This window comes from Pseudomonas sp. Z003-0.4C(8344-21) (assembly GCF_900104975.1).
GTDB lineage: Bacteria > Pseudomonadota > Gammaproteobacteria > Pseudomonadales > Pseudomonadaceae > Aquipseudomonas > Aquipseudomonas granadensis.
Genome location: NZ_LT629756.1, coordinates 2508090 through 2557815, shown reverse-complemented (window position 1 = coordinate 2557815; position 49726 = coordinate 2508090). Strand labels below are relative to the sequence as shown.

The following is a 49726-nucleotide window of genomic DNA, read 5'->3' as shown; positions in this document are numbered from 1 at the left end:
TCATTGACTTTGGAGGCGTTCATCGCGAACCCCGTCCAATTACCAGGACCGCCGGTGAACCACACAGAATACGGCACCTGGATCAATCCCGTCTGATCAGGACGAATGAAAACCAGCGGCGGGTCTTGACTGGTGACTACACGCGCAAACGTAGCGGTAGCCGAAGCCACGCCGGAATAAGATCCCTTCGTTAGCATGCACAGCCTGGGCGCCTCCGAATCGATCTGCACGAATGCGTTGTCGTTGATGCTCTGAAATCCAAAACTCATGTCGAAAACCTTATCGCGTAGGCTTTGGAAACCACCCGCGACTGTAGAGTCGAAGCGCTAGACGACGGGTTTTTCGGCAGAACGACCACCTGACCAACTGACGTCGTCACATAGGGATAAGCACGTATATTTCCCGACGAGTCGTTCTCGGATGGTTGCACGTCCTGTGCTCTCGTCGGGATGATCATGAACACGCAATTAGCCGGATTGAATCCAGGAATGCTAATCGTGTAGCTGGGCGTGGGACCGCTGAAATCGATCACGCCCTGCCATATCACTTGATAAGTAAAGCTGTTGGTGTCCATGGCGAGCTGACCGCTCTCATCAAAGACACGCAGTCCGAATAACGCCATTGATTACCCCAGATAGCCCAGGCGGACCCGCAGCACGTTGTTGGAGTCGTAGACGGAGACATTCAGTGAATTGATCACCAGCCGCCCCTGCCCTGGCACGATGCCGTTGATCTCCAGTGTTCCGTCTTTATTGAGAATCCATCCCTGCTGGCCAGCGATGTAATTGATTGAACTGATATAGCTGCCAATCTTCGCGTTGGTGATCGTTCCGTCCTGGATGAACGCAGAGTTCATGAACACCTGGCCGCCCTGTACCGCAAACGGAACCGAGATGGCGCCGCCGGCGATGGTGTTGACGATGGCGAACCGGTCCGCGCTCACCAGAAACTGGCTCTGCAAACCGGCACCGGTGTTTTCGATGCCGAGCCCGATACCGGCCGCAACGTACTGACCGTTCGCCGTAACTTGCATCTTCACAGACCACATCGTCGACAACTTGCCGTCGGTGTTCGCAAAGGCGGTTGCGGTTTCCTGAATGGCGGCAGAGTTCTCGCCAACTTTCACATTGACCTGAGTGATCGCCTGCGCAGTCGCTTCCTTATCGGTGGCAACAACTTGTCGAAGGTCCGTCACGTTCGCCGCGCTTTCCGCCACGGCCGCATCAAGCGTCGTGAGCTTTTGCGCAGTGGCGAGATTTTCGGAAGCCCTGACGCGATCTTCGTTTGCGATCGCCGCGGTGCTGCTCCATCCCTTCAGGGCGTCGTCCATATCTCCCTTGCCGTCATCATCGCGGAACGATGCGCGCAGAGCGTCGAACGCAGTCGACTGCGCCGTGACCACGCCGTCAAGCTCAGTGATCTCGGCTGTATTGGTCGCCACTTGCTGGGCAAGCCCATTGGCCGTTTCCACCGTCTGACCTACGTCGAGCCAGTAGAGCGAATTCGGCGGTGGGGTTTTGATAGGCACCGGGCCGGTGGCTTGATAGATCCGCTTGCCCTGCACCACCAGGTCGTACTCCTCATAGGTGGCTTCAGGGTCATAGCCTTTCAGTCCGTCGAGCGCATCGATCTGCGCCTGTAGGCCGGGGATCTTCTCGATCTCATCAAGCAGGTCCTGCCCGAGCTCCGTTTCCGTGATTTGTCCGGCGATCATTTCCAGAATGGCAGCGGCATCCGAACTGGATTGCCCCTGCACGCCAAGCCCGATCGGATACCACGGCCCGATGTTGCCGATCTTGTCGACGATGCGCCCCCAGAAATAGAAGGTCGCACCCGCGCGCAGGCCGAGCATTGAGAAATCGCTCTGCGGATAGGCCAGGTCTGTCAGCTTGGTTGCCGCTTCCAGTGAGGTCGTCGGGCCGTACCAGATCTCCGTGCGCTGGCTGTCCTCAGCACCAGCAGGGAAACCCCATTTGAGGTAAATGCCGAATAGCAGCGGCGTCGCAGTAAGGAACGCCAGCGCCGGCGGCAGTCCCTGCTTCCCGCTGAGGTTGGTCAGAATCGAGTTGCGCCAGATAGAAGTAATGTCGAACGCACTCACCGCGCGGACGCGGGCCACGTAGGCGCCAGCATAAATACCGACCACGTCGGCGCTGGTCATGCCGGTGCGCTGCAGCTTGATCCAGTTGCCACTGTCCTTGCGCCATTCAACGTCATAGCCGACTGCGCCCGGCACAGCCGGCCAGCTGATCGTCATGGTAGCCACGGCCAGCCCCTGCACGACCGACGAAGTCGAACTCAGGGTCACGCTCGCCGGCGCTGGCACAACGGTGATCGGAATCACGCTGATCGGACGTTCTTCCAGGCGTGCACCAGTGTCGATATAGGCGAACTTGCTCGGCTCGAACTGCAACGCGCTGATCTCGAAGTCGCCCTCGGTGGTGCGCTTGGTGCGCAATACCCGGTACAGCGGGATAGCCAGGTCGTCGGCGTCGAGCGCCCACTGCAATTGCGCGATCGGCTGCTGACTGTAATTGGTGGTCACCGTCACGGCGCGGCCATTGACGCTTTGCACGGTCCGACCTTCGGCGCGTCCGCCCGGCAGGTTGATGATCAGCCGATCGCCGGCCTTGGCCTGGGTATCGCGATCAAGCGTGATCACCCGCCCCGCAACCGCCGATATCCGGCCGCCCACCTCACGACCAGCCAGCAGCGAGTCCGCCACCGGGATGATGTGCCCCGGCAGCGGAATCACACCTTCCATACCGGTCTTGAACGAGACGGTGCGGTCTTGGTTGTTGCTGAGGATCGCCCACTTGCCACGGCGCTGAGCCTCGGAGGCGCGGGTGCAGCCAATGGCGCTCAGCTCGGTCGGCCGGTCGCCGTAACGGCGTTGCAGATCCAGATCAGCGAACGGAATGACGTCGGTGTCGTAGTTGTTCGCCGGGTTGTCGTAGCTGACCAGCGCCCGGGTGTAACGGGTTTTCGCCGAGGCGCTGCCATAGGAGAACTTGCCGTCGATGACGTTGGCGCGGGTGAAGACGTAGTCGAAGTCCTGCGCGCGCGGCATGTCCGCCTGCATCACCAACTGGCCCTGCGCCCAGTACGTCATGCCCCGGTAGATAGCCGAGATATCGCGCAGCAGCGACCACGCATCAGCCTTGCCCTGCAGGTTCATGTCGCAGAGGAAGCGCGGTTCCTGACCGCCCAGGCCGTTCGGCACCAGCTGGTCGCAGTATTGGGCGATGCGGTACAGCTCCCACTTGTCGACCATGAACGGCTTGATGCGCTTGCCCAGGCCAAAGCGCTCTTCGGTGCAAATGCCGTAGGTGATCCACGCCGGGTTATTGGTCCAGGCCGACTTCATCGAGCCATCCCACGTCCCGGCGTAGGTGCGGGCGATGGGGTCGTAATTGCTCGGCACCATCCAGCGGCGTGCCTTGCACTTCACGGTGACGGCCGGGATGTTGGTGAACTGCTCGGCGTCGAACTCGATGTAGAGCAGCGCGGTATTCGGGTAGCGCAGCTTGGCGTCGATGACCTCTGTGTAACCGGCCACCAGCATGGTGTCGGCGATCTTATTGGTGTTCTGGTTAGGCGTGAGCCGGCGCACACGGATCTGCCAGCCAGTAGTGGCGTCCGGTAGATCGATGCGGCGCGAGCGCTCATAGCGCGTGGTGGTCTTGCCGTCGACTGCGTCCACCAGCACCTGCTGATAGGCGCCGCCGTCGGTGGCGACGTCGATTGCGTACTCGATCCGGTAGCCGCCGACGTTGCCCTGGTCGTCCGAGCGTTGCAGCGCCGGCCAGGCCAAACGCATGCGCACGGCGGAAAGCTGGGTGTTGGTGATAGAGCGCACCCACGGCGAATCGCTGCGCAGCTCGATGTTCAGCGACGTCTCGTTTTCAACAGACGGAATGCCCGGGATGTACGTCTGATCCACCGAGCCCGGGCGCCAGTCCCACTTCACATTCGGAAAGTTGTAGTTACCGCTGGCATCGCGGATCGGCGTGTTGTCCAAGTAGATGTCGTAATCGGTCGGGACGTTGTCGAACTCACCCTCACCAACAGCGATCAGCAGCTTGGCCAGGTTGGTCGAGCGCAGGCTATCGCTGGCTTCGACTGGCGACTTCGGCTTACTGCTGCCGCCCTTCTCGCCGTGGATATCGATCTGTACTTCTGCGCCCATGCTTTCCTCCAGGCATAAAAAAACCGCCTCGTGGGCGGCTGGTGTGATGCTGTCCTGCTTACACTTTGTCTTCGGCCAGGATCGAGGCCGAGATGATCATCCCGCCCCACCGGCGCTCACCAATGCAGATCGGCACCGGGTTACCGCTGGCCGTGGTGTTCTTGGCGCTGCCGAAGGCGTAGGACGGTGAGTTCTCGGGGGAGGCGCTTTGAGAAAGCCCCTTTGCTTGCGGGCTGAGCATCTGAATCACGCCGCCAGCGGTCGAGGCAATACCACCAGCGATCAATGCTGCACCTTGAGCAGTTGTTGAACCGTAGGCGAAAAAGCCAACGGCGATCAGCACGATGCCCAGCACGGTTTGCATTAATCCGGCGCGCTTGCTGCCCGATACGACCGGGACGATTCGGATCTCCCTTGTACCGCCCAGATCAAAAGCCTCTACCGCTTCGTTCTTCCGATTGCGAAAGATGGCGAAGCGCATGCCGAGCCGATCAAGTCGGCGGATCTCATTTTCGAACCCATCTAACGTCACCTTAAGCGCCTTGAGGGCTTCCCACACACGCTTGCTGTCCACTTGGCGCCGATGTACTCGTCCAAACTTCTTGGCCAGCGAGCCAGATAGAAGGATCGTGGTCATTGGATTGTAAGCAGCTGCAACGTCAGCCATGTTCTTCTCCGGGCACAAAAAAGCCCGCTAATGCGGGCTTGGGAATGCATTTAAATTGCCGTGGGCGAAATGTCAAAATTGTCGCCCGAAAGCGTGATTCGACGCCTGACCGTCTCACCGGTTTTTACATCTACCTCGCGCTCAACCAAGCCCCAGCCGCCGCATGCGGCGCTCGGCTTGATTCCAAGGATATGTTTTCCGGCTTTTACTCCAAACCGAGCTACCTCGCCCGATGCGAATTCGGCGGACAAGGTCCCATCTATGTACAGTCGATAGTTGCAACCAGATCCATATAGGCCGCTGTCGCGCGTAACAACAAGCTGGGATTCAGACTTCCCACTGAAGGCGTAAAGTCGATTGCTCGGCACTGGATCGGCCTTGTCGGCCGGAACTGGCGAAGTCGCACACCCCGCTATCAGCGCTACCGCCAGCGCTCCTACGATCAATTTCATGCAGGTCACTCCTGTGGAAATGGTGCACGATATCACCCTGAGAGCTGTGTGGGCATCCAGTGTGGACGAAAGTCCAGTAACTGGGTTGGATCCCATCGTAGTAGCGTTGTGCCTTCCATTTAAAGGAGTAAATGTATGGCGCAATACGCTTCTGACACCAGCAAATACATAACCCTCACCGATGAGCCTGGTGCAGAGCACTGGAAGAAGCTGTACGGCATAGGTTCAACAGTGCCCGTGTCCGGGATTTACAGGTGCAGGGGCTGCGGGGATGAAATCACTTCCAATAAAGACGACCCCTTCCCCCCCCAAAACAAGCATCAGCATGCGAACCCAAAGACCGAAATCTGGTGGGAGCTGATCGTTAAGACTCAGACCACCGGCTCCGGACGCTGATATCGAACAGCCAGTCCTTTGCCTGCAAGCCCAAGGACTGGGATTGCGCCAATGTCGGCGCGGATAACGCAAGGAAAGTGAAATGAGCAAACAGCTACAAGAAGCCCTTGATTACGCGGGCTCATCAATCATCACTCTAAGCTGCATCGTTTCGGGACTGGCAAGCCAGCTGAAAGCCGCTCAAGGAACAGAGGCAATTCAGGCTGCTCAAGACTACGCCCTGGAAGTGGCCAAGGTGTATCCGTCGGCACCTGGCGTGGCACCAGACGTGAAAGCGATAACCCAATTCTTCAGCGGCCACAAATAGGCTCTAGCCCCAGCGCCTGTTCCAGCCTTGAAAGTCGGCGCTCCAGAAGGTCGGCTTTCTCTTGTGCCTTTTCCGCAAAGTCAGCCGGTAAAGAAATGCCGGCAGCCGAGACAATCATCTGGCCTCTCAGGATTTCCGACTCGTTAACGTAAGTTCGGCCTTCGTCATCGAAAGCAAACGGCTGATTCATAAATCTCCCCTGCGGCCTTGCCGCATCATGTGGTTGGTTGTGCATCTCTGTGCCTGAGGATCAGGCGAGTCCGATCAAGCCACGGCCCGCCGAAGACAATGACCTCTGACGGCCTGCCGCACAGGTGGTGCAGCAGGAACGGCCCGGGGCCGAACGTCGCTGCCTCCTCGCCGGGCAAAACCGGATCGGCGCCGAGGAAGATCCCGGCGTGGTTCGGGAAAACCGTGCGCCCCACTTCCATCACGATCATGTCGCCGCGCTGCGGCTGGTCGACCCGGTAGAAGCCAGCGGCCTCGTAATTCGCCTCGTACAGGCTTGTGCTGTCCTTGCTTTCCCACCAGCCGTCAGATCGCTTGAAGGCTTCGAACTCCAGCCCCCATTCGCGCTTGTACCAATCGGCGCAGACCTGCCAGCAGTCCCAGGCACCGTGTACGAATGGGCGCTTGAGCAGCGGCACCTCACCGGACGGCATGACGGTGCGCAGGTCGCCCTCGGGCCAACTGAGAATGTGCCACGGCATGGCCGTCGCCTCGCACATGGCCAAGTCGCGCGGTGAAGGCCTGCTTGTGGCGTCCGGATGTGAATGCACCACACCGATCACTTCCCCGACGTCCTCGGCCGCTGCGTATTGCTCGGGGTCGATACGGAACTCTTCGTTTGGCTCGGTCGAGACATTGATACAGGGGAAGTATTGTTGCTTGCGCCCGATCGCCAGCAGCAGCCCGCAGCACTCTTTCGGGTACTCGGCTTCCGCGTGCGCCTGGATCGCGTTCAAGATGTGCTTTCGCATGTCAGCTCCGTGCGATCAAGGAAACGGCCGGGAAGCCACCGAACGGCAGCGGGTTGCCCTCGCCGAAGCGAGGAATGCATCCCTTGCCCAACGTGGCGTCGCACTCGTCCAGTTCAGGGTTGTCGGTGACGACGCCGTCCTTCGTGACGTACGGGCCGGTGTAGCCGCAGTTCGGCCCCCGGTAACCGCCGGTGAGGCACCAATGGCAAAGCGTCGTTGCCTGCCGGCCGATTGATTCGTTGCCTACATCGCCCGGGCTGGCCAACTCCCAGCTGACGCTCTCCCCGTCCTCGTTCGTCTTCTGGTCGATGTACCAGACCTCGATCGTCTCTTGAGTTGGGTCTGCCGTTGGATTGCCGGCCGGGAAGTTCGCCGCGTCGAGGTAGCTGCCGAGCGTGTGCCGCATCGTCAGCTTGAACTCAAGCAGATCCTCGAACGCCAGACAAAGCGCAGTGATGCGTCCGTTTACGTTGCCCACCGACAATGTCGGCCGGATCGCCGTGCCGTCGCCGTTCGCCTCGATGCCGTCAATCTGCATCGGCCAGGCGCTGTACTCATTGCCCTGCCAGTAGATCGCTTTCGCGGGTAACTGGTCGGCATTGGCGCCGGCGGCAATCAACTCGGCCGGCGTGTGCGGTATCGCGTGCCCGTGGAAACGCAGCACGTCCGCGCCGTATTCCGTGCCGTCCAATTCAAAGAGCAGCACTTCGCTGCCAGGCTCAATCACCTGGATGTCACTGATCAGCGGCATGATCGCCCCTTATGGATGAAATGCACGCTCAAACGTGGCGGTGAGTTTGAAAACACCGCCGCCCACCGGAGTGGGCACGGGGTTCTTGCAGGTGAACAGGCCAAGCTGGCCAAGGGGTGTGGTCCACAGGAAGGCTTTCGCGCCGGCGTGCCGATCGAGGAACGCCATGATCTCCAGCACCTTGGCTTGAGGGCCGCTGTAGGTGATCGGGTAAGCGTCTTCCTTGTTGTTCGGCCCGTCGCCAACTTCCTGTTTGTAGCCGTCGCCAAACCGCGAGGTGCGCACCCGATAGGAAATCTCGGGTGAGTCGCCGTGCTGCGTCGGCCAGGTGAACTTCTCGATGGCCATCAGCCCCTCCCGTTCGTGAGTTTCCAGATTGAGCCGCCTGGTTGCAGCGCTCGGGCGATTGCTGTTTCAGCCTCGACTTTAGCCGCCTGCTGAATGCCTTTGCCAAGCTGCGAGGTGTCTTCGGTGCTGGCTGCGCTGCCACTGCCCTGGGTTTGCACCGACACCGCGACGGGGAAGTTGTAAACGTTTCCGCCACCACTTCCGCCGCCGCTGATCGCGCGCACCCCCAACTGGCCGCCAGCGGTGCGGGTCAAAGGCATGATTGCCTCTGGCCCTGCCTCGCCCATGACGCCGGTCTGCCCGCCTGCCATCCCGAACGCGGTCGGCTTGCTCACCACGGAGTTGGTGAACGCAGCGCCATTGGCGAACATCTGCACACCGTTGGCCCAAGCCCCGCCGTCAGCCTGGAAATACGTGGACGAGTAACCAGCCTGTGAAGCCCCGAGGTTAGATGACGTTGCACCAGCAGATCCTGCCGCCAATCCATTTCCTCCACCGCCTCCGGTGAAGTAGCTGGTTGCGGCGCCGACCAGGCTGCTCAGCAGCGTCGAACTGGCCTGACGGGTCGCGATCCGCGCCATATCCGCCAGAATCGACTTGGTGAAGTCAGCAAACGACAGCTTCCCAGTCATGGCAAAGTTCACGACCGCGTCTTCCATGGAGCTGAAAGCATTGGTGAACAGACTCTTCGTCTGTCCCGCGACATCACGCGCTGATTCCAAGTAGTTCTGCCAGGCCGAGGAAGCCCCGGCACTCCAATTGCCTTGGGCGGCTGTCATGTCGTCGTAGTTCGCCTGCACCGTGTCGTGCAAATCTTGCTGCGTGGCTTTCAGCGCGGCGAGCTTCTGGGTGTACTCCTCGATGCTCATACCGCGTGAGCCATCGCCGTACTGGTTGGCCAACTCCAGACGCTGCTGATTGAATCGGTCGTCGATTCCGTTCTGCTGCTCGGTCAGTCCGCGCTGCCGGTCTCCCTGTCCGAGGCCGGCCGCGGCCCTCAGCCCTTGCTGACGAAGAGTCTCGACCTGCTGTTGCAAAGCGCTCGTGTAAGAGTTGACCGCCAGAGTCTGTTTACGAAGCCGGCCCTCTTCATTGGTCGCGATGAGTGCCAGCTCGCTGTCGCTGTCCTGCTGCGCCTTAACCATGGCGCTGCGGGCATCGGCAATTTTCTGGTCAATCTGAATGATCTGGGCGCCGGTCGTGCCCTTTTTGGACTTGACCGCTTCGAGGGCATCGATTTCAGCCTGGTAGCTTAGGGAAACTTCGTTGGCCTGCTGCTTCAGTAAGCTGACCCGCTGCTCGGTGTAATCGGCCTGGGAGATGACACCGGCACGCTGAGATGCCTCAAGTTCTTTGTCAGCATTTTTGTAGTAGGCCAGGGTCTCGGCCAAAGCGTTTTTCGCGTTATTGAAGCTGGTAGTGTCGACGCTACCGGCTGGTGTTTTGGGATCCTTGAACTTGTCGTTGATGTTTGCAATGTTCTTGTCGATAGCCGCCTGGCTCAGGCGCGGATCGTTCGGAGCGACCTTGCGTATGTCATCAAGTTGGCGCCTGTACTCCTTTATCGCCTCGGTGCGCTTCTGCTCGTTCGTCCACGAAGACTTCGCCAGAGCGTCGATCTTCGACATCGATGACACTGCATCGCCTTGCGCTTTCGCCTGCTCGCCTTCCCATTTCGCGATATCGGCTTGGGCTGCCTTCTGGTCCTCAAGCATGTTGAGCTGATTGGAGTAGAGCTCGACCATCTCCTTCTGGTTTTGAAACGCCCCCACGTCGCCCTTTTGGGCAGCAGCCAGATTGCGCCGGGCCTGCTCAATATCAGCGTCGATATCGGGACGGCCGATGTTCTTCAGATTATCTGCCGCGCGCGCGACAGCGTTGTATCCCTTCTCCCAAAAGCTCAGGTTTTCCAGAATGCGCGGCGTGCGCTCGTTGATCGCATGGGCGTACTGCTCAGTCGCAAGCTTCACCGCGCCAGCGTGGTCGCCTTGCTCTTCCAGCGCTGCAATCTGCGAATAAACCGAAGCTGTCAGATAGTGGTACTGCTCATTGAGCGCGGCGGACGCTTTTACCGGGTCATCGGCGAGCTTGGCAAACTCGGCAACCGTTTCGCTGACTGCTTTGCCGGTAGCCTCTTGCATCGACACAGCAGCCTGGGTAATCCCGGCAAAACTCTCTCCTGCGATTTTTCCGTTTCCCGCCAGCAGCGCGAGCACTTCAGCCGCCTGACCGGTAGTGCCTACAGTGGCACTCACCTGACGAGCCATTTCGCCCAACTGACCGGCGCTCACACCTGCGTAGTTGCCGGTGAGGATCAAGGATTTGCTATAGGCGTCCTGTTCTACGCTGCCCTTGTAATAGGCGACGGCCAGCGCGCCAACAGCTGCGGTAGCCAGTGCGAGTGGCGCAAGAATAGCGAGTAAGCCAGCAGCACCGGCGCCGGCCCCGGCTCCCAGCTGAGCAACGGCGCGAACCCCACTTCCCCAGTCTCCAGACGACAGGGCATTACCCAGCTGCACGACGTTCTCTTGAGCCTGGCGGGTGCCGAGGCGAAGTTTGTCGAAGCCGGTGGTGGTTTTTTCGAGCTTGTCGTAGTCCTTGTCGATCTTGCTCAGCGCTGAGTTGTATTGATCCTGGCTGATGCGACCGGCGTCTAAATGTTTGCCGAGTTGCTCAACCTGCGTGTCCAGTTTCGACAGCGCAGCGCGGGCCGGGTCAATTGCGCCCAGCAGGCTGTTCAGAGCCTTTTGCTCATCCATAGCCGACTTGGCCAGCGCCACCTGCTGCTTGTCGAGCTGCGCTGATATCTTCGCTGCCTCAGCCTCGCCATAGGCGCCCGTTTTGGTCAGCTTAGCCAGTGCTTCCCGCTGCTTTGCGAGATCCTGCGTAGTCTTGGCGTTGGTAGAGAGCGACTTCTCCAATGCCTGCATTTCGTTCATCAACGAAACGGCGGACTGCTCGGCGCGGCCGCCGGCCTTCGCCATTTCATCCAGACTGGTTTTAGCCTGAATCGCATCGGCCGAGTCGATCTTGACGCCGAGTTCTGCAATGTTCATCGACTCACCTTGAATAAATGCCCGTTTCTACGGGCTGTTGTCGCGGGCCGCAGCCATGACTGCGATCGCCTCCGCTTCCATGACGCGAATGTCTTGGAATACGCGTGAACGCTCCTTGGCAGGAATGCCGACAAGCTTCATCACGTCAGGCAGAACGCCGTAATCGAGGCCGGTTGCGCCGCATGCACCAGTGCGCCACTGGGTCCACATCGAGTCCATAACAAGGAATGATTTCCAGTTGTCCGGCCAGACTTCGAAGGTTTCGTCGTAGTCGTCAGGAGAAAAGCCGAACATCGCCATTTGCTCGGCGTCACTCTCAGCTTCGTAAAGCGCACGGGCAGCGGCGGTTAGTTTCCCAGGCGGGCCTTGCCGAAGGCCTCGCTATAGGCCTTCACGACGGAATCTGAAACGCCGATGCAGCTTTGCACCAGCGCTGTTATCGATTCATCGTTGAGTTTGTCGCCGAATCCCCACGAGACGACCAGATCCTTGATCTGATCGACACCCTGTTCAACTTCCGCTGCAGTGATCTCGGCAAGCGTCGGCTCTGTGCCTTTAAAGCGTTCGCCGATAGCCTCTGCCTTGGCCTTCCAGGAGTCGAACAATTCGGCAAGCGCGGTGCGATCGCGATACTTAAAAGTAAACGGCACCATGGCCGGCTTTTCGCCGACCTGCGGGATTGCCACGTCGACGGTGAAGGTCGGTTTCGGCGCGATGGAAAACTTTGCCATGGGACCCCCCTTAGGCGTTGTAGCGAGTTGGGCGAGATGCGAACGACAGAGTGATCGTCCGCGTCATGATGTTGTTTCGGCTCAGTGTCGGGGTCGCTGTGATCGACACGTACGCGTAGTAGTAAATCGTCGCGCCGCCCGGCAGGTTTGCGCGAATGAGGCGCGGCTCCTTGTCTTCGTCAGCCGCTTCGACAATCGAGACATAGGCCTGCGCAGGGTCGTCAGCGACCGGCAGCGTCATGCTGCTGGCGGACTTGTTGGTTGGGAGTTGGCGGTCATCATCGTCTTCGAGGAAACCGTAGGTCAGAAACTGTTGCTCACCACCGTTCGCAGTTGGCTCGGTGATCTGAGCGATTTGCGTCCAGCCGGTTGCCTCGCGAATAGTTCCCGCGCCAGAGCCTACCGGGTAGCTCTTCACGCTGGTGGTGTCCACGCCCTCTGCGGAGAATTCGCCAGTATCCGAATCGATAACGCGAGCCGGGCGGCCATTCAATTTTGCCCAGGCAGAATCGATCACGATCACGTCGCCATCGGTCAGGCCGTGGGCCGCTGCAGTAAGCACTGCTGGTTTGGCGTTGCTGATTGCAGTGAATGCTTTTGGCATGCTCAGAGTGGCGGCGATCTCGAATGTGGTGCCATTGGGGATTTTGACGCTCATGGGTTTTCCTCTTCGCAGAAATGACAAAACCCGCTCAGAGGCGGGTTCAGGATTTGCCCAACGGGCGGGTTATGGCGTGGTGTCGGACCGGTATGAAAACGACAGCGGGACGGTGTAGGTTGAGTCGCCAGTGATGCCTGGGCCGACGTCTACAGGTGTCATGGGCGTAACTACGAAACCATTTTTTTCGTCACGCACATAAAGTGGAAATAACGCGATGATCTCGGCCGCAATGGGGTTGGCTTTTGCTTTACCTGTGCCTGCCGGGCAAATAATGCTGACCTGGAACACGCCGGTATACAGCCGGTGGTCTCCGCCGAGCGTGTTGCTGGCCGTGTCGCCCGGGATGGTGAACGCCCGCAGGTAGGTCTCGCCTGCCGCCGGGGCGTAAGCCATGTTCTCAAAAACGATCTTTAGCTTCTCCGACCTGACATTGTTCCAGGCGATCAGCTTTGCCTCGTAGATCGAGGCGATGATGGCGTGACTCATACCTGGTTGTTCCTGATGGCCTCCAACACGATTTGCTGGAAGCGAGCCACGGTTACCCGAACCATTCCGCCGGGGGCCTGGGTCGAATGGCCGAACTCCAGCGGAATCGCATAGGGCAAGTTGTTAATGATGTAGGCGATTTGCCCGGCGGTGAAGTCGCTCATTGCCGCGACCAACGCCGCCGTGGTTTCAGCACCGCTCGGGTCTACCTCGTCGAAGGCGACGCTTTCGACTACGCCGAGCGAGATGTGCCAGTTCGCACGGAACCGGCCTCCGACGTAGCCTTCTGGCGCCTTGATGTCCATGCCGTCGTTGAGCTTGCGGCCCTTCTTGAGCCTGCCCCCTTTGGTCAGGTTGGCCGGGTCGCTGCGCAGCGCACTGTTATGTTCGTCGACCGCCTTGTTGTACTCGTTCGCGACTGCGTTCTGAGCCCAGATCTCTGGATTACCCACGGGAGACATGCGGATTAGGCTGCTGCCGACCTCGATGATGATTTCGCGCACACTGGCGTCGATCGCTTCGCTGGTCTGCGCGGCGAACTCGGCCAAGCTCAGGGCGAAGCTGCCGGATTGAGCGACCATGTCATTTCCTCAGTTGTGCTGTCCACGTCGCGTCAGCAGGATCGGCAGACACATTCATCACGCGCATGCCGTTGACGATATCGCCGATGGCGGGCTCGGCCGGTGCAGCTGTTGGCGAGCCCGCCTCCGAAACGAACAGCTCGTTTTGCAGCACCAGCAGCTTCTTGTCGGTGGTTTGGATCAGTGAGCCGTCGATTTCCTTGGACAGGTAGCTACCCAAGACGCCGCGCCCCATGTAAGTGATGGTGGTCTCCGGCGTCTCGCCGCCCAGGTCGGGGTCATACTCGCCGGGAATCTTGCGGACGCCCTCCACTGGCTTTACCGCGTCGGCTAGGCCGTCAGGATCGTCGAAAGCCTCTGCCATTTCGGCCTGAATCTCTTCGCGCATACCCATGATCAGATCCTTTTCAGCATCATCACGCCGGAGCGCTTGATCCAAGGCTCCAGCAGCGCCAGGGCGAAGTTCACACCCGCCGACTGATCAGTAGATCCGGCCACGTAGGTCTTGCTCACGGACGTGCCGGACTGAGCCGATACCGTCTTGCTTTGCACTTCCTTCTGAGTGGCCGTGTACAACTTGCCCGCCGCCGCCTCTTTGGCGACCTGGGCGCCGGCTGTTCTGATCTCGATCGGGACCGGATCGGGAACAACCCGCTTGATCTTGGCCGTGAGCCAGGCGTTTGCCATGGTCACAGCAAGGACCGGATCACCGGCGCCGGCCCAGCCAGGACCCAGCGAAGCGTCAACATCGGCAACGGTGATGAAGTCGGTCATGTGCGTGTCCTTATTCCGCTGGCACCAGGGCCTGCAGGTCTTCTTTCAGTGCGGTGGATTCGAAGGCGATGCCTTTGCTGGTGAGCCACTCTTTCAGCTCCGGCACCTTCATTTTCAGAGGGTCGGTTTCGGCACTTTCTGGCTCCTTGCCATCCGAAACTTTGATGCCCGCCGCTTCGTATGCATCGTAAATTTCAGGCGCATCACCCTCGACGACCACCTCACTGGCAGTGCCAATAACACCGAAGAATTCGCTCAGCAGGCGGTAGCACACGCCGCGCTCTTTGCCCGGTTTGTCCGTGTAGATAACTTTCATGAGTCACCTCAATTCAGCCCGGCGCCCTTGCGGACGCCAGGGTAAGTGAAGGCCGGATTACGGCGTGGTGGTACCGCTGATGACAGCGGCAAATGGGACCTGCTTGCGGCTGAACACCCGTTCCCAGTTCGCAGCAGCGGCGTACTGGGTCGCGGTCGGGCTGAGGTTCTGAGCCTCGGAGCCTTTCCAACTGAAGCCTGCAGGCTGGAGGATGTAGGTCTTCCGCTCCCACAGCACCTCAGCACCGCCGCCATTACCGCCGCCCGGCTTGCGTTCGATCTCCACCGGCACCTTCGGCGTGCCTTCGCCGTAGCCGAATGCGCCTTGGCCGAAGAACACCGACAGGTACTTGCCAGCGCCGTACACCAGGCCATCGTCCATGAAGACCGGCTTGCCCAGGTAGGTGGCCAGGATGATCTTGCCGTCGGAGTCGCGCAGGTACTCGATGAGGTCCTGCTTGACCATTTGGTTCATCACCACCGAGTGCACGCCGATCGCGCCGAACTGGTCGGCCGCATCGCCGGCGGTGAACGCGGCATCCTGAAACGCGTTCGCGCTAATGGCCGCGCCAGCGTCGATGACCATGTCACCGCCGTTGTTGGCAATGTTCGAGGCGATGATGCCGCGCGCTGCACCGAGAGCGTAACGCTGCCACTGGCGAGTCCAGTAGGTGCCGAAGCGGTTGCGGATCTGCTGCTGAGGCTCGCTGTTTGCCAGTTCAGCGGTCAGGTCGGCCACGCCATAGCCTTTGTTGAGGTACAGGACGCGAGCACGCATGCTGTCCTGAGTGACTTTGCCGACTTCGCCCTGGTCGTTCGGGTCATCGTTGCTGATGTTCGGCGCTTCATCAGCGTTGAGATCCTGCCAGTAGCTGATCTCGGCGGTGCCTTGGCTGCCAGAAGCGATAGCGTCCAGAACGGGCGAGCGGGTCACGATCCCCGACTCGTAGACAGCGGTTTTCTCCGGGCTGTTTACCGGCTCCAGCGAGGCGTAGTAGTCACCGACGAAGATGTCGGTCAGTTGGGTAGTTGCCATGAATTAGGTTCCTTTGGTGGCCTGGATTTTCTTGAACAGCTCGGGGTTGTCACGGGCGATCGCAGCGCGTTCGGTTTCCGTGTACTCGCCCCACTTTTTCGTGGCCTTGCCACCGTTGTCGCCGGTCTGTCCGGCGCCCTGAGCCCTCGGCCACAGGTGTGTTGCTGTTTCACGCAGAGATTCCGCCCATTCGAGCGGCGACAGCGGGGTTTTCCCGTCCTTCCCGTAAACGACCTCGCCGTCACGGTCGGTGGCAATCGCCTCGCCGTCTTCACTGAGTTTGAAAGTGCCCCGGGCGCGCAGGATGATGTCCTCGGCAGCCTCGGGGAGCGCGCCGGCCTTGATGGCAGCAGCGCGGATGGAATCGGCCAGCACCTTGTCGCTGTACTTGGCGGCGAATTGCTCGGCCTTGTCGGCACGCGCTTTCTCGGCGGCCAGCTTGGTGTCGTAGTCGGTGCGCAGGCGCTCGGTACGGCGCGTAATGACCTCGTCCAGCTTGCCTTCGGCAATCAGCTTGGTTTCTTCGTCCTGGCCAACTTTGGTCAGCAGCCCTTTCACCGCGGAGATGTCCAAACCCTCGAACTGCGACTTGAAGCCGTCCAATTCAGTTTTGGTAGTCCGGAGCGAGCCAAGCAGCTCGGTGTTTTTGTTCTTGAGGCCCACGGTCGCAGCCTCGACAGCTGCAGCAATGGCTGTCTGAACTGCCGGGTCTTCAAGATCAATCTGGTTTTCGTCTGCCACTTGGTGCACCCCTTGGGTTTGGTCGGCCCGCTTTGCAGGCAATAAAAAACCGCCCATTGGGCGGTTTGGTTTGAATTTTGTGTTTTATCGGACTATCGAGAGTCCGCGCATGACCAGGTAATCGGCGAATTGCGTCCTGCTCGGCGCATACGGCGGCGGCCGCATTCGCAGGCCTGGCGTATCTCGGTTGAGCCTCGTGCGCCGGCCATTCGGCTCAGTGCAATGCGTTGGCTCCTCGATCTGGCAGCCCTGCTCGTCGGCATACAACTCAACAGCCAACCGCACCTGACCCCATTCAAGCTCAAAGGGCACGAACGTCTCGGACAGTGTCTGGTATTCAATCTTGCAGTCACGCCGCGGCCAGGCCATTGCCTGATCAGGATTGGCCTTTCGACCCTTCCACTGTCGACCGTTGATGTCGGCCGCGGCGCGCAGCAGCAATTCGACCTGCTCGGTCTCTGCGTCAGGTATCCGGAACCCGTAGTAGTCGCGGTAGAAGGTCAGCTTCTCCAGCGGCACGAAGCTATTGGCGTCCGGCCTGCCCCTTCCGTCTTCAACGATGATGTGCATCGGCTATCTCAACCCGGTGGAGCGCCGAGTGTAACGCCTGCTCGGATGAACATGTCAGGCTCAGCGGCCTTCAGTTGAGCAAGCGTCAGCGGCTTGAACGATTTGTCGAGCTGCAGCTTGGCAAACTTCTCCGGAGTCAGGCCGCCATCGCGGAACAACTTGGCTCGCACAGGGCCCAACGCATGATCTTGAAAGCTCGCCGGCTGAGTTGCCAGCCACTCGTAATAGTTCAGGCTGGCATCAACCTGCGCTCCGCCGTTTTCGCCTACCGCAGCGCGCGTCGCGTCCTTGGCGAACATCTCGGAAAGCCGGGTTGTCGGCGCCGTGGTTGAGCGGCAGTTAATGTGCGCCGGCGGAAGCGGCCCTTTGCCCAGGTCGAAGCGCATGCCATCCAAGCCCTTGCACTGCTGCGAAGTCTTGCGGTCGAGCGTCGATACCCAGCGGTAGCCCAGCACCACGTCACTGTTGGCCTTCAGCGTCTCCATTCGCGCCGTGGTAGCCACGTGCTGGATTGCCGTCTGCACCACAGCAGCAGCGTTGCGATTGCTCACCGCGAGGACGCCGTCCGTGAAGTTCTGCGCCGCGGTACCGCGAATCGCCTGGATGATCTGTGCATTGGTCTGGCCCTGGCCGAAGCCGAGCCGGATTGTGTTCGTGAAGCGCATCGTCTCCGTGCGCGTCCAGCCGCTGACGAAACTCTTTAGCAGCTTGCCGCCATCGATGCCTTTCACCTGCAGCGGATATGAAAACACCGCCGCGCGGATCACCGTGTTGCTCGGCACCACCGCGTCAATGGAAAGCGCATTGCTCAGGCTGTTGGCCTCGAAGGTCGACTCGTACAGTGCAATGTCGACCAGATCGGCCTGCACTAGGTCACCGTAGGCTTTGTAGATCTCCAGCAGTTTGCCGTCCACACGAGCCAGAAACTGCTCAAGGCGGTCCCGGCTGTAGGTGGTCAGCTCCTTGCGGGTCAACTGCACCCGCACAAGCGTGTCGATCTGGCGAAGGTACTTCTCGAACTTTTTGACCTCGCCGGCCTTAAGCCGCTCCAGCATTACCGAGTGGCGCGTCGTCTGCTCCAGCAGTTGGCTGTCCGCCTGCGCCAGGTTCGTCGTTGGCATCGTCTTTGTCCAAGTTGATGCCGGCCGACTCGCGCTCATCGCTGATCAGGTCGGCTTCGTCTTCGTATGGGCGATCCGGCAACTTGCCGGTGGTGAGGTACTGCCAGTAGGTGTCAGCGCTGATCGTGCCAGCCATCACTCCCTTGAGCAGCTCAGCCAGCACCTGGGCGTCGACCACTGGGGTCACAAATTCAGGGCTCACCTTGAACTTGACCTGCTTGGGGTCGTAGCCCTTCCACTCAGCGGCGTAGCGCAGCGCCTGCTCCACTGCCTCTGCCACCGTGACGACAATGCTGTGCAAGGTGGCGTGCTGGTCGTTCTGACGTGTTTTGCGCGCCTCGCCCGATTCTGTGCCGCCGATGTCCATGACCTTGGCGCCGGCTTCAAGCGCGGCGTTCTTCTGGTCATCCATTGCCTTGCGCACGGCCTCAATCCCAGCGCCTTGAAACTCCAGATAGCCACATTTGCCGTCTCGACCGAGGTCCCATGCCGCAGATGGCCCGGTCACGCTCAGCTCTACAGAATCGTCGAGGCCAGACACCCATGGTTGCGGATGGCTGGTCTGATGTAGCGCAGTGTAGTAGTCAGCGCTCAGCTGATAAGACTTCAGCGCGGCGCGCGCCATCGTGAGCAGCGGCACCTCGTCCACTTCCGGCGAGTTGTCGGTCGAGCCGCAATAGATCACCGGCAGGTATGACAGGCCTTTGACCAGTCGGTTGTCGGTGCCAGTGGTGCCCAGAGGTTTCTCCTCCTCGACGATCTCGCCACCTTCGTTCCGTACAGCGGTGTAACAGGTCTCGCCTTGCATGAAGAACTCGCGGAACACTGTGTCGCAGTCGTGGCTGTAGCGGTCGCCGCCCTTCTTCCGGAACTCCCGGAACACCGAAAGGACCAGGTCTTGGCGACCGCCTTGATCAGCTGTGTCCCAGTTGATGGCGTTGCGCGTGGCATACGTCGAGAAGTACGGTTCGCCGCGCTCATCAATGTTCACCACCAGAGGAACGCGGCCGTGTGAAATAGCCTGGCGCACCATGCGGAAGAACAGTTGCTTCAGGCCGAAGCCGTCAGAGGTGGCATTGTCTTCGAGCCCCTTCAGGCCGGAAGGCAGCTCAATCTCCGGGATGAGTCGAGAAACCAGCCCCATCATCGACCGTAGAGAGTCGCGCACCCAGTGCTCGTACTGAGCACGGTTCGTGTAGTTCTCGTAAAGGTATTTGTTGCCGGTGGCGTCGAGCTTCTCAGCTTCGACCATGCCGCTCGGCTTGGGAAGGTTGCGCTCGTTACGCTTGACGGCGCACTCACCCTCGAGCGCGTCGTCCATCATTTCCCATTCGGCGATGTGCGCGTCGTAGTCGGGGTTTGTCGATTGCACTGGCATCAGGCCAAGCCTCCAATTCGGCGTGTTCCGCCTGTGCGTGTTTTGATCGGGTAGCGTTTGGCAATGAAGTAGCCAGGTGCATCCACTAGATGGTCGTAGCCGGCCTTCTTGTCGGGCTCGCCCTTGTCCGTGTAAATCTGGCGCTCCAGGCACTGCGTGTATTTCGGACACTGGTCGACGTTGACCAGATATCGATGCTCACCGTAGGTATTGGCGAACATCGCGCACATGGCGTTGACCCGGTCCTTCACAGCGGGGTTGGTCGAATCCACCACTACCGTAAATCCAGCCTTTTTCAGCAGTGACAGGTCAGATTCGCTTGCGCTCTTGCTGCTTGTGTTCTGGCCGCTGGCGTCCGGGTAGATCGCAATGCTGTGGTCAGGAAAGCGGAGCTTGATCTTCTCGATCATCTCAGGCGTGTCCCGCACATCTGAAAACTCGCTGAGCGCCAGTGGGAGGTCGTCACGGATGACGTGCACGACTGCCGCCATCTTCATGACGTTGAAGTCCATGCCGATGTGCAAGGCCTCGCCGCGCTTGATGGTTTCGCTGGTGCGGTTCGCCTCACGATTGAACGTGTAGTAGACAACACCTGCGTAATTCTCAAAGCTGGCCTCGTATTCCTGTCGGAAGGTGCGAGGATCCATCTTGCGACGGGCCGCATCCAGCTCTTCAGCCGGCACGTTACCGCCATCGAGCGAGGTGTACAGCCAGCTTTTGTGGTCAGGCTCATGCCCCGGCCGGCCGTCTTGGAACGTGTCGTAGCAGTGGTTGAAACCCTTGGGCGTGCCGATGCGTAGCGCGTGACCGCCCTTCCGCATGCCGATGCCAGGTATTGAGTATTGGCAGGTCGAAAGCATCGGGCGGAGAACTTCTTCCCACGCTTCCCACGGGCAATCCGCCCATTCATCCACCAGGACGAAGAACAGACCGGAGCCGCGCAGATTGTCGTAGTTGTCGAGCCCTACCACACGCATGACGTGGCCAGACTTGAGCGTGATCGAGCACTCCGTTTCGTTCGGGCGGTGCGCACGCCACGCTTCGGGGATGGCCTGCTTCAGCCGGCGCCAGAACACGCGTTTGGCCTGCTTGAACGTCGGCGCGCCGTACCAGATCTCGTCCTCGACGCTCACGCCCCACTCAGCAGCCAGCCGAGCAGCTCGTCGCATCTCAGCTTTGCCCAAGAACGTCTTGCCGAACCGTCGACCACACACCGCATCGCGGAAACGCGCCTGAGGCTGGAAGCCCCAGCAGTAAATGTTCGCCTGCTTCGGCGTCAGCTTCACCGGCGGGTCATAGGTACGGGGTAGCGGGGACATTCTCATCAGGCTCCAGGGTGTACTCAGCAACGGCGTGCTGCTGGTCCGCTTGGGAGCCCAGAGGCTTTTCAGGCTCGAGGCGACGATTCACGTAAACGTCGCCCACTTCTTTGGCTGCCTGCTCCAGCAACTGAGCAGTCAGCGCCATGTTCTTCATGTTCTCTGCCTTCTCGGCCATTCGTCCCAAGGTGCGAAGTCGATACGCTCGGTTGGCGATCGGGATCTCTGCCGTCTCTTCGCGAAACCTCTTGCGGGTGTCGTTGAACAGCGTCTGCCACTTCACGTGCAGGTTGCGTCCAACGTACTTGGTTGGGTCGTATGCCTCGCATTGCTGGCGGGTCACTTCGAGCCCGAATCTTTCTTTGACGGACGCCACCACTTGCGATGGCGTGTCAAAGCAGGCGAGAGCCTGTACGACAAAGGCTTTCACCTCGTCTCTGAGTGCGGCCATAAGTGGGCATCCGTCAAAGTACTGTCAAAGTCAGGCCGACTTGAGCAGACAGGTTCCGCAGGCCCTCGAAATGTTCAATTTCCCCACCTCAGCAGGACTGTTTGCAGCGTCCACCAGCTCTTGCACTTGAGGACTCGCCCCATACCGACGCACAACACCGACGAACTCTTCAACGTCGTGTCCGCGCATCTCAAGCTTGGGCAATCCTTCCTGGGTGAACTTGGGTGCGCCGTACTGATCGGTCGCCTGAGCGATGTGGTACAGCTCATGTTCGACCAGTGCGCAGAAGTCAGCGTCGGAACACTGAGCGCAGTAATCGGCAGCCAGGGTGATGATGTAGGCCGGCACGTCGCCGAACCAATCTCGCATCTGCTGTTCCATCCGGGCCTTCTGCCAACCGCCGGCGCGGAACGCTACCTGTTCGGCCTGGCCCACCACCGTGCGCCCCTTCTTCGTGAATGCGGCAGACGCCCACATCACACGAATGTCCGCATCGATCAGATGGGCGTGGTCTTCGTTGTGGATGCTCCCGGTGACAGCGAGGATCTCGGTCTGGATCCACTCCGATATTTCGGGGGCGGGGGTGAGACGAATACTGGGGCAAAACCTACCCGCATCTTGTGGCTCAAGCCATGTAGTGGAAGGCATCGGTCTTTTCATGCTCTCCCCATTTATCGCTTCAAGATGGTAGCTTCTCGCTGATGATGACCGAACGAGAATTCTATTAAATGACAGACCTACACCACCACGAACCTAAACCCCCTAGGTTCAAGCTACTCAGCTTGCTTAAGGACGGAACGTGGTTTGCTGCGATCACGGCAGTGTTGATTTTCGCAATCAACGTAGTGGATGAAAGAAGCCAGCTTAGGAGCGATGTCAAGCATCTGACCGACACGCTTACAGAAGTAAGAAAAGAGTTTGATGCTTCCCGCCTCGAAATCAAGCAACTAAATGAGTCGTTGCGCCAGAGTCAGATCAATCTTGCTACAAAAGAGGTACGTCTCGAAGAGCTTGATAAACAACTCGCGTCCGTTAATCGAGACGCTTTGAACTCTCACGCAGAAGCTGAGACCTACAAGGCTCTCGCAGCATCCGACAAGCGCTGTGAACCATACTTGGCGGATATCTCACGATTGGAGAGCAAACTCGCTATTTCGGCACTTGACGTTTTTTCACCGAAGGGAGCGCTCCGACAGGAAACATTGGCGGCTTTAGAAAGAGCCAGAAAGTCGCTCGATGCCTGCATGGGCATTAAGCCGTAATCCACCTAATTACGCGGCTCGCTCAATGCCGTCCCAGCCGGGTTGCTTGGCTGTCATGGATTTACTCTGAGACTTGAAATGATGGCTGTATGCCGGTATTGATGGGAATCAACTAGTGATCTGCCAGTGCCGCACTCACCTGCGGCACACCTACCCAGCCTTGCCCGGACCAATGATCAGCGTGCGGATCGCCCCGCCGGTATAGACATCACGCTTCGCGGCAGCCTCGACAGCCTCCTTGGCTGTTGCACCCATATCCATTGCAGCGAGCGCAAAGTCGCGTCCGCTACCGATGGCAAACGAACGCTCCATCCATACCTCGTCCAGCCAAAATCCGCTCTCGGCGTCGCGACCAATCTGGCAAAGCCTGCCATTGGTGACGACAAGCCCATTTGCATCGAGCGGCCTATCGCTGACCTTCACCCCGAAAAACTCATCCATCAGGGCGGCAAAGTCCGCACCACAACCCGTGAACAGGAACTGATGCCCATTCCTATGGATGAGCTTCTCGTAGTCGTCGTGGTCGATGAGTGAGCCGCGAGTCACTCGAGAGTCGTATGCGATCACACCGTCTTTGTAGGCAATGGTCGTCATGCCATGAAACTCCACGAAGTCGGAGGGGTGAGAGGAACTGCACAGGGTTGAGATGAATTGAAAAGGCCGATACCCGATGCTGGGTCGGTATCCACTTTTCAGGCAATACCTATGCGCAACTACATTCGAACTATCACCCTCATCAACCTACTGCTGCTTCCCGCTTCAACTCACCATGATGTTGGTCTGCACCTGGGCGTGGCCGTGCAGCTCAGCAACGATCAGGCCTTGCGGCAGTCCAGCAGCCTTGGCAGCTTCGATGGCCCTGGTGATTGCGATATCCAGTTCGGTCACAGCCTTATTGTCTCAGGGCTCATCGGCAGCGCGTGGCGCAAGCGGGTTACATTGCTCATCAGCTGAAGGGGTCAGCAGGCTTGGCGATCGAGCGAACGAACCACATGAAGCCCTGCTGGAGATTGGTCTTGGCCAGCGCCAGCAGTCGTGGGTCAACACCTTCAATCTGGCCGATCTGTTTGAACAGTTCGCCGGCGTCGGCTTCCAGCGCCTTGATCGAGTTCATGCCGTCGATCTCAGACTGGGTCAGGTCGCGGTAGCCGGTGATCTTCTTGTGTTGGTTATCCATGCTGCTCTCCTCGTCGCGTGTCGCGACACAATTTGCACTCTCGCGAAACGTGTCGCGACCTACTTGCTCTGACTGCGCTTGATCTGCGCGTCCACCTGGTCTGCGCAAGTGTCGAGCAGGTTGATGGCTTGGTTCTTCAGTTCCCACAGCTGGCCGTTGTCGGCGAGGTCTTCATCAGCTACCCGCTCACATGGCACCAGCTCAGGGGGCTCGACTCTTACCGCCGCTGTCTTTGTTACCACTGGCGGCTTTACCGCGCAGGCCGTCAGGCAGAGGCTGAGCAGCCCAATCACGAACAGGCTTGCTGTTGCGTTTGAGTTCTTCAAAGTTCTTCTCCGCCTTTCTGGCTTTGGCCTGGCTGGCCTGCAACCGCTTGTTCAGGTCTTTCTGGTAATCGGCGTTGCGCTGGGCTTCGAGGCGCAGGGTGGTGATCGTGGCTTGGCTTTCGAGGTTGGCGTCGACCGCCTTCTTCTTTTCGCTGGCTTCGAATGCCACTTCCCCGCGAAGGGCGACGACGCGCGACTGCTGAATACCGACGAGCAGGATCGCTACCAGGGCGATGATGATTGCAGCAGCAAAGGTCTTCATGCGGCATCCGCCTTGCGACCGAGGAAGCGGGTCACCAGCTCGCGTATGGCTGTCACGCCGAGGAAGCCGATCGTTCCACCGGCAGCGATCGATAGGCTTGAAGGCCACGCCATCCACTCGATAACGCTGGACGCGACCAGACTCAGCGATCCGCAAATCAGCGCCTCGAAAATGATACGGCGCACGCTGGTTTCTTTCCCGTCGTAGATGACGCGAAGCAAGCAAACGGTGATGGCCATGATGACGCCCGCCATTAGCGGATTGCTCAACGCCAGCCAGAGCTTGGCCCATGTGTCTGGCTTGTCAGGCATGTTTGGCATCCGGGTTGCCTCCCCCTTGGGGAGATTGATAAATCCGGCGTCCGCTGCACTCCCAGCTCGGGGCTATGGGTGTGGGGAGCCGAAAACGAAAAGGGCCTCGCGAATGCAGAGGCCCTGAATAGGGACTGAACCGCTTAGAAATGTGAGCAAGATCAGTTAATTAAGAATTGTCAGACATTTTTTTGAATCTTTACCGCTACCCAGCCATCACTACCTCATAAGCCAACGGAAAGGTGCGGTCGTGAGTAGCGTGGATATTTACAAGATCGAGTACAGCCTCCACGGAGAGCCGAGATCTTTCATCATTCGAGCCAAGTTGATGAACAATTCTGAAGCGTGGCAATGGGCGAGCTGTGACGCGGGTATCGCCCCCATTCCCAAGCCGGGACGACCGCCATTGAAGCGTGTTTCGAAGCCTCTGGCCGAGCGGTTCGGCATCACCGACGTGAAATGGCGCGCAACTGCGGCCCTCACATGGGAGGAGGCTTAGGCAGATGTTCGAGAGCACCTCAGATCTATCAGGCGAGCGATTCTGGGATGACCAAATCGCCGCGAATACCGAAATGTTCCGACAAGCAGATCTGCTGGAGGAAGCTGCCTACAAAATCATTGATTGCGACTCTAGCAACGAAGCTTGGGCGAGATTTACTGATGCCAAAGCTCTGGCGGATGCTCAACGAACGGCAGCCTACCGAGACTGGATGCGAATAAATCGCGCGATGCGAAAATAGGTGCGCTCGTCTTTCCGAGCTTTCAGCCAAAGACCATCCCAGCGTCGACGCCCCATTGCATCGATCTCGCTGTTCCTGTCTCGCGCCACCCCTGAAAGCATTGTGAGGTCAGCGCGGGCTGCCTGCGTTGATCCGTGCGTCGCAATATCCGGCTATCGACGTCCAGGCCTTCCCGAGGGCTGTCCTGGCTACAGGTGAAACTACAGATTCTTCTTGTGGATGCGCCAACCCATGGCGACACCTGAGTGGAGGTATTCGCCGGTCTGTGGATGGCGAGAGAAGTCCGTCTCCCCAACCTGCCGCGCGACTGCCTCCCACGCTGTTCTGTCGCGCTCCAGCAAATTGGCTTTGGCCTTCAGCTTCATGCGTATCTCCCAACGAGTCGAATTCGAGGCAATAAAAAACCCGGCGCAGTGGCCGGGTTCAGAAACGAAACAAATTACGAATCGAGCTGGTGCAGGAGTCGGAGCACGGTGGCGCTGTCAATTTCTGCTTGAACACTTTCGAAAAAAGCCACGCCGCCGCGTCTCGAAAGAGCTTCCAGAAGCTGATCTCCCAACTGGGTTCGCTCCACGGCCCCCAAAATCACAGCTGGCCCTGGGCGAACTTCGGCAGGACGAATAAGTCCTTCGTTTTTGAGCTGCTCGAAAAACAGATCAGCCAAATCAGAAAATTCATGGATGGGATGCTTGGTATCGAGATTTTTCGCGATCAAATCCCTGAAATAGGTACCAGCGATAAGCCCAGGCATAAACGATTGGTTTCCACCTGTTGCTCCAGCCAAAAGCCTTCTCACGTATTCCCACATTTCCATACGAATTTTTCCTTGGACCCCACATGCGAAAAAGCCCAGCTAATTGCCGGGCTTTCATGGTCACTCCTAAACGCGCAGGAATGACAGGATGGGTAGATAATGGCTCATTAGCTCACTGACAGTCAAGCGGCTTTTGTCTCGATCAGTTCATCAGCATCCAGCAGCGTTTGAGCACATACCAATGCCTCATCCACTTCGCGCTCCAGCGCCTTCCGGATATCTCGTCTCCACCGCTCCTGAGTCTTGATCGGATGCGGCTCATCCGACCAGTTGTCCATCTCGTACCAGCCAGCAGGCAGCACATTGGTTGAGCGCTTTCCGTCAACGCCGGCCAGCTTGGGCAGTGCCCAGGTCACGACCGCGCAATGTAGGAAGCGCTCAGGCGCCGGCGAACGCGTGACTTTTGTCAGCTCCGCGATAGCGGCGTGCTTGCGCTCAGTGTGCGTGGAGTACTTCGCTACGAGTGCGCGCCAATGCGCAGCTGACAGCGATTTGTGCAGGCGGCCGAAAACCCAGCAGTCTTGGAGAAAGGCGGCTTCCTTGCCAACGATTGCCCCTTTCTGTTTGGCGCACTGAACCTTTGGTTCGAAGTCGCAGCCGCCGGCGGAGTTGATGGTCTCGGCCGCCAGTGCGCGGACTACGGCGGAAATCACGTTGCGATAAGTCATGCTGCCTGCCCCTTTTTCAGTTCGCGGGTCTTGGCCCGGTATTCAGCCTTGATGGTTTTGATTTCTTCGACGGTGAGCTTCTGGGGCTTATGAGGCCCTTCGATCCAGGCCACCTTGTCGGCGCCGATGCGCTGCACCAACCGGATGCGGTACTCGACCGCGTTGCCGGACAGGTTGCGGTTGCACTTCACGCATTGGCGGTGAATGTTCAGCGGTTCGAAGCGCAGTTCCGGACAGGCACCGATGGATCGGTAATGCCCGGCATCCCAGCGGCTGCCCGTCATCAGGTCGTTGTCGTTCGGCATCGAGTCGCAGCTGATGCACGGCAGGTGCGCGTCACGCAGGCGGACGAACTCGTTCACAGCCGCCTGTGCTTCGCGCAGGTGATCCGCCCTGCTCTTCAGCTTCTCCTTGCGGACCTTGATCTCGCGGCGGTCACGCTGGGCGATGGCCTTGCGAGCTCTCTCGGTGTTCGCTGACGCAATGGCGAGCGCACACTTCGGACTGCACACCGCCTGCCCCAAGCGCTGCGGCGGGAAGCTGATGCCGCACGCTGGGTTCTTGCACTTCTTCGGCCTGGGCGTCTTGGCAGCGATCATCGGCGGCTCTCCCGCTTTTCACGCATGTAAAAGTTCGCCACCACTTCGGCAAGAAACCGGCAGCCAAACTCAGACAGGCCGCCGGCGAACTCGCTAGCCGCTTCCGCTCTATTCGCATACTCGCTATCCAGTCGAAGCGCGACAGCACTGCAGAACCCTGCGATGTCTTCCGCGTCCATTTCCTTGACCAGCTTGTCGACGGACAAAAACACGGTCGTTTCAGTGGTGATTCCAAGTCCATCGCTCATCAATACCGCCCTCCCCACTTGTCCTGCTCAGTCCAGCGCACACCATGCTCGGCGCCGAAGGCGTGCATCAGCTCGAACAGATCGCTGAACCACTTCTGCGACTGCTTGCGGGTCGATACGGCCATCACGACGAAGCCACCGTCGAGGCCGGGCTCCGCGCGCTGCTTCTCCAGCGAGGCACTGAAGAGGCACTTCCAGTCCTCACTGGTCAGCTTCTTGCCGTGCCAGACCACTTGCTCTGATACGTCCTTGAGCATTGCCCACATCTTGCGGTTGCAGACGTCCGGGCGCTTCTCGTCGCGGATCACCACCACCTTGGGCTTGCTCAGGTCGATGGCGTGCAAGGCGCCGGCCAAGCGGTTGATATCGCTTCGGTCGCGAATTGTGTATTCGGGATTCATGGGTTCTCGCTCCTACAGGCAGAGCGCTCTGGAATGGGCTTTTCGGTCGGAGTTTTGCGCTGCTCGCTCCCGCAGGCGACTGGCTGTCCCTCGCTCATCGCCACCGCGGCATTCCAGACTTTGCACCAGGCGCATTCGATACCAGACTTTGCGCCGTTACCTTGATCCCAAACTCCAGGGATGGCGTGACAGTGCCCGGGCGCGTTGCCATTGCCGCTGGTGTGTTTAGGTATCTCGTTTACTACGCACGCCATCACGCTTCGCAACGCCTCGTTCTCGGCCTTGAGTTGCTCAATCTCCCTGAGCGTCCCAGCCTTGGCATCCGCTGCTGCGGCGTCGGCAATGCCCTTGACCGCTTCGGTTACAGCAGCGCGGATGATCTGGCGCTCCGGCGATGCGGAAAGACGATCGTTCTCGGCCAGCAGCTCCAGCGCCACCTCCTCCACGGTCTTCTCCCCGAGAAATTCCTGCAGCGCCTCGGTGTTGCGCTTCCAGTCTGCGCAGTCGGCACGGAAGGACGCGGCTTCGGCCCACAGCAGCTTCTGGAATTTTTGTTTATCAATGCTCATTGAGCCGCACTCCTTGCTTCCAATTGTTCGGCCTGCTGAATGAGCAGCGCCCGGCGATCCGCCAGCTCATTGGCTGCCTGAATTCGCATTTCTGTTTTTTCCTCGGCTGATGCTTGGCGCATGGCGAGCATCGAATCCTTCACCGCGGCGAGCTTCTCGCGCAGCTTTGGCGAAGGCCGCGCAACCTCACCGGTGAGCAGCGCTACGACGGCCCGACCGTCTTCAGTGACCGGCACGACACTCAAGTCGGCCAGGTACTGCTGAGCGCGCTCCTGAGGGATTCGCTGCATCTGCACGGCCTTGGTGATCGCCTGTGTGCGGCGGTTGGCGTCGAAGCCGACCGACACATGCCAGTTCACTTCCTTGCTGTCCTCCCGGGCCTGCCCCACCAGACGCTCGTAAGCACTGTTGAACGCCATGCGCGCGCCGACCTTGTCGCCCGCATCGAGCACGGGTTTCGCTGCAGCCAGCGCAAGTTGGATTTCGTCGGTCAGCACCACGGTTTCAAACTCGTCATTTGTGGTCATGGCGATCGCCCATGCTTCGTCCTTTCCCGGACGACCATCTGCAACCTGAACGCGCTGGAGAATGTCGGCCATTGCCAGCTTGCCTCTCACTTCAAAGCGGCAGGCCTTCAGCGCGGCTTTCACAACCGGTACCGGGTAAGCGCAGAGGTCTTCGGCCATGATCGCCGCGGTGCCTGGGTTCATTTCCTGACCCATGGCTTCGGCGGTGGCGCAGATCGCAGCAGCGAGCCCGGCAACTTGCTGGTCGTTCATTTCAAAGGTACTCATTGCGCTCTCCCGCTTGGCGCTTGGCCAAGACCATTTGCGCGGCCTGCTCGGCGGCGGAGACGTTCGCTTCGGTACGTTCCATCTGGCGGGCAGTCGTGCCGTTGATGCGCTGCCCCGTCACCCACTGGGTGTGGTAGCTCTCGGCGTTGGCCAGCAGCTCGTTGAGGCTGTGGCACTTGCGGAGCACAGCGGCATCGCTGGTTTTCAGGAAGTGGGCGGCGACGTGGTGGGCGACATCGGCGCCGAGGCGGTCAACCAGTTGGCCGAGCTGGCCACCGACCTTGGCGTTCCACACAGGCCAGGTGCTGTAGCGCTTGCGGTAGGCCATGGCGTAGTTCGCCCAGACCTTGAAGGTTTTGCAGGACTGATCCTTGGGCCCCGGCATGTCAGCGGGAATCTCGACCCGTGGCGCATCGGTTCGATCAACCACCAGAACCAGATTGCGGGCCGGCTTGTCCGGGCTGCCTTGCAAGTCCTGACTGGTATCCTGATTGGTACCCTGATGATTGGTATCCTGATTTGTCGGAGATTTTTCCGACCCTTGTTCGGATTTTTCTCCGACCTTGCTCGGATTTTTTTCCGAGGTAGATCGGATTTTTTTCCGACCTTCGTTCTTTGGTGGGGTCGGATATTTTTCCGACCCATCCACCTTCTGGTTCCACTCAATCGCCTTCTCGGTCAGGCGGAACAGCGTGATGTTCGAAGTGCTGGAAAGCTCAATCAGCCCGGCTTCTTCCAGGGCCTTCAGCATGCGGTAAGCAGTGTCTGGCTTGTCAGTGAGCAGCGGCAGCTCCTCGATGATCTTGGCCTTGCTCAGCGCGAAGAAGATTCCGTCGTCAGTCTTGATTGGCTTGGTCCAGCTCGGGCAGCCGTAGACGAACGCGAACAGCAGGGCCTGCTGAGAATTCAGCCCCCACTCCAGCGCCTTCACCTGATTGATCGTGACGGTGTATTGCATGTCAGGCCTTCCCGACCAGTTTGGCCAGTTCGAGGAAGCGGTCGACGTACCAGTGGGGTTGCGTCTCGCGCGGGCATTGAGGGCTGGTGAGGTTCTTGCCGTACTTGAGGCCCTTTTCAGTCACGGACCAGAAGTCGACCATCTCGTGTTTGGAGTTCTTGCGCTGGAGCTGCTTGAGGAAGCCATGGTCGGCCAGCGCACGATTGAAAGCCGCCGGCGCGCAGCGGATGCCGCTGTCCTTCAGTAGCGCTGTGGCTGACTTCGTCGGCATCGAAGATCCGCCAGCTGCATCAGGCGCAGCATCGACGGCATACCCGGGCAGAAACTTGGCATCAAGTCCGTTGTTGGCGGCGATTTGGGCAAGCATCATCATCTTGCTCGACGCCGCTGGCTTGAGCAGGCGATCGAAGCATTCGAGAATTGCCAGCTCGCCGACGATCTTCGGATTGGATGGACTGGAGCGAGCTCGTTCGCGATCCTCAAGTGCCGTCATCCGGTCGAAAACGAGCGCTTGGAGCTCATAGCTGTAGGACATCGCGATGAGGCATGCTTCCCGCTTTGGGAAGACGAAGCATTTTTGGGAGCGGCTTCGACTGTCCATGTAATCGGCTGAAAATTTAGCCGATTGATCTGCACCCAAAACTCGAGGCACTTTGGCCATCAGGTTTTTATGGGTGAGTACGGGATCGCCCTGTTCGCGATTTGAATTGATGAACTGAACCAGCTCCAAGCTGGACATAGAAACTGTTCGCGACACGTTTTCAGAATTGGAAAAACGTGTCGCGACATTGTTGGGGGTATTGACGTAAGCATTCTGTGTATTCATTATTGCCTCGCTGAAGTAGCAATGAGCCAGGCCACGAACCTGGCTTTTTTGTGCCTGCGATTTATGCGCGGGCTTTGTGCAACTCAATCACCGCCCCGATAGCCTCAAGGCTCGCCGACATGTACTTGGCGTGCAGGGCGCGGATCTTCTTTGCTTCATTCGCATCGATCTCGCCATCTTCCAAAGCTGACGCAACCATCTGATCAAGGGCGCCGCGTTGTGCAGATGCAGCCAGCGAGCGCTGGTACAGGTCGACGTTGTCCAACTCCCCCGCCTCCGGGATCCTCACGAACACACCGCCGTACATGGCGCAGATGTAGTCCGGCAGATGCTCGGTCTTCGTTTCGCTTTCCAGCACGAATATCTCGGCATCGCTCAACGGCTTGCAGCCTGCTGTCTCGTAGATCTGGTTTTCCAGACGCTTGTTCTTGATGCCAAGGCGAGCCGCTGCGCAATCCATCCCGCCAGGGAAAGCGTTGGACACGGCTGCCATAACTTGGCGGCGGGTCTCTAGTACGGGCGTTTTCATGTCCTAGTTTTTCCTTGGGGAGGTTGCGGTCAAGATGGCTTCAATGAAACGGCGGACTGGGATGTCAGGCGGCTTGTGCCTTCTTTGCTGCCTTGAACTTTCCTTTGGAAAGAACCTGAATCTGGTACTGCCGGGATTCGGGGATGGTTTCCCCCCACATGGTCACAGCGCTCGGGCGGATGCCCAGAGCTAGTGCCAGCTTTGTCTTGCTGCCGAAGAATTCGGCGACTTCATGCGTATTCATTTCGCATCCTCGTTCGACTCTGACGCAATTTCAGCATGCTTAAGTGATTGCGTCAACGGAGTTTTCCGCCTACTGCATGCTTAAATTCAGTTAACTTAATATTGAGTCCATGGAAAGACATGAACGTATTGCCCGAGCTATACAGCTCAGCGGGAAAAAGAAGGGCGAAATTGCGGCGCTGTGCGGCGTCGCGAACTCTGCTGTCACTCAATGGATTACTGGCGAGAGCAAAAGCCTCCGGCCAGAGAATCTCTACGCCTTGGCAAAAGCAACTGGCTTCAGAGCAGAGTGGCTTGCTATTGGTGAGGGTGCGGAGCAGGAGGCGTCAGAGCCCAACGTCTCGATGACGGAGCAGCCTTCTCAGAGCTTCCGCTACCCAGTGATCAGTTGGGTATCGGCTGGCTCCTGGGCCGAGGCTGTAGAGCCCTACCCTGCAGGCATATCGGATCGCTACGAGTTTTCCGAGTACAACTCGAAAGGCCCGGCGTTCTGGCTTGAAGTCAAAGGCGACTCGATGACCTCGCCGGTAGGTACGAGCATCGCCCAGGGCTCACTTATCCTGGTGGATACCGAAGTAGAAGCGGCGCCAGGCAAGCTTGTTGTGGCTAAACTTCCAGACAGCAACGAGGCGACCTTTAAGAAACTGGTCAGCGACGGCGGAAAGCTCTACCTAAAGCCGCTCAACCCCGGATACCCGACCGAAGTCTTCGATGAAAACTGCCGGATAGTTGGCGTCGTAGTGCAAGCAACACAGAAGTTTCACTACTGAGCTAGATGTAGCCATGCCCGCCACCCAAAACCAGCCAGCAATTGTGCCGCGATCTGAAAGAGGCTGCGGCTCTGCTCAAGTGGTCCGGCGTGGATCTGATGCAGGCAGCCGCCCGGCTATCCGAGGCAGGCCAAGAAGATGAAGCCAAGGAGCTGCTGAAGATTGCAGCGAGCTACCAGGCAGTTGAGGATCGGCTGGCGGGCTATGCGGATGAGGTCAGGGATCAACGCATCACCAGAGCGAAACCGGAGTAGTCGGTTTTTTTATAACGTATGCGAGCAGCCCATTGAGGGCGCCAAGGGAATGCAGATGCGGAGCATTGCGTGAATGGCAAAGCCTTCAAAAATCTCCTATGAAGAAGCAATAGCTGGCCTTGAAGTGGAAAAGCATTGGGTTGCCGGCGACTCCATTGAATGGGTTCAAACATCGGTAAAGCAGTGGCCTTCCAGCTTCAAGTTCCGGACAGCACTTCAAGTGAGCAATGTGCGTCCAGAGGGCCTATTCCTACAACTCGACTACAAGCCAAGTCTAATCCAGGATGTGCCGGACAAGCTGTATATGACCCTGCTGGTCAATAATGCCCGCGTCTTCGGGATAGATGAGAACGGTTCAGCGAATCATGTGAACAAGGTCGGTATCGGGAGGGAGTTTTTTATGCAGAAGATTTCTCACCCTCACATCCATCTCCCGGTCCCTGAGGCATCGTACGGGTACATCGAGCCTCTTAAAGCACAGCCCGTCTCAAGCTTGTGGCAGGTCTTCCTAAGTCGTGCCAATATCATCGGCGCTCCACCATTAAATCTACCGACGGAAAACGATGAGCCACAAATGAGGTTGATATGAACTGCACACATATTACCGAGGCCTTCGGTCTAGCGTGTACGCATATCAATAGCGGCCTCGTTTACCTAGAAAGCCCTATCTCCCTGTCCTTTGACGGCACCTTGATCGGAGCGTACGTTCAAGATATTGGTCAAGGTCGAGTTCGCATCACCGACAACGCAGATACGTTGTTCCACGCGATGACGATGGGCGTGAGCCCCAATGCGAACAAAGCCGCGAAACTGGCTGCCATCGCGGCGGATTGCCACATTGCCCTATCCGAAAGCGGTGAGTTGCATGCTTCGTGTGCCGAAAAAGATGTGCCGTACTACATGGCTCGATTTATCGAAGCGGCGAGCCAGATCAGCCAAGCTTGCGATGCTTGGCGACCCGCGCCCATATCTAAATTTGAGAAGATTGTTTCGAAGGCTCTTCGCGCCGGATTCCCCAAGCGAGTGAAAAGGGACTATGAGGTTCAGGGCGCGAGCGGCCACAACCTTAAGTTCCAGTTCGCGCTTGATGTCGAGTCTGGCAATCCGCAGATCATTCAGACCGTAAGTGCTCAGGATGACAAGCCACACTGGCTGTCCGTCTACAGCACCTTAGGGAAAATGGTTGATCTGAAGAATGCCGCACCACAAGCAAGACGCCTGGTGATTTTAGAGTCGGCCAACCCTCAAGACGTAGGTAAGGCAGCTTCTGCGCTGGCAGAAAGCGCAAGCGTTCTGGTTTTCAAGACCGCGTCTCAGCTTATAGAAGATATAAGGTCGCTCGCGGCCTAAATTCGAAAGCCCGGCCCAGCGCCGGGCTTCTTGTATCTGCCCTGCCAAATGGATTTCGTCATGCGCAACCTCCTTGTAATCGCCCTACTCGCTCTCGCTGGCTGCGCCTCCGTACCCATGGCTAATCACCGGGAAGACGTTGTAGCGAAGCAATTCTCGCCCGCTTCAGGCATGGCTGGTTTATATATTTATCGCAATGAATACCGTGGCGGAGCGATCAAGATGCCGGTAACTGTAGATGGCCGGGTTCTTGGGAAAACGGTACCAATGAGCTATCTCTACACCGAGGTCACACCTGGTCGGCACATCATTACGGCAGACGGCGGCAACACAGATCAGATAAAGGTTGTGGCTGTGGCTGGCGAGAACGTTTACGTGCATCAAGCCATACAGTCAGGATTCTCCATGGCCGGAAGCAGCATGAGGCAGGTGGGCGATACGGAAGGTCGTACCGGCGTCTTAGAATGCAAAATGATCTCCTCACAATTCTGACGACCCTGTCTTTCGCAAATGGTGGCTGTACGCCACGAATGATAAAGTGCGGGCTCAATTACGGGAGAGATCCAATGAAAGGATTTGGGACATTCGCGCTGATCGTCGGCGTGTGCTGGCTGATTTTCGCGCTGAGTATGGAAGTCTCCGTGCCGACTGGCGCCGGCGGCAGGGTGAATAACCTGGGGCTCATGGCTGACCGCCAGATCCATACCATTGTTGGCGGAGTGATTGCGCTCGCCGGCCTGCTCATGGTTTTGCTGGGTGGTAAAGGCTCCCCTGCTGCTGCCCAGGTAGAGAAAGACACGCGCCCTTGCCCTTTGTGTGCCGAGAGCATCAAGACAGCGGCGGTTAAGTGCAAACACTGCGGTGCAGACGTTGAACCAGTAGCCCCCACAAAACTGAAAAATGGGTGGGTTGCATCAACTGCCTGCCGTGACGAAGAAGAGCGGCAGCGAACCATTGAGGCAATTACCAGCACCGGACTCCCGGTTGTTCCTATGATCGGCCTGGCTGTGGGTGCTGGCCCATTTGAAACGAAGGAAGAGGCAAAGCGGGCGCTGGTCACTATGCGTGACGGCCCGCGGCTATTCTGCGAGCTCGTCTATAGAGACTCGGTGAGCGGTAAGTACCCGCCGATTGCGGACTGATCCATCAAGCAAAACAGAGCCCGCTATGCGCGGGCTTTTTGTTGCCCAAGAGAAAGTGGCTCGCAAAATCTATGCAGTAATGCATAAGGGCGCTTGCCAATGCCGAGGAACATAAATACTGTATATAAAAACAGCTAGGTAAGGAGCGCCACATGCCCAGTCCCGCATTCACCACATCGAAACCGTCCTCGTCGTATGAGTCGGCAGGCCGCCGCCTGCAAGCCTTGATCGCCGCTCCAAGCGTTCAAAAGGTACAGGCGGTCACAGTGGCGAGGCTGGATCATGAATCACCAGAGGACTGGCAGCGCCTACTGGATGAGATCGGCGAGACCTCTGGCGTCCGGGTCGAGACCCTAGAGGGCGGCACTGTCAGGATCGGCTGGCGAGAATACTGCGACGCATAAATGAGCCCGCCATCGAGCGGGCTTTTTATCGCCTACACATTTCAGCAATCTGAATTAATTTATTCAGCATGCTTGACATGTATATTTCAGCTTGCTTAAATTCATCTCAAGCCAGCAACGAACACCGCCGGCCAGCAGCGAAAGCCGCGCCGCTCTTTAACAACCAGCGCCATGAACGACTACCCGGCCAGTCCGGTTAGGTCACTCCCGGCTCCATCGGTGGGAGGTCAGTAAACCGATGAACAAAACCGCACTTGCCTCTACCGGCGACCGGCGATCCGACAGGCCCGAAAGCCTGCCCACGCGCAGCCCACTGCGACGGCGGACGAGGTGTTGACCGAACTGAGTGAATGACCCGGTAAGCGGGTGCGGGGAAAAACCACAGATTTACTGATGCCGCTTCTATGAGGCGGCATTGGAAATCCAACGGGAGATAAACAGATGGCACGGCAGAACGACATCGAGCACCTGCAAGACCTGATGCAGAAAGGCGAGCTGACCGCAGATCAAGCGAACGTGCAGATGGTTCGCAACGAGCGCTTCAGGATGGTGGTGAACAGCCTCCCGGCCAGCCTTCGCAAGGCCCTCAACGCAGCAGTACGTAGCGGCGAGCTGGGCCATATGAAGAAAGACGGCCACAAGCCTGAGTGCTACTTCCATCCGACTTTCGAATATCTGGCGAAGGCAGAGCGCCTGAAGCGCGAGCAGCAAGTAAACAGTCTGCGCGGCACGGCAACTGTATGCATGAGTGACGTCGTGCGGGCCGGTTACTCAGCATGACGGGCCTTTTCCTGATCCACCTGGTGACGGGTGCGTTGGGAAAACAACCGAGGGCAAGACGATGAATAAGGTAATTCACATCACGCTGCGCGGTGAGCTGCAAGTCTTCGCCGACGCCGACCTGAACGCCTGCATCCGAGAGGCAAACAGGCTCAACGCTGAACGGGGACTCACCAGCGGAGTGCGCGTCGTTGAGTGCGAAGACGGACATCGAATGACGGCGGCCGACTGCAAAGCTGCTGCATAACGATTTCACTGGCTGGCCTTGGCGACAGGGCCAGACGGGAAATCAACCGCCCAGTTGGGCACAACAGCAGGTGACAGGCATGGACATCAAAACCCTTGAAGCGCTGGGCGTGAGCGCAACCGACCTTTCCGATCGCATCGTGGACCAGGCGGTGCACGCCCTTCTCTACTCCACCGGTTACGGAGAGGACGACGAAGAAAGCACGCAAGCGTCCCGCTTCAAGCAGCAGATTGAAAAGCGCGTGAAGGATGCGGTCGACCAGAAGATCGACGCGATGTTTGCTGAGCACGTTCTGCCGCGTGTTGGCGAAATCATCGAATCGGCCGACATGCGCAAAACCAGCCACTACGGCGAGCCGAAGGGCGAACCGATGACCTTCAAGGAGTACATCGCCAGTCGCGCTGAGGTGTACATGAGCGAGAAGGTCGACTACCACGGCCAGTCGAAAGACGAGTCGAAGGACAGCTACAACTGGCGCGAATCAGGCCCGCGCCTCACCGTTCTGATGAAGCTCTACATCAAGGACACGCTCGAGAAGAGCGCGAAGTCGGCGATCAACGACGTGAACAAGGTGATCGCCAAAAACATCGAGCAGGCTGCCAAGGACGCGATTACGTCCTGCGCCGCCTCTCTCAAGGTTGCAGCGACTCTCTGACAACCAGCGCCACGACAGCCTGTCGTTAACTGCCCGAACGCCTCGAAAGAGGCTGCATCGGAATGTCGGCGCCCCATGAAAAAAGCTGATCCAGGCCAACTGTTTGTATGCGAACGGGCGGACGTAGTTAGGCATCTTGGTCAGGACCGACATTCCAATGCAGCTTCGATAGGTGGCCACTGCCTGCCCAGTGAGCGTGCAATAGGAGGATGACCATCATGTAACAGTGAGCGATTCACCTGCGCGGCGCGGCAAGCCTGAAGGCCGGCGCCCATCACTCATACAGGCAGCGGACAGTAGGCCGTCGATGTCACCGCGCATCGGCCGAATGAGGTAGGCCACCCCATCGCACGAAGACAACTTGATGATGCAAACCCGGTCTGTCGCCAGCAGCGAGACCGGGCCAACCTCCCCCGACACCACCCGAATGCACTCCCCTCCGCGCCCAACGGCAACCAGCGGAGCGGATGAGTGCATTGCGAGTTTTGTTGGATCAACCAAAGAGGTTTTAGCGATGAACGACGAATTCAGCCAAATGGCATGCGGTTCGATCTCGCACTACGCGAGCCAGTGCTTCAGCAGCATCAACGAGTGCATGACAGAGCCTAGCGTTTTATACCGCCCAACCCTCTCCATTGATGGAACCAGGTGGTGCGCTCTGTACGGCTCAGATATGCAAACCGGAGTAGCGGGTTTTGGTGACTCGCCATCCGAGGCGATGTGCGACTTCAACCGGAACTGGTTCACGCCTACCCCGAACTCGCCAAGCGGTATTGCCCGAGCCGCGAAGATCGCTGCCCGTTCCGCCTAACCCAAACACTGGAGGTCGTCATGCACAACTGCACTGACACACAAGCAGTTTGCCGAGGTTGCGGGCTGAAACTGCGCGGCTCGCCATCGTGGAAAGGCGGCCTCGCCTATCACCCCGAGCCGAAAGGTGAAGTCCACCGCTGTCATTACGGCGGCTGGGTCTGCTCGCGGCGCTGCGACATCCGCGCCTGTGTCGAGCTGGAAGGAACCATGCCTGGCTGCGGCGGCGTGAACAGTTACCAGCGGCTGTCCATTTACGCAAAACAGAGCATTGAGCGCCATTGGCCGGAGGTCGCATGAACGCAGCACTGAAACTCTGTCAGGCCAACTTCGACGCTCAGTTGCCTCCGGCGGTGAGCGAGTCGGACGAGGATCGGGAATGGCTGGAAAGCGCCGCTGAACAGCTGGTGTGCGGCTCGGATGTGGAATGGAAGCGCCGGCGCGGCCCGGTGCGGAGGGTGACCTCAGCGCAGTACGCCGAACACCTTCAGCATCACCTGAATCAGCGGCAGATCGACGGGTTGGATGATCGCGACTCGTTCGCCAACCTGGTGTTGGCCGTCGTGGTTGGCAGTCCGGCCGAGGCGCTGACCCACGCCAAGCACCTGCTGGGCACGGACAGCCCGGTCACCGAGCTGGAAGCGATCGCCGCCGACCTACTCCGCCCGCACGCCGCCGACGCGGTCGCCGCTGAGCGAGAAGCTGCCGAGGACGACGCGTTATGAGCAACCAAGTAGCACTGGCCCGGCTGGACCTCGAAATCGCGAAGATGCGCAAATCCTGCACTCCGGTGCCGGATCGCACCTACGTCATGGGCATGATCGAAATGGCGGAGTTCGCCCAGATCATCGACACCCGCACCGCCAATCGTTATCGGGATGCGCTGGACGCCAAGTTCGTCGAGCGCAACACGCATCTGAAAGGAGTTTCGGCATGACAACCCATCTGGTGAAAACGCTTATCGATGAGCAACTGGAGGAGATTGCACGCAGCCTCGCAGTTGTCGGCGCTGGCATCCCTCGCGAGCTTCCTGTTTCGGCGCTCCCTCCTCCACTGGTGGCAGCCATCAAACAAGGCCGCATCGCTGTGAGGGCTCGCCAATGAATCTCCTGTACTGGTTTCTCGTCGTGATCCTGATTGCCGGCGCAGGCGCCTACGGCATCGTGAAAGACGGCCAGGATACTTGCCAAGTGCCGCGCTCCACCACCTACAACGTTTTCCGATGACCAGCCGGCAGTTGGCCCGCCGCATCCTCATTCGGCGCGGATCGTTCCGTGTCCTCGCGATTTACACCTTCCTGATGCTGCTCAGCGCCCTCGCCGATCGCATCACCTCCTGACTTTCAACTTCAAGCGCTGCGCACGTCGCGGCATCAGACCGGTATTGCCCATGGAAATCACGCAGGCTCGGTTGAAAGAGCTTTTTATCTATGATCCTGAAACCGGTCACTTCACGCGGCGGGTCAAAGTGTCCAACCAGCATGCCGGAACAATCGCTGGCGGGGTCAACAACTCCGGCTACGTGATGTTGCGGATAGATGGTAAGCGGTGCATGGCTCACCGAGCCGCCTGGCTGTACATGACGGGCGAGTGGCCAGTTAATGAGATCGACCACATCAATCGCAACGGCTTCGATAACCGATTCGCGAATCTCAGGGATGTAACGCACCTAGCCAACTTGCACAACCGATCCAGCGGAAAGGCTGAAGCTGCGGAGCCCCATGTTTACTGGGATGGCCGCAAGGGTGGCAGATGGTGGGGCTGTTTCACTTTCTGCGGGAAAAGCCACTACACCGGCAGCTCCAGAGACAAAGCCACCGCGCAAAAAATGCTTCAGGACAAAGTTACCGCGTTTTATACCGCCCTACCGCCAGTGCAAACCCCTTCTTAACTCATTCATGCGGCCCGCACGGATCGCAGGAGCATAGCCATGTCCGCACAACAGCAAGTCATCAAGATCGACGACATCAGCGAAGAAAACGCACCAGCCATCTATGTCGCCGGCGGCCTTGGCCAGTTCTTCGACGCGGTAGCTGCTGAGGTCACCGCAGAGGTTCCAGACCTGACCACTCGAAAAGGCCGCGAGCGTATCGCCTCTCTGGCGGCAAAGGTCAGCAAGTCGAAGACGGCCGTGGAAAAGCCTGGTCGCGATTACCTCAAGCGCCTGAAGGAAATGCCGAAGGTGGTGGAGGCCGAGCTGCGCGACTTCGTCAACAAGATGGACGCGCTGCGCGATGCCACTCGCCAGCCGCTGACAGACTGGGAACAGAAAGAGCTGGCCCGGACGGATGCGCACGTCGACGCCATTCAGCGCATCAAGGACCTAGTGACTTTCGACCAGTCACCAACTGCCGGTCACGTCGCCAACATCATCGCCGACCTGGAGCAGCTCGAAATCAGCGAAAGCTGGGAAGAGTTCTTGGCCGATGCCGCCCAGGCGAAAGACCAGACGTTGATCAAGCTGCGCACCCTGCACACCGAGCGGACGCGGTACGAAGCCGAGCAGGCTGAACTGATCCGGTTGCGCGCCGAAGCCGAAGCGCAGGCCCAGCGCGATCGCGATGCACAAATCGCCCGGGAGGCAGCCGAAGCCGAACGTCAAGCCGCTGCGCGCCGCGAACAGGAACTGCGCGAACAAGCAGCGGCAGCACAGCGCGCGGCCGAACAGGCCGCCCGTGATGCTGAAGTGGAAGCCGAACGCCAGCGCCTACAGCTTCAATTGCAGGCAGAGCAAGCCGAACGCGCCGCTGCCCAAGCAGAAGCCAATCGTATCGCCGCCGAACAACGCGCCGAGCAAGAGCGTATCGCCGCAGAACAGCGGCAAGCTGAAGCCGTAGAGCAAGCCCGCCTTGCCGAGGTTGCTCGCCAGCAGGCCGAAGCGAACGAAGCCGCTCGCCAGCAGCGGGAGCGCGAAGCCGATCAGGCCCACAAAGTGAAGATCATGGGGGCAGCCAAAGAGGCGCTGATGTCGATGAACATCACCGAAGAGCTGGCCAAGGCCATCGTTCTGAAGATCGCCCGCCGGGAAGTCCCGAACGTCACTATCCACTTTTGAGGAGGCCAGCATGTCCACCGAAATCATCATGCCGGAGCAACGCCGGCAAGCCGTCGTACCGATCTCGACGGACAACAGCATCATGGCGGTCATCAGCCGGGCCGCCGCCGATCCGACCTGCGATATCGAAAAAATGGAGCGCCTGCTCGCCATGCACGAACGCATGCAGGCCAAGACAGCCGAGCAGGAATTCAACGCGGCTATGGCCGAGATGCAGTGCAACATCCCGACCGTGTTCGAGGGTGCGGTGAATCTGCACACCGGCAACTCTTACGCCACGCTCGATCACATCACTCACACATTGAAGCCGATCATGCAGGAGCACGGCTTCGCCATTACCTTCAAGGTTGAAACCGAAGACAAGGTGATCAAGGTCACCGGGATCCTGATGCACCGAGGCGGACACCGCGAGCAAACCACCATGACTTTGCCAGTCGATATCGGCAAAGGCAGAAACGAAGTTCAGGCGGTCGGCTCGTCTACCACGTACGGCAAGCGCTACGTCATGTGCGCCCTTCTCAACATCACCACAGGCGAAACCCGCGACGATGATGGGCAGTCGGCGGATGGTTCGGATACAGATGACATGCGCGCCCAGGTCGTCGAAGACATCCTCGAGCGTGTCGGGCAAACCACTACACCGGACGAACTGAAAGACGTCTGGCAGGCGAGCCTGAAAGTTCTGCAAGCATCGGGTGACACCAACGGTTATTCCACAGTGAAGACCGCCGTCACCGTCCACAAAGCCAAGCTGGAGGCGCCTCAATGATCGTCCTCAACTGCACTCAGGGCTCCGCTGAATGGCTGCAAGGCCGCGCCGGAGTCATCACAGCAAGCATGTTCAGCACCGCCCGATCCAAGGTGAACGGGCTCACCGCCCAGCAGCGGAAGTATGTCGACGCGATCCTGGCCGGCCATAGCGAAAGCAAGGCTCGCGACCTAGCTGGCTACAAGGCCGGGCCGAAGGCCGAAGTCGTGCAGCGCGCTCTCGATGGAGAGAAGGTCGGCGAGCCTTCAAATGCCGCACTCACCTACGCCTTCGAACTGGCCGTTGAACGGATCGGCGGCGCGCCGCTGGATGGTGGCTTCGAAACGTGGCAGATGCGCCGTGGCCACGAACTGGAGCCCGAAGCCCGCATGGAACACGAAATTCAGACAGGCCTGATCGTTACACAGGTTGGGCTAGTAAAAACTGACGACGGCGTGTTTGGCGCCAGTGCAGACGGGTTCATCGGCGACGACGGCGGTTCGGAGTACAAATGTTTCCTTTCGCCTGACAAGCTTCGCGCTTTCCACATCGACAACGATGCCAGCGAAGTCATCGACCAGGTGCAGGGCTGCATGTGGATCACCGGCCGCAAGTGGTGGCATATCGGGATGTACTGCCCTCTCCTGAAACCCGTTGGCCGCCAGCTCTGGCTGCAAGAGTTCAAGCGCGACGACGACTACATCGAACAACTCGAAGAAGACCTCTGGCAGTTCAAGCTGCTGGTGGACGGCTACGAGGCAAAGCTCCGGAGTAAAGCGGCATGAGATGGGACGCCCATAAGGCAGAAGAGCCTGCAATTGCCAAAGCCCTTCACCGGTTTGCTGACGCAGGGATCTTAGCCGCGTCCAAGGCGCTGCACCGCTCCACTCGCTCACTCAACCGGATCGCCAGCGAGCACGGCATTGAGTTCACGACCTGCACCGCCAGGACGATGGAATCCCGTCGCCAAAACAGGGCCTCAATGGTCGCTCAGATAAAGGCTTTAGCCGGCACGCGATCTCAAGCTGAGATCTGCGCGGCGCTTGGGATTACTCGCGCCGTTCTTCGGGAGCTCGCCGAAATCTACGAAATCAACATCAACAGTCGCTCGAAAGGTGCCTGATATGGAACAAGCATTCGTTGAAGCCGCAAAGCGGCAAAGTGGACTGGAGGCGGCGAAAGCTGCCTTCTTCGCATCTGGAGGTACGGCACAGCGAATCCCTACCGGGATCGGAAAGGACAGTCCAGGCATAGCAGCGGTAGTCAAAACGCCTTACGGCTACAGGAACATCGAAGCGCAGAAGGCTAAGGGAGGCCGCATGATCACCCAAGAGGATCGAGACAAAATCGCCGTCGATCTTATGAACTGCAAGGCAGCCGGAATGACGCGCAATAAAGCCTGCAAGCATATGGGCATCAGCACGACACTCGCCCGGAAGATCGTCGCGGACTACTCGCTCGATTACCCGACGAAAGCCTGATGCGCAGATTCAACACTCGCACCCAACAACGCAAACGACAGACCTGGCTGGACTTGCCGGCCAGCGGAATTGAAGAGGCAGGCCATGGCCGAAGTAACGGAGCCGACGAAGGAAGCGATCAAGCAGAAGAAAAAGCGCGAGAAGGCTGCAGCAAAGGACGCTGCATTGGGAGTCGAGAAGTTTACGGTTGAGGTCGCCGGCGTGTTCAAGACAGACCTCAAGCGGGTCATGGCCGCCCACGGCATCAACAACCAGCAGGAGATTTACCAGCTGCTCCTGATGAACCTGATCGACGCCGACTTCGATACCCAGTCCAGGATGTTGCGATGTGTCACGACACCATTTGTTGTTACCGAAAAGGTGTCGCGACTGATCAGGGAGGCTGGCATAAAGTCGCTCGCCGACGATCCGCCAGAACCTGAGGACGAAATAATCAGAACCGCTTAAAGCTCAAGATGCGGCAGTTCTTCATCAATAACAGCCTCAGCTTTCAGCATTGCGGCGGTTGCGTACCGGAAATAAATCTGGAGATCGTTATAGTCGAGACCAGCTTTTCCATCCTGGATCTCCCGACAACGAAGTAGTGCAACCTCGATAAGTCCGTGATCCAAGACATTATCTGCGACCTCCCCACCTTCGGCTTGGCTAATTCGACGGGCCAACTCGACAACTTCATTGAGCTTGCTATCTGCTGCGACGCGGCCTTGTAAATTGTGCTCACCAATTTTGTGCCAAACCTGATCGACGATTGATTTTTTCACAGCTCACTCCTTGATCCGGCTCCATGCCGGGCCGAACACAAATACCCCACTTCTACGAATCACGCCAGCCGGCGAGGCAATCGGCTGCCTGGAGAACACTATGCCGATCATGGTCAGCTACGGCGCCGGCACCAACAGCACCTCAATGCTGGTCGAAATGGTGCGGCGCGGCGAACACGTTGACGTCATCACGTTTGCCGACACCGGAGGCGAAGGTGACTGGACGTATCGCTATCTCACCATGTTCAGTGAATGGTTGGTCGCTCACGGCATGCCGGCTATCACTATCGTAAGGAAAGGCGGCATTCCTGAAACACTCGAGCAAAACTGCCTTCGAATGAAGATGCTTCCCAGCGTGGCCTACGGCTGGAAATCCTGCTCGCTGAAATTCAAGGTAGAGCCTCAAGAGAAGTTCGCCAACAACTGGCAGCCAGCCAAGGATGCCTGGGCCGCCGGCGAGAAGGTGATCAAGTGCATCGGTTATGACGCCGGCGAGCCGCAGCGCGCCAAATTCGACGAGGATAAGAAATACAAATGGCGTTACCCGTTAATCGAGTGGGATATGGGGCGCGACGAGTGCATCGAATCGATTCGCGCCGCCGGCCTACCACTGCCGGGAAAGTCATCCTGCTTCTTCTGCCCCAACAGCAAGATCCCCGAAATTCTGGCACTGCCACCCGAGCTGAAGCTTCGCGCCATTGAGATGGAAGCGAACGCTGACCTGACATCGATTGCAGGCCTTGGCCGACGGTGGAAATGGGCCGATCTACTTCGCTCTCATGAGCAGCAGATGGATATGTTCGATCAGCCCGCTGACATGCCTTGCGGTTGTTACGACGGAGAATAAGCGCTATCACTTTCCAGCCTTCGCCTTCTCCCACTCTTGCTTGAGAATATGCTGGCACCATTCCACAACGTGTTGGCATGGTTTTTTTGCGGATCCTCCAGACCTGTCGCACTCGATTGCTGCTTCATCTACTGCTTTCAGAAGTTCTTTTGAATCAACTTCATCAGGATTCAGGAGCAACTCTATTTTGGATTTTAACCTCGCAACTTCCTTCATCGCTTGGATGTGTGCGTTAACCCAATCGATATGCATCTGGTGAGCGAGTTGTGGCTCGGCTTTTAATTTATAACTATAGTTCGATTGCGCTGAATCCCAGTAGATGTTGAGTCGCTGAACATTGAAGGCCTCAGAAACGAAGCAAGAGCATGTGTCGCGCAGATCGTTTATCCAGGCTTGACGACTCGCCTTAAGCGAATTCTTTTCTGCCACTGACTCTTGACTGGAGATAGTCTTATTTGTGGAATTTTCCTGATGAGCGATCGTTTTTAGCAAATCTTCGGCCTGCTGCCGTGCGTTGTTATTCGACGTGCGAACTGACAACCACGTTCCTAAGCCAAAAATAACGACCGTTACAACGAAGCCAATCAACGTTGGGTAATCAACACCCGTCTCAACGACAACCTTCGGGATCTGCTCAAGGTAAACCACTGACGTTTCGTAATTCATACCTACCTCATCGTAAATCGATAAACCCTAACTCGCCGCAAAGCAAATAGCCACACCACCCTCCACCGCCCGGGCATGCCCCGGCATAGGACGCCCCATGCCCACAGAAAACATACCGGCCGAGCCATTGCCGAGCTTGGCGACTGGCGCCGCCCTTGATGCTTCGACTTGGACCGACTTCGTCAAACGCCTTCGTTATCACTGCAACGGCGCCGGCGTTAAGTGGCACCACACCGCCGCTGCCATCTTCACCGTGCAGACCAAGCGAATCGATTACGGCTACGAAATCGACTACGCCGAAGGGCGAGTCGTGTGCCTGGAAGATCGGTCGTGGTTCAGCCCGAAAGAATACTGGGACGATCTCGACGACGAGGAGCGCGCAGAAATCGACGAAGCGCTGATGGCTGATCGGGAATGCAGCTTCATGGATATGGACGAGTACGACCAGTGGGAATATCTCGCCGAGTGCGATGACCACACCGTCACTGGCTGGAACAAGCGCTGGGAGATCGTGAACAGCCACTTCACCCGCGAGGCCGCCGAGGCCTTCATCCGACGCAAGCAGCACGACTACGGCGAAATGCGCGTCTACGTCGAATCGCAGTACTACGCCTGGGAGTTCGAAGCGATCAAGGAAGCGATCCTCGACGGCACGCTGACCTACACGCCGAAGACGGTTGTGAATGCCCATGATCTGGTAACGAGAGAGGCTGTAGGGGCGACTGGGCGAGGATGTGACCAGTGAACCAAGGCGTTGAGTTACTAGCCCAGAGGAAGGGAGTTGTTTAACTCGCAGCTAACTACTTCGGTTCACTAAATCACTGCCCACAGCTAAAGGGCGCACTCCAATGACTTGATAGAGCGCCAGCCGCACGATGCAATTCAACAACCCAACTCTGAATTACGTGCGCGACATGTCATGTCTAGCACAACTCTCGATCTCGTCCAGGATCGATTTCAAAACTTTCTACAACAAGCCAGCCGCTATGAATATTCAATCCACGACGGCAAGATCGCCAACGAAAGCAGCGTTGGAAAGCACGGGGAGTCAAAGGCTTGATGAGCTGGAGGGCGTAGGCTCGCTGGCACCGTCCGTTGATCGGCCATCAAGGGCAGGCATCGGATCAACTTGAATTCCAATAAGGAGGGAAGCCCAAGCTTCATATGCTTGCTTGTGGCGGAGCACGGCTTCATCCCACCGGCTGCCGGTCACTTCGCGTGAGACCACCAGCATCATGAGGTGGTTATTGGTTGCGTCGAGTTCAACCAACAGGTGATGGGCATTAAATCGAAAATCATCGGTAGAGGGCATAGCGTCACACTGGTCATTAGATGGCTGTCAAAGAGCGACGTCCTTTCCGCGCATGACATCATTGTGACATCGGTCTAGCGATTGCCGTGAAGAGTCAGACGGCCGGCATCCTGACCGCTGGATGTCAGCCGCAACAGCGAGCAGTCGACTGCTATTTTGATGCGACTGCTGGACGGTTTTTCGAACCTTGATCAAGAGCTACCTGACGAGCTCGCTCAACACCCCAAGCTAAAGCACAGGTCATCGATTCGCCCGCGCCAGGGCAAACAGCCTCCTCATGCATAGCCACGCCATCGGACGCGTAAACCCCGATGAACAACTGTGTCTCGCCGGTGCGCGACAGCCTGACCTGAACGTCGATGTGAGTCCCGTTACTCAGCGTTTCATCATGCATCCTGTTGTGAAGCTCAGGATCTGCCCACGCCCAAAAGATATCGCCTCGATGCCTCATATTGCCCTCCTGCCCGTTTATTGAGAGGGTGTTAACACAGCCCCAAAGATAGACCCTTTCGCGTGAAGCGCAACGGCGCCGAACGGTAACACCAAGCTCCCTACCCCAGCCATCTGGTTCCTATTCCCTAAATCATTTCTCCGCCGCTATAGCGGCAAGGACGAAGTCATGCCTGAAGAAATCGTTTTGATCCAGCCAGCCCCTGTCGTCCGCGATGAAATGGGCTCGTTTCAGCATCCCAACATGCCCGACTTTGACGAGGGTGATGGTGACAAATGCAAAGCCTGGGTAGCAGCGCAGGGTTTGAAGGTTGCACAAGTGGCGCTTGAGTACGCCGACGAAGCCGTTGCCGATCGCTACTTCGAAGCAGGCGATCCAGATTTCAGCTACTGGGAGCCAGAACGACCCGAAGGCGAAGGCTGGTTCTGCCTAGCAATTCACGACACCGACGACGGCCCGGTCTGCTGGTGGGCACGCCGCGAGGTGACGCCATGATCGCCCTCGCCTGGTTCGCCTACGTGTACTGCTACAAGGGGACGCGGTGATGAGAAGTGTTCGCCGATTCGTAGATGATCCATCAGCCGAATATGGATTCCGTTCTGTTCCAGCAACCTATGAGGACGCCGAGAAAATTACCGGCTTCCGTTTGGATCGTCGCATCAATTACTCAATCAGCGCCGAGGGGGAAGTTGAACAGGAAAGCTGGTGCACCCTGGATTGCTCCGGATGCAGCTGTGGCTGCGAGGGTGGCTGCAGCTGCGGTCCTTCAGCGGGATGCAGCGAATGTGGTTACACGGGCAAGCGGCGGCATCACTTTGGCTTTCCGCCGTCGCCGCCTAAGGCATCGAGCGCTACCCGATGAACCGCATGGTCAGCGTCCGCACCGAGGAACTGACCGGCCCGGCGCTGGACTGGGCAATCGTCGCCATCGAGGGTGATCAGCAGCCGGAAGCCGGACAGATGGATCTCTTCGCACTGCCCGACGTCGAGCGCCTCATCACGAAGTACGGCGTCTGGGTCGACGTTGGCCACCGGCACCCTTGGCTGGCCGACATGACCAGCGACCCGTTCAACCGCCAGCCCGGCGAAACCCGGACCATCGCAGTGTTGCGCGCCGTGGTATTCGCCATGCGCGGCGCCGCGGTGAAGATCCCCGCCGAACTCATCCAGCAGTAACCCCCGACCACTCAACAGTCTGCCGCCCTACCGCGGGCGAGGAATGCACACATGCCCGAAATCACCTGTGAGCATGGCCACAAGCAAAGCATCGGCACTGACGCATGGGTCGCCACGCTGACCCTGGACCAAATGCGCTACGCCCGCGACCAGATGGCCGAGAAGATCAAAGCGGCCGAGGCGCTGCCGAGACGCACTATCTGGCGCGTATGCAATGGCAGCATTTGCGTGGGCAACTACCGCGAAGAGGACTTCGAGAAAGCCGCCAATCACCTGCTCCGCATCTTCAAAGAACCATTCATGGCGGAGGCAGCGGAGTACGTTGCCAAGCCCTACGGTACCGAAGTATTCAGGCGCCAGCTGCCGAGCATCGAAATCGAGCGGGTCACTCAGCACGAATACGACACCGAGTGGTTCCCCGCCAAAACCGTATAACCAACTCAACAGCCTGCCGGTGTACGGCGGGCGAGGAATTCGAATGCCCGAATTAACGTACGACCAGAAGCTGGTGGATTACGCGACGGCGCCGAAAGCATCGGCCGGCACCATCTGCCAGATCGAGAACGGCGACTTTGTGAAGCACTGGTGCGGCAAGCTGCGCGGCAAGTTCATCCAAGTCGGCCCCACCTGGAAGGCCTCCAGCAAACAGCAAGCAATCGAAAAAGCTCGAGAGTTTCGAGAGCAGTGCCGGGCAGAAGCAAAAGCGAAAGGCTTGCTGCCTGCATAACCCATCACCACCTTCTGCCGCCACGCGCGGCATGGAGCCTGCTATGTCCGAAAA

The 49726-nt window shown here is 58.5% G+C and carries 80 protein-coding genes and 1 pseudogene (1 of these 81 running past the window's edge); 33 read left to right on the top strand and 48 right to left on the bottom strand.

What is annotated here, in order from left to right; translation table 11 throughout:
* The 5 genes in view from BLU24_RS11920 to BLU24_RS11900 are tightly spaced (at most 58 nt apart) and all read right to left on the bottom strand, a layout consistent with a single transcriptional unit that may run on beyond the window.
* A protein-coding gene (locus BLU24_RS11920) for a hypothetical protein (protein WP_093100429.1) crosses the window boundary here: on the bottom strand, positions 1–269 show its 5' portion. 394 nt of this gene lie to the left of the window's left edge; only the first 269 of its 663 coding nucleotides appear in the window; the start codon lies at positions 267–269; its stop codon lies off the left edge, out of view.
* On the bottom strand, positions 266–622 hold the full coding sequence (locus BLU24_RS11915; RefSeq protein WP_093100427.1) for a hypothetical protein: 357 nt from the start codon (positions 620–622) through the stop codon (positions 266–268). Before BLU24_RS11915 ends, BLU24_RS11920 begins: the two co-directional genes overlap by 4 nt.
* A 3-nt stretch (positions 623–625) precedes the next feature.
* Positions 626–4189 carry a host specificity protein J gene (locus BLU24_RS11910; protein ID WP_093100425.1) on the bottom strand — a complete coding sequence of 1188 codons (3564 nt, stop codon included), beginning with the start codon at positions 4187–4189 and terminating at the stop codon, positions 626–628.
* Between the two features lie 58 nt (positions 4190–4247).
* Positions 4248–4856, bottom strand: a complete 609-nt coding sequence (locus BLU24_RS11905) for a tail assembly protein (protein ID WP_093100422.1) — start codon at positions 4854–4856, stop codon at positions 4248–4250.
* Positions 4857–4906: 50 nt separating this feature from the next.
* Complete coding sequence (locus BLU24_RS11900) at positions 4907–5308, bottom strand: hypothetical protein (RefSeq protein ID WP_093100419.1); 402 nt, start codon at positions 5306–5308, stop codon at positions 4907–4909.
* A 135-nt stretch (positions 5309–5443) separates the two neighbouring features.
* Here BLU24_RS11900 and BLU24_RS11895 point away from each other — a divergent pair, with 135 nt between their 5' ends.
* Both BLU24_RS11895 and BLU24_RS11890 read left to right on the top strand, forming a co-directional pair.
* The gene (locus BLU24_RS11895) at positions 5444–5704 is read left to right on the top strand and encodes a protein L (protein ID WP_093100416.1); all 261 of its coding nucleotides are present in this window, start codon (positions 5444–5446) and stop codon (positions 5702–5704) included.
* An 82-nt stretch (positions 5705–5786) separates the two neighbouring features.
* Positions 5787–6011 carry a hypothetical protein gene (locus tag BLU24_RS11890; RefSeq protein ID WP_093100414.1) on the top strand — a complete coding sequence of 75 codons (225 nt, stop codon included), beginning with the start codon at positions 5787–5789 and terminating at the stop codon, positions 6009–6011.
* On the opposite strand, the gene BLU24_RS11885 is transcribed toward BLU24_RS11890, so the two are convergent.
* The 21 genes from BLU24_RS11885 to BLU24_RS11785 form a co-directional block, all read right to left on the bottom strand.
* Complete coding sequence (locus BLU24_RS11885) at positions 5995–6201, bottom strand: hypothetical protein (RefSeq protein WP_093100411.1); 207 nt, start codon at positions 6199–6201, stop codon at positions 5995–5997. The genes BLU24_RS11890 and BLU24_RS11885 overlap by 17 nt on opposite strands.
* Positions 6202–6226: 25 nt before the next feature.
* Positions 6227–6991 carry a C40 family peptidase gene (locus BLU24_RS11880; protein ID WP_093100408.1) on the bottom strand — a complete coding sequence of 255 codons (765 nt, stop codon included), beginning with the start codon at positions 6989–6991 and terminating at the stop codon, positions 6227–6229.
* A 1-nt stretch (position 6992) separates the two neighbouring features.
* Complete coding sequence (locus tag BLU24_RS11875; RefSeq protein ID WP_093100406.1) at positions 6993–7742, bottom strand: phage minor tail protein L; 750 nt, start codon at positions 7740–7742, stop codon at positions 6993–6995.
* 9 nt (positions 7743–7751) lie between these two features.
* Complete coding sequence (locus BLU24_RS11870; protein WP_093100403.1) at positions 7752–8090, bottom strand: phage tail protein; 339 nt, start codon at positions 8088–8090, stop codon at positions 7752–7754.
* Complete coding sequence (locus BLU24_RS11865) at positions 8090–11146, bottom strand: phage tail tape measure protein (RefSeq protein WP_093100400.1); 3057 nt, start codon at positions 11144–11146, stop codon at positions 8090–8092. The genes BLU24_RS11870 and BLU24_RS11865 overlap by 1 nt, the downstream gene beginning before the upstream one ends.
* Positions 11147–11173: 27 nt before the next feature.
* Positions 11174–11446, bottom strand: coding sequence for a DUF1799 domain-containing protein (locus BLU24_RS11860; RefSeq protein ID WP_093100398.1), 273 nt, complete (start codon positions 11444–11446; stop codon positions 11174–11176).
* Positions 11447–11493: 47 nt separating this feature from the next.
* Positions 11494–11877, bottom strand: a complete 384-nt coding sequence (locus tag BLU24_RS11855) for a phage tail assembly chaperone (protein WP_093100395.1) — start codon at positions 11875–11877, stop codon at positions 11494–11496.
* Between the two features lie 10 nt (positions 11878–11887).
* The gene (locus BLU24_RS11850) at positions 11888–12535 is read right to left on the bottom strand and encodes a phage tail protein (RefSeq protein WP_093100393.1); all 648 of its coding nucleotides are present in this window, start codon (positions 12533–12535) and stop codon (positions 11888–11890) included.
* Positions 12536–12604: 69 nt separating this feature from the next.
* On the bottom strand, positions 12605–13024 hold the full coding sequence (locus tag BLU24_RS11845; RefSeq protein WP_093100391.1) for a phage tail terminator-like protein: 420 nt from the start codon (positions 13022–13024) through the stop codon (positions 12605–12607).
* Positions 13021–13605, bottom strand: coding sequence for a hypothetical protein (locus tag BLU24_RS11840; RefSeq protein ID WP_093100389.1), 585 nt, complete (start codon positions 13603–13605; stop codon positions 13021–13023). Before BLU24_RS11840 ends, BLU24_RS11845 begins: the two co-directional genes overlap by 4 nt.
* A gap of 1 nt (position 13606) precedes the next feature.
* Positions 13607–13999: a hypothetical protein gene (locus tag BLU24_RS11835; RefSeq protein WP_093100386.1), complete on the bottom strand. Its 393-nt coding sequence runs from the start codon at positions 13997–13999 to the stop codon at positions 13607–13609.
* Between the two features lie 2 nt (positions 14000–14001).
* Positions 14002–14379: a hypothetical protein gene (locus BLU24_RS11830; protein ID WP_093100384.1), complete on the bottom strand. Its 378-nt coding sequence runs from the start codon at positions 14377–14379 to the stop codon at positions 14002–14004.
* A 10-nt stretch (positions 14380–14389) separates the two neighbouring features.
* Positions 14390–14695, bottom strand: a complete 306-nt coding sequence (locus tag BLU24_RS11825; protein WP_093100382.1) for a HeH/LEM domain-containing protein — start codon at positions 14693–14695, stop codon at positions 14390–14392.
* Positions 14696–14752: 57 nt separating this feature from the next.
* Positions 14753–15730, bottom strand: a complete 978-nt coding sequence (locus BLU24_RS11820; protein ID WP_056785404.1) for a major capsid protein — start codon at positions 15728–15730, stop codon at positions 14753–14755.
* A 3-nt stretch (positions 15731–15733) separates the two neighbouring features.
* A complete protein-coding gene (locus BLU24_RS11815; protein WP_172833268.1) occupies positions 15734–16471 on the bottom strand; it encodes a hypothetical protein in 738 nt (245 codons plus the stop codon).
* 84 nt (positions 16472–16555) lie between these two features.
* Positions 16556–17041, bottom strand: a complete 486-nt coding sequence (locus BLU24_RS11810; RefSeq protein WP_093100378.1) for a DnaT-like ssDNA-binding protein — start codon at positions 17039–17041, stop codon at positions 16556–16558.
* An 8-nt stretch (positions 17042–17049) separates the two neighbouring features.
* Complete coding sequence (locus tag BLU24_RS11805) at positions 17050–18162, bottom strand: minor capsid protein (RefSeq protein WP_177344121.1); 1113 nt, start codon at positions 18160–18162, stop codon at positions 17050–17052.
* Positions 18080–19540 (bottom strand): DUF4055 domain-containing protein, encoded by a 1461-nt coding sequence (locus tag BLU24_RS11800; protein ID WP_093100374.1) that lies wholly within the window; start codon positions 19538–19540, stop codon positions 18080–18082. The genes BLU24_RS11805 and BLU24_RS11800 overlap by 83 nt, the downstream gene beginning before the upstream one ends.
* Entirely contained in the window at positions 19540–20859 is a 1320-nt protein-coding gene (locus BLU24_RS11795) for a phage terminase large subunit family protein (RefSeq protein ID WP_038861476.1), read from the bottom strand. The genes BLU24_RS11800 and BLU24_RS11795 overlap by 1 nt, the downstream gene beginning before the upstream one ends.
* Positions 20834–21310, bottom strand: a complete 477-nt coding sequence (locus tag BLU24_RS11790; protein ID WP_056785392.1) for a DUF2280 domain-containing protein — start codon at positions 21308–21310, stop codon at positions 20834–20836. The genes BLU24_RS11795 and BLU24_RS11790 overlap by 26 nt, the downstream gene beginning before the upstream one ends.
* A 30-nt stretch (positions 21311–21340) precedes the next feature.
* Positions 21341–21958 (bottom strand): putative metallopeptidase, encoded by a 618-nt coding sequence (locus BLU24_RS11785; protein WP_093100372.1) that lies wholly within the window; start codon positions 21956–21958, stop codon positions 21341–21343.
* A gap of 80 nt (positions 21959–22038) precedes the next feature.
* On the opposite strand from BLU24_RS11785, the gene BLU24_RS11780 reads away from it, so the two are divergent.
* Positions 22039–22572, top strand: a complete 534-nt coding sequence (locus tag BLU24_RS11780; RefSeq protein WP_093100369.1) for a hypothetical protein — start codon at positions 22039–22041, stop codon at positions 22570–22572.
* A 150-nt stretch (positions 22573–22722) separates the two neighbouring features.
* On the opposite strand, the gene BLU24_RS11775 is transcribed toward BLU24_RS11780, so the two are convergent.
* The 6 genes and pseudogenes from BLU24_RS11775 to BLU24_RS11750 form a co-directional block, all read right to left on the bottom strand.
* Entirely contained in the window at positions 22723–23166 is a 444-nt protein-coding gene (locus BLU24_RS11775; protein ID WP_093100306.1) for a proteasome subunit beta, read from the bottom strand.
* Positions 23167–23331: 165 nt separating this feature from the next.
* Positions 23332–23519, bottom strand: a pseudogene (locus BLU24_RS28005) (hypothetical protein).
* Positions 23519–23749 (bottom strand): Acb2/Tad1 domain-containing protein, encoded by a 231-nt coding sequence (locus BLU24_RS11765; protein ID WP_004573849.1) that lies wholly within the window; start codon positions 23747–23749, stop codon positions 23519–23521. The pseudogene BLU24_RS28005 and the gene BLU24_RS11765 overlap by 1 nt, the downstream one beginning before the upstream one ends.
* Positions 23750–23808: 59 nt before the next feature.
* Positions 23809–23991 (bottom strand): hypothetical protein, encoded by a 183-nt coding sequence (locus BLU24_RS28000; RefSeq protein ID WP_047297581.1) that lies wholly within the window; start codon positions 23989–23991, stop codon positions 23809–23811.
* Positions 23951–24337, bottom strand: a complete 387-nt coding sequence (locus tag BLU24_RS11755) for a hypothetical protein (protein ID WP_093100301.1) — start codon at positions 24335–24337, stop codon at positions 23951–23953. The genes BLU24_RS28000 and BLU24_RS11755 overlap by 41 nt, the downstream gene beginning before the upstream one ends.
* A complete protein-coding gene (locus BLU24_RS11750) occupies positions 24334–24657 on the bottom strand; it encodes a phage holin, lambda family (RefSeq protein WP_038861473.1) in 324 nt (107 codons plus the stop codon). Before BLU24_RS11750 ends, BLU24_RS11755 begins: the two co-directional genes overlap by 4 nt.
* 241 nt (positions 24658–24898) lie before the next feature.
* Here BLU24_RS11750 and BLU24_RS27995 point away from each other — a divergent pair, with 241 nt between their 5' ends.
* A complete protein-coding gene (locus BLU24_RS27995) occupies positions 24899–25147 on the top strand; it encodes a DUF6555 family protein (RefSeq protein ID WP_093100299.1) in 249 nt (82 codons plus the stop codon).
* A gap of 4 nt (positions 25148–25151) precedes the next feature.
* The gene (locus tag BLU24_RS11740; protein WP_093100297.1) at positions 25152–25388 is read left to right on the top strand and encodes a hypothetical protein; all 237 of its coding nucleotides are present in this window, start codon (positions 25152–25154) and stop codon (positions 25386–25388) included.
* 200 nt (positions 25389–25588) lie between these two features.
* Here the strand turns inward: BLU24_RS11740 and BLU24_RS27575 are convergent, their stop codons facing one another.
* The 12 genes from BLU24_RS27575 to BLU24_RS11685 all read right to left on the bottom strand — a co-directional run bounded on the left by BLU24_RS27575 (position 25589) and on the right by BLU24_RS11685 (position 32038).
* Complete coding sequence (locus BLU24_RS27575; RefSeq protein WP_157720836.1) at positions 25589–25753, bottom strand: hypothetical protein; 165 nt, start codon at positions 25751–25753, stop codon at positions 25589–25591.
* A gap of 74 nt (positions 25754–25827) precedes the next feature.
* A complete protein-coding gene (locus tag BLU24_RS11735; RefSeq protein ID WP_093100295.1) occupies positions 25828–26202 on the bottom strand; it encodes a hypothetical protein in 375 nt (124 codons plus the stop codon).
* Between the two features lie 122 nt (positions 26203–26324).
* Positions 26325–26870 carry a hypothetical protein gene (locus BLU24_RS11730; protein ID WP_093100293.1) on the bottom strand — a complete coding sequence of 182 codons (546 nt, stop codon included), beginning with the start codon at positions 26868–26870 and terminating at the stop codon, positions 26325–26327.
* A complete protein-coding gene (locus tag BLU24_RS11725) occupies positions 26867–27469 on the bottom strand; it encodes a recombination protein NinG (protein ID WP_093100291.1) in 603 nt (200 codons plus the stop codon). Before BLU24_RS11725 ends, BLU24_RS11730 begins: the two co-directional genes overlap by 4 nt.
* The gene (locus BLU24_RS11720; RefSeq protein ID WP_093100289.1) at positions 27466–27717 is read right to left on the bottom strand and encodes a hypothetical protein; all 252 of its coding nucleotides are present in this window, start codon (positions 27715–27717) and stop codon (positions 27466–27468) included. Before BLU24_RS11720 ends, BLU24_RS11725 begins: the two co-directional genes overlap by 4 nt.
* Complete coding sequence (locus BLU24_RS11715; protein ID WP_093100287.1) at positions 27717–28118, bottom strand: recombination protein NinB; 402 nt, start codon at positions 28116–28118, stop codon at positions 27717–27719. Before BLU24_RS11715 ends, BLU24_RS11720 begins: the two co-directional genes overlap by 1 nt.
* Positions 28115–28687 carry a hypothetical protein gene (locus BLU24_RS11710; protein WP_093100285.1) on the bottom strand — a complete coding sequence of 191 codons (573 nt, stop codon included), beginning with the start codon at positions 28685–28687 and terminating at the stop codon, positions 28115–28117. Before BLU24_RS11710 ends, BLU24_RS11715 begins: the two co-directional genes overlap by 4 nt.
* A complete protein-coding gene (locus BLU24_RS11705) occupies positions 28684–29481 on the bottom strand; it encodes a hypothetical protein (RefSeq protein WP_093100283.1) in 798 nt (265 codons plus the stop codon). Before BLU24_RS11705 ends, BLU24_RS11710 begins: the two co-directional genes overlap by 4 nt.
* The gene (locus BLU24_RS11700) at positions 29468–30439 is read right to left on the bottom strand and encodes a phage replication protein (RefSeq protein ID WP_093100281.1); all 972 of its coding nucleotides are present in this window, start codon (positions 30437–30439) and stop codon (positions 29468–29470) included. The genes BLU24_RS11705 and BLU24_RS11700 overlap by 14 nt, the downstream gene beginning before the upstream one ends.
* Before the next feature lies 1 nt (position 30440).
* Positions 30441–31265: a Rha family transcriptional regulator gene (locus BLU24_RS11695; RefSeq protein ID WP_093100279.1), complete on the bottom strand. Its 825-nt coding sequence runs from the start codon at positions 31263–31265 to the stop codon at positions 30441–30443.
* 61 nt (positions 31266–31326) lie between these two features.
* The gene (locus BLU24_RS11690; RefSeq protein WP_093100277.1) at positions 31327–31794 is read right to left on the bottom strand and encodes a YmfL family putative regulatory protein; all 468 of its coding nucleotides are present in this window, start codon (positions 31792–31794) and stop codon (positions 31327–31329) included.
* A gap of 64 nt (positions 31795–31858) precedes the next feature.
* Entirely contained in the window at positions 31859–32038 is a 180-nt protein-coding gene (locus BLU24_RS11685) for a Cro/CI family transcriptional regulator (protein ID WP_058415369.1), read from the bottom strand.
* Between the two features lie 109 nt (positions 32039–32147).
* Between BLU24_RS11685 and BLU24_RS11680 the strand changes: the two genes are divergently transcribed.
* The 22 genes from BLU24_RS11680 (at position 32148) to BLU24_RS11580 (ending at position 44179) form a co-directional block, all read left to right on the top strand.
* Positions 32148–32807 (top strand): LexA family protein, encoded by a 660-nt coding sequence (locus tag BLU24_RS11680; protein WP_093100275.1) that lies wholly within the window; start codon positions 32148–32150, stop codon positions 32805–32807.
* 89 nt (positions 32808–32896) lie between these two features.
* On the top strand, positions 32897–33061 hold the full coding sequence (locus BLU24_RS11675; RefSeq protein ID WP_442965776.1) for a hypothetical protein: 165 nt from the start codon (positions 32897–32899) through the stop codon (positions 33059–33061).
* 73 nt (positions 33062–33134) lie between these two features.
* Positions 33135–33650 (top strand): hypothetical protein, encoded by a 516-nt coding sequence (locus tag BLU24_RS11670; protein WP_093100271.1) that lies wholly within the window; start codon positions 33135–33137, stop codon positions 33648–33650.
* Positions 33647–34411, top strand: coding sequence for a DUF1828 domain-containing protein (locus BLU24_RS11665; protein ID WP_093100268.1), 765 nt, complete (start codon positions 33647–33649; stop codon positions 34409–34411). The genes BLU24_RS11670 and BLU24_RS11665 overlap by 4 nt, the downstream gene beginning before the upstream one ends.
* Positions 34412–34471: 60 nt before the next feature.
* Complete coding sequence (locus BLU24_RS11660) at positions 34472–34903, top strand: DUF2846 domain-containing protein (RefSeq protein ID WP_157720835.1); 432 nt, start codon at positions 34472–34474, stop codon at positions 34901–34903.
* Positions 34876–35553 carry a hypothetical protein gene (locus BLU24_RS27990; RefSeq protein WP_231990204.1) on the top strand — a complete coding sequence of 226 codons (678 nt, stop codon included), beginning with the start codon at positions 34876–34878 and terminating at the stop codon, positions 35551–35553. Before BLU24_RS11660 ends, BLU24_RS27990 begins: the two co-directional genes overlap by 28 nt.
* A gap of 152 nt (positions 35554–35705) precedes the next feature.
* Entirely contained in the window at positions 35706–35957 is a 252-nt protein-coding gene (locus BLU24_RS11650) for a DUF1654 domain-containing protein (protein ID WP_093100263.1), read from the top strand.
* Positions 35958–36398: 441 nt separating this feature from the next.
* On the top strand, positions 36399–36737 hold the full coding sequence (locus BLU24_RS11645; RefSeq protein WP_093100260.1) for a hypothetical protein: 339 nt from the start codon (positions 36399–36401) through the stop codon (positions 36735–36737).
* Positions 36738–36798: 61 nt separating this feature from the next.
* Positions 36799–36984 carry a hypothetical protein gene (locus tag BLU24_RS11640; RefSeq protein ID WP_093100257.1) on the top strand — a complete coding sequence of 62 codons (186 nt, stop codon included), beginning with the start codon at positions 36799–36801 and terminating at the stop codon, positions 36982–36984.
* A gap of 79 nt (positions 36985–37063) precedes the next feature.
* Positions 37064–37639 (top strand): hypothetical protein, encoded by a 576-nt coding sequence (locus BLU24_RS11635; protein ID WP_093100254.1) that lies wholly within the window; start codon positions 37064–37066, stop codon positions 37637–37639.
* An 831-nt stretch (positions 37640–38470) separates the two neighbouring features.
* Positions 38471–38749 carry a hypothetical protein gene (locus BLU24_RS11625; RefSeq protein WP_093100249.1) on the top strand — a complete coding sequence of 93 codons (279 nt, stop codon included), beginning with the start codon at positions 38471–38473 and terminating at the stop codon, positions 38747–38749.
* Positions 38746–39174 (top strand): hypothetical protein, encoded by a 429-nt coding sequence (locus BLU24_RS11620; protein WP_093100246.1) that lies wholly within the window; start codon positions 38746–38748, stop codon positions 39172–39174. Before BLU24_RS11625 ends, BLU24_RS11620 begins: the two co-directional genes overlap by 4 nt.
* Complete coding sequence (locus BLU24_RS11615; RefSeq protein ID WP_093100243.1) at positions 39171–39386, top strand: hypothetical protein; 216 nt, start codon at positions 39171–39173, stop codon at positions 39384–39386. The genes BLU24_RS11620 and BLU24_RS11615 overlap by 4 nt, the downstream gene beginning before the upstream one ends.
* Positions 39383–39553: a hypothetical protein gene (locus BLU24_RS27775; protein ID WP_172833266.1), complete on the top strand. Its 171-nt coding sequence runs from the start codon at positions 39383–39385 to the stop codon at positions 39551–39553. The genes BLU24_RS11615 and BLU24_RS27775 overlap by 4 nt, the downstream gene beginning before the upstream one ends.
* Positions 39550–39675 (top strand): hypothetical protein, encoded by a 126-nt coding sequence (locus tag BLU24_RS28085; protein WP_269458777.1) that lies wholly within the window; start codon positions 39550–39552, stop codon positions 39673–39675. Before BLU24_RS27775 ends, BLU24_RS28085 begins: the two co-directional genes overlap by 4 nt.
* A 163-nt stretch (positions 39676–39838) precedes the next feature.
* Positions 39839–40339 (top strand): HNH endonuclease signature motif containing protein, encoded by a 501-nt coding sequence (locus tag BLU24_RS11610; protein ID WP_093100241.1) that lies wholly within the window; start codon positions 39839–39841, stop codon positions 40337–40339.
* A 39-nt stretch (positions 40340–40378) separates the two neighbouring features.
* Entirely contained in the window at positions 40379–41503 is a 1125-nt protein-coding gene (locus tag BLU24_RS11605) for a hypothetical protein (RefSeq protein ID WP_093100238.1), read from the top strand.
* A gap of 10 nt (positions 41504–41513) precedes the next feature.
* The gene (locus BLU24_RS11600; RefSeq protein WP_093100235.1) at positions 41514–42272 is read left to right on the top strand and encodes an ERF family protein; all 759 of its coding nucleotides are present in this window, start codon (positions 41514–41516) and stop codon (positions 42270–42272) included.
* Positions 42269–43036: a lambda exonuclease family protein gene (locus BLU24_RS11595; RefSeq protein WP_093100233.1), complete on the top strand. Its 768-nt coding sequence runs from the start codon at positions 42269–42271 to the stop codon at positions 43034–43036. Before BLU24_RS11600 ends, BLU24_RS11595 begins: the two co-directional genes overlap by 4 nt.
* Entirely contained in the window at positions 43033–43374 is a 342-nt protein-coding gene (locus BLU24_RS11590; RefSeq protein ID WP_093100230.1) for a hypothetical protein, read from the top strand. Before BLU24_RS11595 ends, BLU24_RS11590 begins: the two co-directional genes overlap by 4 nt.
* A gap of 1 nt (position 43375) precedes the next feature.
* A complete protein-coding gene (locus tag BLU24_RS11585; protein WP_093100227.1) occupies positions 43376–43732 on the top strand; it encodes a hypothetical protein in 357 nt (118 codons plus the stop codon).
* Positions 43733–43816: 84 nt separating this feature from the next.
* Entirely contained in the window at positions 43817–44179 is a 363-nt protein-coding gene (locus BLU24_RS11580; RefSeq protein WP_093100225.1) for a hypothetical protein, read from the top strand.
* On the opposite strand, the gene BLU24_RS11575 is transcribed toward BLU24_RS11580, so the two are convergent.
* Positions 44176–44493 (bottom strand): hypothetical protein, encoded by a 318-nt coding sequence (locus BLU24_RS11575; RefSeq protein ID WP_093100223.1) that lies wholly within the window; start codon positions 44491–44493, stop codon positions 44176–44178. The two genes, BLU24_RS11580 and BLU24_RS11575, sit on opposite strands and share 4 nt — an antisense overlap.
* 100 nt (positions 44494–44593) lie before the next feature.
* Here BLU24_RS11575 and BLU24_RS11570 point away from each other — a divergent pair, with 100 nt between their 5' ends.
* On the top strand, positions 44594–45340 hold the full coding sequence (locus BLU24_RS11570) for a hypothetical protein (protein ID WP_093100221.1): 747 nt from the start codon (positions 44594–44596) through the stop codon (positions 45338–45340).
* A 6-nt stretch (positions 45341–45346) separates the two neighbouring features.
* Here the strand turns inward: BLU24_RS11570 and BLU24_RS11565 are convergent, their stop codons facing one another.
* On the bottom strand, positions 45347–46006 hold the full coding sequence (locus BLU24_RS11565; RefSeq protein WP_093100219.1) for a hypothetical protein: 660 nt from the start codon (positions 46004–46006) through the stop codon (positions 45347–45349).
* Between the two features lie 97 nt (positions 46007–46103).
* Between BLU24_RS11565 and BLU24_RS11560 the strand changes: the two genes are divergently transcribed.
* Positions 46104–46751 (top strand): hypothetical protein, encoded by a 648-nt coding sequence (locus BLU24_RS11560; protein ID WP_177344120.1) that lies wholly within the window; start codon positions 46104–46106, stop codon positions 46749–46751.
* 303 nt (positions 46752–47054) lie between these two features.
* Here the strand turns inward: BLU24_RS11560 and BLU24_RS11555 are convergent, their stop codons facing one another.
* Together BLU24_RS11555 and BLU24_RS27985 are read right to left on the bottom strand one after the other, a co-directional pair.
* Entirely contained in the window at positions 47055–47318 is a 264-nt protein-coding gene (locus BLU24_RS11555; RefSeq protein ID WP_093100216.1) for a hypothetical protein, read from the bottom strand.
* 151 nt (positions 47319–47469) lie between these two features.
* Entirely contained in the window at positions 47470–47769 is a 300-nt protein-coding gene (locus BLU24_RS27985; RefSeq protein WP_093100213.1) for a hypothetical protein, read from the bottom strand.
* 168 nt (positions 47770–47937) lie between these two features.
* On the opposite strand from BLU24_RS27985, the gene BLU24_RS11545 reads away from it, so the two are divergent.
* The 4 genes from BLU24_RS11545 (at position 47938) to BLU24_RS11530 (ending at position 49672) form a co-directional block, all read left to right on the top strand.
* A complete protein-coding gene (locus BLU24_RS11545) occupies positions 47938–48264 on the top strand; it encodes a hypothetical protein (protein WP_093100210.1) in 327 nt (108 codons plus the stop codon).
* Between the two features lie 363 nt (positions 48265–48627).
* Positions 48628–48945, top strand: coding sequence for a hypothetical protein (locus tag BLU24_RS11540; RefSeq protein WP_093100207.1), 318 nt, complete (start codon positions 48628–48630; stop codon positions 48943–48945).
* Between the two features lie 51 nt (positions 48946–48996).
* A complete protein-coding gene (locus BLU24_RS11535; protein WP_093100205.1) occupies positions 48997–49380 on the top strand; it encodes a hypothetical protein in 384 nt (127 codons plus the stop codon).
* A gap of 43 nt (positions 49381–49423) precedes the next feature.
* Complete coding sequence (locus tag BLU24_RS11530; protein WP_093100203.1) at positions 49424–49672, top strand: hypothetical protein; 249 nt, start codon at positions 49424–49426, stop codon at positions 49670–49672.
* Positions 49673–49726: the final 54 nt, after the last annotated feature.

Bases quoted from the DNA above. Each gene is read 5' to 3' on its own strand.
- BLU24_RS11880 (WP_093100408.1), bottom strand. From the start codon at position 6,991: ATGCGAAAGCACATCTTGAACGCGATCCAGGCGCACGCGGAAGCCGAG.
- BLU24_RS11540 (WP_093100207.1), top strand. From the start codon at position 48,628: ATGAACCGCATGGTCAGCGTCCGCACCGAGGAACTGACCGGCCCGGCG.
- BLU24_RS11645 (WP_093100260.1), top strand. From the start codon at position 36,399: ATGGCACGGCAGAACGACATCGAGCACCTGCAAGACCTGATGCAGAAA.
- BLU24_RS11605 (WP_093100238.1), top strand. From the start codon at position 40,379: ATGTCCGCACAACAGCAAGTCATCAAGATCGACGACATCAGCGAAGAA.
- BLU24_RS11600 (WP_093100235.1), top strand. From the start codon at position 41,514: ATGTCCACCGAAATCATCATGCCGGAGCAACGCCGGCAAGCCGTCGTA.
- BLU24_RS11835 (WP_093100386.1), bottom strand. From the start codon at position 13,999: ATGGGTATGCGCGAAGAGATTCAGGCCGAAATGGCAGAGGCTTTCGAC.
- BLU24_RS11535 (WP_093100205.1), top strand. From the start codon at position 48,997: ATGCCCGAAATCACCTGTGAGCATGGCCACAAGCAAAGCATCGGCACT.
- BLU24_RS11580 (WP_093100225.1), top strand. From the start codon at position 43,817: ATGGCCGAAGTAACGGAGCCGACGAAGGAAGCGATCAAGCAGAAGAAA.
- BLU24_RS11860 (WP_093100398.1), bottom strand. From the start codon at position 11,446: ATGGCGATGTTCGGCTTTTCTCCTGACGACTACGACGAAACCTTCGAA.
- BLU24_RS11665 (WP_093100268.1), top strand. From the start codon at position 33,647: ATGAACTGCACACATATTACCGAGGCCTTCGGTCTAGCGTGTACGCAT.
- BLU24_RS27985 (WP_093100213.1), bottom strand. From the start codon at position 47,769: ATGAGGCATCGAGGCGATATCTTTTGGGCGTGGGCAGATCCTGAGCTT.
- BLU24_RS11820 (WP_056785404.1), bottom strand. From the start codon at position 15,730: ATGGCAACTACCCAACTGACCGACATCTTCGTCGGTGACTACTACGCC.
- BLU24_RS11660 (WP_157720835.1), top strand. From the start codon at position 34,472: ATGCGCAACCTCCTTGTAATCGCCCTACTCGCTCTCGCTGGCTGCGCC.
- BLU24_RS11735 (WP_093100295.1), bottom strand. From the start codon at position 26,202: ATGGAAATGTGGGAATACGTGAGAAGGCTTTTGGCTGGAGCAACAGGT.
- BLU24_RS11785 (WP_093100372.1), bottom strand. From the start codon at position 21,958: ATGCCTTCCACTACATGGCTTGAGCCACAAGATGCGGGTAGGTTTTGC.
- BLU24_RS28085 (WP_269458777.1), top strand. From the start codon at position 39,550: ATGAATCTCCTGTACTGGTTTCTCGTCGTGATCCTGATTGCCGGCGCA.
- BLU24_RS11560 (WP_177344120.1), top strand. From the start codon at position 46,104: ATGCCCACAGAAAACATACCGGCCGAGCCATTGCCGAGCTTGGCGACT.
- BLU24_RS27990 (WP_231990204.1), top strand. From the start codon at position 34,876: ATGCAAAATGATCTCCTCACAATTCTGACGACCCTGTCTTTCGCAAAT.
- BLU24_RS11700 (WP_093100281.1), bottom strand. From the start codon at position 30,439: ATGCAATACACCGTCACGATCAATCAGGTGAAGGCGCTGGAGTGGGGG.
- BLU24_RS11730 (WP_093100293.1), bottom strand. From the start codon at position 26,870: ATGACTTATCGCAACGTGATTTCCGCCGTAGTCCGCGCACTGGCGGCC.
- BLU24_RS11865 (WP_093100400.1), bottom strand. From the start codon at position 11,146: ATGAACATTGCAGAACTCGGCGTCAAGATCGACTCGGCCGATGCGATT.
- BLU24_RS27775 (WP_172833266.1), top strand. From the start codon at position 39,383: ATGACAACCCATCTGGTGAAAACGCTTATCGATGAGCAACTGGAGGAG.
- BLU24_RS11570 (WP_093100221.1), top strand. From the start codon at position 44,594: ATGCCGATCATGGTCAGCTACGGCGCCGGCACCAACAGCACCTCAATG.
- BLU24_RS11620 (WP_093100246.1), top strand. From the start codon at position 38,746: ATGAACGCAGCACTGAAACTCTGTCAGGCCAACTTCGACGCTCAGTTG.
- BLU24_RS11555 (WP_093100216.1), bottom strand. From the start codon at position 47,318: ATGCCCTCTACCGATGATTTTCGATTTAATGCCCATCACCTGTTGGTT.
- BLU24_RS11850 (WP_093100393.1), bottom strand. From the start codon at position 12,535: ATGAGCGTCAAAATCCCCAATGGCACCACATTCGAGATCGCCGCCACT.
- BLU24_RS11840 (WP_093100389.1), bottom strand. From the start codon at position 13,605: ATGGTCGCTCAATCCGGCAGCTTCGCCCTGAGCTTGGCCGAGTTCGCC.
- BLU24_RS11905 (WP_093100422.1), bottom strand. From the start codon at position 4,856: ATGGCTGACGTTGCAGCTGCTTACAATCCAATGACCACGATCCTTCTA.
- BLU24_RS11640 (WP_093100257.1), top strand. From the start codon at position 36,799: ATGAATAAGGTAATTCACATCACGCTGCGCGGTGAGCTGCAAGTCTTC.
- BLU24_RS11725 (WP_093100291.1), bottom strand. From the start codon at position 27,469: ATGATCGCTGCCAAGACGCCCAGGCCGAAGAAGTGCAAGAACCCAGCG.
- BLU24_RS11585 (WP_093100227.1), top strand. From the start codon at position 43,376: ATGGAACAAGCATTCGTTGAAGCCGCAAAGCGGCAAAGTGGACTGGAG.
- BLU24_RS11625 (WP_093100249.1), top strand. From the start codon at position 38,471: ATGCACAACTGCACTGACACACAAGCAGTTTGCCGAGGTTGCGGGCTG.
- BLU24_RS11830 (WP_093100384.1), bottom strand. From the start codon at position 14,379: ATGACCGACTTCATCACCGTTGCCGATGTTGACGCTTCGCTGGGTCCT.
- BLU24_RS11680 (WP_093100275.1), top strand. From the start codon at position 32,148: ATGGAAAGACATGAACGTATTGCCCGAGCTATACAGCTCAGCGGGAAA.
- BLU24_RS11590 (WP_093100230.1), top strand. From the start codon at position 43,033: ATGAGATGGGACGCCCATAAGGCAGAAGAGCCTGCAATTGCCAAAGCC.
- BLU24_RS11915 (WP_093100427.1), bottom strand. From the start codon at position 622: ATGGCGTTATTCGGACTGCGTGTCTTTGATGAGAGCGGTCAGCTCGCC.
- BLU24_RS11710 (WP_093100285.1), bottom strand. From the start codon at position 28,687: ATGAGCATTGATAAACAAAAATTCCAGAAGCTGCTGTGGGCCGAAGCC.
- BLU24_RS11670 (WP_093100271.1), top strand. From the start codon at position 33,135: ATGGCAAAGCCTTCAAAAATCTCCTATGAAGAAGCAATAGCTGGCCTT.
- BLU24_RS11870 (WP_093100403.1), bottom strand. From the start codon at position 8,090: ATGGCCATCGAGAAGTTCACCTGGCCGACGCAGCACGGCGACTCACCC.
- BLU24_RS11885 (WP_093100411.1), bottom strand. From the start codon at position 6,201: ATGAATCAGCCGTTTGCTTTCGATGACGAAGGCCGAACTTACGTTAAC.
- BLU24_RS11845 (WP_093100391.1), bottom strand. From the start codon at position 13,024: ATGAGTCACGCCATCATCGCCTCGATCTACGAGGCAAAGCTGATCGCC.
- BLU24_RS11805 (WP_177344121.1), bottom strand. From the start codon at position 18,162: ATGCCAACGACGAACCTGGCGCAGGCGGACAGCCAACTGCTGGAGCAG.
- BLU24_RS11765 (WP_004573849.1), bottom strand. From the start codon at position 23,749: ATGGATAACCAACACAAGAAGATCACCGGCTACCGCGACCTGACCCAG.
- BLU24_RS11635 (WP_093100254.1), top strand. From the start codon at position 37,064: ATGGACATCAAAACCCTTGAAGCGCTGGGCGTGAGCGCAACCGACCTT.
- BLU24_RS11790 (WP_056785392.1), bottom strand. From the start codon at position 21,310: ATGGCCGCACTCAGAGACGAGGTGAAAGCCTTTGTCGTACAGGCTCTC.
- BLU24_RS11810 (WP_093100378.1), bottom strand. From the start codon at position 17,041: ATGCACATCATCGTTGAAGACGGAAGGGGCAGGCCGGACGCCAATAGC.
- BLU24_RS11720 (WP_093100289.1), bottom strand. From the start codon at position 27,717: ATGAGCGATGGACTTGGAATCACCACTGAAACGACCGTGTTTTTGTCC.
- BLU24_RS11895 (WP_093100416.1), top strand. From the start codon at position 5,444: ATGGCGCAATACGCTTCTGACACCAGCAAATACATAACCCTCACCGAT.
- BLU24_RS11650 (WP_093100263.1), top strand. From the start codon at position 35,706: ATGCCCAGTCCCGCATTCACCACATCGAAACCGTCCTCGTCGTATGAG.
- BLU24_RS11875 (WP_093100406.1), bottom strand. From the start codon at position 7,742: ATGCCGCTGATCAGTGACATCCAGGTGATTGAGCCTGGCAGCGAAGTG.
- BLU24_RS11565 (WP_093100219.1), bottom strand. From the start codon at position 46,006: ATGAATTACGAAACGTCAGTGGTTTACCTTGAGCAGATCCCGAAGGTT.
- BLU24_RS27575 (WP_157720836.1), bottom strand. From the start codon at position 25,753: ATGAAGCTGAAGGCCAAAGCCAATTTGCTGGAGCGCGACAGAACAGCG.
- BLU24_RS11825 (WP_093100382.1), bottom strand. From the start codon at position 14,695: ATGAAAGTTATCTACACGGACAAACCGGGCAAAGAGCGCGGCGTGTGC.
- BLU24_RS11780 (WP_093100369.1), top strand. From the start codon at position 22,039: ATGACAGACCTACACCACCACGAACCTAAACCCCCTAGGTTCAAGCTA.
- BLU24_RS11750 (WP_038861473.1), bottom strand. From the start codon at position 24,657: ATGCCAAACATGCCTGACAAGCCAGACACATGGGCCAAGCTCTGGCTG.
- BLU24_RS11890 (WP_093100414.1), top strand. From the start codon at position 5,787: ATGAGCAAACAGCTACAAGAAGCCCTTGATTACGCGGGCTCATCAATC.
- BLU24_RS11695 (WP_093100279.1), bottom strand. From the start codon at position 31,265: ATGAATACACAGAATGCTTACGTCAATACCCCCAACAATGTCGCGACA.
- BLU24_RS11740 (WP_093100297.1), top strand. From the start codon at position 25,152: ATGTTCGAGAGCACCTCAGATCTATCAGGCGAGCGATTCTGGGATGAC.
- BLU24_RS11900 (WP_093100419.1), bottom strand. From the start codon at position 5,308: ATGAAATTGATCGTAGGAGCGCTGGCGGTAGCGCTGATAGCGGGGTGT.
- BLU24_RS11755 (WP_093100301.1), bottom strand. From the start codon at position 24,337: ATGAAGACCTTTGCTGCTGCAATCATCATCGCCCTGGTAGCGATCCTG.
- BLU24_RS11530 (WP_093100203.1), top strand. From the start codon at position 49,424: ATGCCCGAATTAACGTACGACCAGAAGCTGGTGGATTACGCGACGGCG.
- BLU24_RS11595 (WP_093100233.1), top strand. From the start codon at position 42,269: ATGATCGTCCTCAACTGCACTCAGGGCTCCGCTGAATGGCTGCAAGGC.
- BLU24_RS11855 (WP_093100395.1), bottom strand. From the start codon at position 11,877: ATGGCAAAGTTTTCCATCGCGCCGAAACCGACCTTCACCGTCGACGTG.
- BLU24_RS11615 (WP_093100243.1), top strand. From the start codon at position 39,171: ATGAGCAACCAAGTAGCACTGGCCCGGCTGGACCTCGAAATCGCGAAG.
- BLU24_RS11795 (WP_038861476.1), bottom strand. From the start codon at position 20,859: ATGTCCCCGCTACCCCGTACCTATGACCCGCCGGTGAAGCTGACGCCG.
- BLU24_RS11775 (WP_093100306.1), bottom strand. From the start codon at position 23,166: ATGACGACCATTGCCTACAAAGACGGTGTGATCGCATACGACTCTCGA.
- BLU24_RS11705 (WP_093100283.1), bottom strand. From the start codon at position 29,481: ATGAGTACCTTTGAAATGAACGACCAGCAAGTTGCCGGGCTCGCTGCT.
- BLU24_RS11545 (WP_093100210.1), top strand. From the start codon at position 47,938: ATGCCTGAAGAAATCGTTTTGATCCAGCCAGCCCCTGTCGTCCGCGAT.
- BLU24_RS11910 (WP_093100425.1), bottom strand. From the start codon at position 4,189: ATGGGCGCAGAAGTACAGATCGATATCCACGGCGAGAAGGGCGGCAGC.
- BLU24_RS11690 (WP_093100277.1), bottom strand. From the start codon at position 31,794: ATGAAAACGCCCGTACTAGAGACCCGCCGCCAAGTTATGGCAGCCGTG.
- BLU24_RS11715 (WP_093100287.1), bottom strand. From the start codon at position 28,118: ATGAATCCCGAATACACAATTCGCGACCGAAGCGATATCAACCGCTTG.
- BLU24_RS11610 (WP_093100241.1), top strand. From the start codon at position 39,839: ATGGAAATCACGCAGGCTCGGTTGAAAGAGCTTTTTATCTATGATCCT.
- BLU24_RS11800 (WP_093100374.1), bottom strand. From the start codon at position 19,540: ATGCCAGTGCAATCGACAAACCCCGACTACGACGCGCACATCGCCGAA.
- BLU24_RS11685 (WP_058415369.1), bottom strand. From the start codon at position 32,038: ATGAATACGCATGAAGTCGCCGAATTCTTCGGCAGCAAGACAAAGCTG.